This is a genomic window from Pseudomonas sp. NPDC007930 (assembly GCF_042958985.1).
In the GTDB taxonomy this organism is placed as follows: Bacteria; Pseudomonadota; Gammaproteobacteria; order Pseudomonadales; family Pseudomonadaceae; genus Aquipseudomonas.
In genome coordinates this window covers 55496-112280 of record NZ_JBIBKC010000014.1, presented here as the reverse complement: position 1 = coordinate 112280, position 56785 = coordinate 55496, and the positions used below count along the sequence as shown (strand labels likewise).

Annotated in this window: 48 protein-coding genes; 14 read left to right on the top strand and 34 right to left on the bottom strand. The window is 65.6% G+C overall.

The window, feature by feature from the left end; translation table 11 throughout:
- Window positions 1-99 precede the first annotated feature (99 nt).
- Together mrdA and wrbA are read left to right on the top strand one after the other, a co-directional pair.
- On the top strand, window positions 100-1995 hold the full coding sequence (mrdA, locus tag ACFZCE_RS22430; RefSeq protein ID WP_390942727.1) for a penicillin-binding protein 2: 1896 nt from the start codon (window positions 100-102) through the stop codon (window positions 1993-1995).
- Window positions 1996-2077: 82 nt separating this feature from the next.
- Entirely contained in the window at window positions 2078-2677 is a 600-nt protein-coding gene (wrbA, locus tag ACFZCE_RS22425) for an NAD(P)H:quinone oxidoreductase (protein ID WP_390942726.1), read from the top strand.
- Window positions 2678-2755: 78 nt separating this feature from the next.
- Here the strand turns inward: wrbA and nuoN are convergent, their stop codons facing one another.
- The 23 genes from nuoN to cspD form a co-directional block, all read right to left on the bottom strand.
- A complete protein-coding gene (nuoN, locus tag ACFZCE_RS22420) occupies window positions 2756-4231 on the bottom strand; it encodes an NADH-quinone oxidoreductase subunit NuoN (protein WP_390942725.1) in 1476 nt (491 codons plus the stop codon).
- Window positions 4232-4237: 6 nt separating this feature from the next.
- Window positions 4238-5770, bottom strand: a complete 1533-nt coding sequence (gene nuoM / locus ACFZCE_RS22415; RefSeq protein WP_390942724.1) for an NADH-quinone oxidoreductase subunit M — start codon at window positions 5768-5770, stop codon at window positions 4238-4240.
- 40 nt (window positions 5771-5810) lie between these two features.
- Window positions 5811-7664 carry an NADH-quinone oxidoreductase subunit L gene (gene nuoL, locus ACFZCE_RS22410; RefSeq protein WP_390942723.1) on the bottom strand — a complete coding sequence of 618 codons (1854 nt, stop codon included), beginning with the start codon at window positions 7662-7664 and terminating at the stop codon, window positions 5811-5813.
- Entirely contained in the window at window positions 7661-7969 is a 309-nt protein-coding gene (gene nuoK / locus ACFZCE_RS22405) for an NADH-quinone oxidoreductase subunit NuoK (protein WP_390942722.1), read from the bottom strand. Before nuoK ends, nuoL begins: the two co-directional genes overlap by 4 nt.
- A gap of 3 nt (window positions 7970-7972) precedes the next feature.
- Window positions 7973-8473, bottom strand: a complete 501-nt coding sequence (gene nuoJ, locus ACFZCE_RS22400; RefSeq protein ID WP_390942721.1) for an NADH-quinone oxidoreductase subunit J — start codon at window positions 8471-8473, stop codon at window positions 7973-7975.
- A 9-nt stretch (window positions 8474-8482) separates the two neighbouring features.
- Window positions 8483-9031, bottom strand: a complete 549-nt coding sequence (gene nuoI, locus ACFZCE_RS22395; protein WP_390942720.1) for an NADH-quinone oxidoreductase subunit NuoI — start codon at window positions 9029-9031, stop codon at window positions 8483-8485.
- 11 nt (window positions 9032-9042) lie between these two features.
- Window positions 9043-10050, bottom strand: a complete 1008-nt coding sequence (gene nuoH, locus ACFZCE_RS22390) for an NADH-quinone oxidoreductase subunit NuoH (RefSeq protein ID WP_390942719.1) — start codon at window positions 10048-10050, stop codon at window positions 9043-9045.
- Entirely contained in the window at window positions 10047-12755 is a 2709-nt protein-coding gene (gene nuoG / locus ACFZCE_RS22385) for an NADH-quinone oxidoreductase subunit NuoG (RefSeq protein ID WP_390942718.1), read from the bottom strand. The genes nuoH and nuoG overlap by 4 nt, the downstream gene beginning before the upstream one ends.
- A gap of 123 nt (window positions 12756-12878) precedes the next feature.
- Entirely contained in the window at window positions 12879-14240 is a 1362-nt protein-coding gene (gene nuoF / locus ACFZCE_RS22380) for an NADH-quinone oxidoreductase subunit NuoF (RefSeq protein ID WP_390942717.1), read from the bottom strand.
- Window positions 14237-14740, bottom strand: a complete 504-nt coding sequence (gene nuoE / locus ACFZCE_RS22375; protein WP_390942733.1) for an NADH-quinone oxidoreductase subunit NuoE — start codon at window positions 14738-14740, stop codon at window positions 14237-14239. Before nuoE ends, nuoF begins: the two co-directional genes overlap by 4 nt.
- Entirely contained in the window at window positions 14737-16521 is a 1785-nt protein-coding gene (nuoC, locus tag ACFZCE_RS22370; RefSeq protein ID WP_390942716.1) for an NADH-quinone oxidoreductase subunit C/D, read from the bottom strand. The genes nuoE and nuoC overlap by 4 nt, the downstream gene beginning before the upstream one ends.
- 83 nt (window positions 16522-16604) lie before the next feature.
- Window positions 16605-17279, bottom strand: coding sequence for an NADH-quinone oxidoreductase subunit NuoB (locus tag ACFZCE_RS22365; RefSeq protein ID WP_390942715.1), 675 nt, complete (start codon window positions 17277-17279; stop codon window positions 16605-16607).
- A 10-nt stretch (window positions 17280-17289) separates the two neighbouring features.
- A complete protein-coding gene (locus ACFZCE_RS22360) occupies window positions 17290-17703 on the bottom strand; it encodes an NADH-quinone oxidoreductase subunit A (protein WP_390942714.1) in 414 nt (137 codons plus the stop codon).
- Window positions 17704-18155: 452 nt separating this feature from the next.
- A complete protein-coding gene (gene aceA / locus ACFZCE_RS22355; protein WP_390942713.1) occupies window positions 18156-19481 on the bottom strand; it encodes an isocitrate lyase in 1326 nt (441 codons plus the stop codon).
- Between the two features lie 298 nt (window positions 19482-19779).
- Window positions 19780-20535 carry a secretin N-terminal domain-containing protein gene (locus tag ACFZCE_RS22350; protein ID WP_390942712.1) on the bottom strand — a complete coding sequence of 252 codons (756 nt, stop codon included), beginning with the start codon at window positions 20533-20535 and terminating at the stop codon, window positions 19780-19782.
- A 304-nt stretch (window positions 20536-20839) separates the two neighbouring features.
- Entirely contained in the window at window positions 20840-21274 is a 435-nt protein-coding gene (locus tag ACFZCE_RS22345) for a GNAT family N-acetyltransferase (protein ID WP_390942711.1), read from the bottom strand.
- Entirely contained in the window at window positions 21267-22436 is a 1170-nt protein-coding gene (locus tag ACFZCE_RS22340) for a JmjC domain-containing protein (protein WP_390942710.1), read from the bottom strand. Before ACFZCE_RS22340 ends, ACFZCE_RS22345 begins: the two co-directional genes overlap by 8 nt.
- 81 nt (window positions 22437-22517) lie before the next feature.
- A complete protein-coding gene (purB, locus tag ACFZCE_RS22335) occupies window positions 22518-23888 on the bottom strand; it encodes an adenylosuccinate lyase (protein WP_390942709.1) in 1371 nt (456 codons plus the stop codon).
- 180 nt (window positions 23889-24068) lie between these two features.
- Entirely contained in the window at window positions 24069-24698 is a 630-nt protein-coding gene (gene hflD, locus ACFZCE_RS22330) for a high frequency lysogenization protein HflD (protein WP_390942708.1), read from the bottom strand.
- Window positions 24695-25825 (bottom strand): tRNA 2-thiouridine(34) synthase MnmA, encoded by a 1131-nt coding sequence (gene mnmA / locus ACFZCE_RS22325; protein WP_390942707.1) that lies wholly within the window; start codon window positions 25823-25825, stop codon window positions 24695-24697. The genes hflD and mnmA overlap by 4 nt, the downstream gene beginning before the upstream one ends.
- Before the next feature lie 75 nt (window positions 25826-25900).
- Window positions 25901-26341, bottom strand: coding sequence for an NUDIX domain-containing protein (locus tag ACFZCE_RS22320; protein WP_390942706.1), 441 nt, complete (start codon window positions 26339-26341; stop codon window positions 25901-25903).
- 64 nt (window positions 26342-26405) lie between these two features.
- Window positions 26406-28631: an NADP-dependent isocitrate dehydrogenase gene (locus ACFZCE_RS22315; RefSeq protein WP_390942705.1), complete on the bottom strand. Its 2226-nt coding sequence runs from the start codon at window positions 28629-28631 to the stop codon at window positions 26406-26408.
- A 417-nt stretch (window positions 28632-29048) separates the two neighbouring features.
- A complete protein-coding gene (cspD, locus tag ACFZCE_RS22310; RefSeq protein WP_390942704.1) occupies window positions 29049-29306 on the bottom strand; it encodes a cold shock domain-containing protein CspD in 258 nt (85 codons plus the stop codon).
- 215 nt (window positions 29307-29521) lie between these two features.
- Between cspD and clpS the strand changes: the two genes are divergently transcribed.
- Window positions 29522-29884 (top strand): ATP-dependent Clp protease adapter ClpS, encoded by a 363-nt coding sequence (clpS, locus tag ACFZCE_RS22305; protein WP_390942703.1) that lies wholly within the window; start codon window positions 29522-29524, stop codon window positions 29882-29884.
- Window positions 29885-29914: 30 nt separating this feature from the next.
- A complete protein-coding gene (gene clpA / locus ACFZCE_RS22300) occupies window positions 29915-32185 on the top strand; it encodes an ATP-dependent Clp protease ATP-binding subunit ClpA (RefSeq protein ID WP_390942702.1) in 2271 nt (756 codons plus the stop codon).
- A 65-nt stretch (window positions 32186-32250) separates the two neighbouring features.
- On the opposite strand, the gene infA is transcribed toward clpA, so the two are convergent.
- The 3 genes from infA to aat form a co-directional block, all read right to left on the bottom strand.
- A complete protein-coding gene (gene infA, locus ACFZCE_RS22295; protein ID WP_002553999.1) occupies window positions 32251-32469 on the bottom strand; it encodes a translation initiation factor IF-1 in 219 nt (72 codons plus the stop codon).
- Window positions 32470-32569: 100 nt separating this feature from the next.
- Window positions 32570-33277, bottom strand: a complete 708-nt coding sequence (locus ACFZCE_RS22290) for an arginyltransferase (protein WP_390942701.1) — start codon at window positions 33275-33277, stop codon at window positions 32570-32572.
- Window positions 33278-33335: 58 nt separating this feature from the next.
- A complete protein-coding gene (aat, locus tag ACFZCE_RS22285; protein ID WP_390942700.1) occupies window positions 33336-34019 on the bottom strand; it encodes a leucyl/phenylalanyl-tRNA--protein transferase in 684 nt (227 codons plus the stop codon).
- 347 nt (window positions 34020-34366) lie between these two features.
- On the opposite strand from aat, the gene ACFZCE_RS22280 reads away from it, so the two are divergent.
- The 5 genes from ACFZCE_RS22280 to cysG are packed head-to-tail and all read left to right on the top strand — an operon-like array spanning window position 34367 to window position 41687.
- On the top strand, window positions 34367-36958 hold the full coding sequence (locus ACFZCE_RS22280; RefSeq protein WP_390942699.1) for a DNA translocase FtsK 4TM domain-containing protein: 2592 nt from the start codon (window positions 34367-34369) through the stop codon (window positions 36956-36958).
- 55 nt (window positions 36959-37013) lie between these two features.
- Window positions 37014-37637 (top strand): outer membrane lipoprotein chaperone LolA, encoded by a 624-nt coding sequence (gene lolA, locus ACFZCE_RS22275; protein ID WP_390942698.1) that lies wholly within the window; start codon window positions 37014-37016, stop codon window positions 37635-37637.
- Window positions 37638-37643: 6 nt separating this feature from the next.
- Entirely contained in the window at window positions 37644-38975 is a 1332-nt protein-coding gene (locus ACFZCE_RS22270; RefSeq protein WP_390942697.1) for an AAA family ATPase, read from the top strand.
- Between the two features lie 36 nt (window positions 38976-39011).
- Window positions 39012-40292 carry a serine--tRNA ligase gene (gene serS / locus ACFZCE_RS22265; protein WP_390942696.1) on the top strand — a complete coding sequence of 427 codons (1281 nt, stop codon included), beginning with the start codon at window positions 39012-39014 and terminating at the stop codon, window positions 40290-40292.
- Window positions 40293-41687, top strand: a complete 1395-nt coding sequence (gene cysG / locus ACFZCE_RS22260) for a siroheme synthase CysG (protein WP_390942695.1) — start codon at window positions 40293-40295, stop codon at window positions 41685-41687.
- A gap of 12 nt (window positions 41688-41699) precedes the next feature.
- Here cysG and ACFZCE_RS22255 read toward each other — a convergent pair whose 3' ends face one another.
- Both ACFZCE_RS22255 and ACFZCE_RS22250 read right to left on the bottom strand, forming a co-directional pair.
- Window positions 41700-42446, bottom strand: a complete 747-nt coding sequence (locus tag ACFZCE_RS22255; RefSeq protein WP_390942694.1) for an anti-sigma factor family protein — start codon at window positions 42444-42446, stop codon at window positions 41700-41702.
- Window positions 42443-42955 carry a sigma-70 family RNA polymerase sigma factor gene (locus ACFZCE_RS22250; protein ID WP_390942693.1) on the bottom strand — a complete coding sequence of 171 codons (513 nt, stop codon included), beginning with the start codon at window positions 42953-42955 and terminating at the stop codon, window positions 42443-42445. Before ACFZCE_RS22250 ends, ACFZCE_RS22255 begins: the two co-directional genes overlap by 4 nt.
- A 140-nt stretch (window positions 42956-43095) precedes the next feature.
- Between ACFZCE_RS22250 and ACFZCE_RS22245 the strand changes: the two genes are divergently transcribed.
- Complete coding sequence (locus ACFZCE_RS22245) at window positions 43096-44148, top strand: catalase (RefSeq protein WP_390942692.1); 1053 nt, start codon at window positions 43096-43098, stop codon at window positions 44146-44148.
- Window positions 44148-44684 (top strand): cytochrome b/b6 domain-containing protein, encoded by a 537-nt coding sequence (locus ACFZCE_RS22240; protein ID WP_390942691.1) that lies wholly within the window; start codon window positions 44148-44150, stop codon window positions 44682-44684. The genes ACFZCE_RS22245 and ACFZCE_RS22240 overlap by 1 nt, the downstream gene beginning before the upstream one ends.
- Before the next feature lie 74 nt (window positions 44685-44758).
- On the opposite strand, the gene ACFZCE_RS22235 is transcribed toward ACFZCE_RS22240, so the two are convergent.
- The 3 genes from ACFZCE_RS22235 to ACFZCE_RS22225 form a co-directional block, all read right to left on the bottom strand.
- Complete coding sequence (locus ACFZCE_RS22235; protein ID WP_390942690.1) at window positions 44759-45892, bottom strand: M14-type cytosolic carboxypeptidase; 1134 nt, start codon at window positions 45890-45892, stop codon at window positions 44759-44761.
- A gap of 56 nt (window positions 45893-45948) precedes the next feature.
- Window positions 45949-46458 (bottom strand): DUF4880 domain-containing protein, encoded by a 510-nt coding sequence (locus tag ACFZCE_RS22230; protein ID WP_390942689.1) that lies wholly within the window; start codon window positions 46456-46458, stop codon window positions 45949-45951.
- A 370-nt stretch (window positions 46459-46828) separates the two neighbouring features.
- Entirely contained in the window at window positions 46829-47074 is a 246-nt protein-coding gene (locus tag ACFZCE_RS22225) for a DUF6124 family protein (protein WP_390942688.1), read from the bottom strand.
- A 120-nt stretch (window positions 47075-47194) separates the two neighbouring features.
- Here ACFZCE_RS22225 and ACFZCE_RS22220 point away from each other — a divergent pair, with 120 nt between their 5' ends.
- Window positions 47195-47851 (top strand): S24 family peptidase, encoded by a 657-nt coding sequence (locus ACFZCE_RS22220; protein ID WP_390942687.1) that lies wholly within the window; start codon window positions 47195-47197, stop codon window positions 47849-47851.
- Between the two features lie 553 nt (window positions 47852-48404).
- On the opposite strand, the gene ACFZCE_RS22215 is transcribed toward ACFZCE_RS22220, so the two are convergent.
- Both ACFZCE_RS22215 and xthA read right to left on the bottom strand, forming a co-directional pair.
- Complete coding sequence (locus tag ACFZCE_RS22215; protein ID WP_390942686.1) at window positions 48405-49736, bottom strand: substrate-binding domain-containing protein; 1332 nt, start codon at window positions 49734-49736, stop codon at window positions 48405-48407.
- A 62-nt stretch (window positions 49737-49798) separates the two neighbouring features.
- The gene (gene xthA, locus ACFZCE_RS22210) at window positions 49799-50611 is read right to left on the bottom strand and encodes an exodeoxyribonuclease III (protein WP_390942685.1); all 813 of its coding nucleotides are present in this window, start codon (window positions 50609-50611) and stop codon (window positions 49799-49801) included.
- A 102-nt stretch (window positions 50612-50713) separates the two neighbouring features.
- Here xthA and ACFZCE_RS22205 point away from each other — a divergent pair, with 102 nt between their 5' ends.
- Both ACFZCE_RS22205 and ACFZCE_RS22200 read left to right on the top strand, forming a co-directional pair.
- Entirely contained in the window at window positions 50714-52441 is a 1728-nt protein-coding gene (locus ACFZCE_RS22205; RefSeq protein ID WP_390942684.1) for a BamA/TamA family outer membrane protein, read from the top strand.
- A complete protein-coding gene (locus tag ACFZCE_RS22200; RefSeq protein WP_390942683.1) occupies window positions 52438-56115 on the top strand; it encodes a translocation/assembly module TamB domain-containing protein in 3678 nt (1225 codons plus the stop codon). The genes ACFZCE_RS22205 and ACFZCE_RS22200 overlap by 4 nt, the downstream gene beginning before the upstream one ends.
- 18 nt (window positions 56116-56133) lie before the next feature.
- Here ACFZCE_RS22200 and ACFZCE_RS22195 read toward each other — a convergent pair whose 3' ends face one another.
- Window positions 56134-56505, bottom strand: coding sequence for a Mor transcription activator family protein (locus ACFZCE_RS22195; RefSeq protein WP_390942682.1), 372 nt, complete (start codon window positions 56503-56505; stop codon window positions 56134-56136).
- Window positions 56506-56785 lie beyond the last annotated feature (280 nt).

Sequence of the window (56785 nt, the reverse complement as noted above, 5' to 3'; positions counted from 1 at the left end):
GTCGGCCACTACGGCACGCTGCTTGAGGCAGAGGCGGGCAAGGGGTAACATCCCCGCCTTTGCGTGGCAGCGGCGCTGCCACACCCATGAGCGGTACCGATGCCCAACCCGATTCCCCTCAAAGACCACGAGACAGAAAAAGGCCTGGTCAACCGGCGGCTGATCGTTTGCGCGCTGCTGGTGTTGATGCTGGCCCTGGCGTTGGTGGGGCGGCTGTACTTCCTGCAAGTGATCCAGTACGCCTACCACTCCACCATTTCCGAGAACAACCGCGTTCACGTGCTGCCGATCCCGCCGGAGCGCGGTATGGTCTACGACCGCAACGGCGTGGTGCTGGCCGACAACCGCCCTAGCTTCAACCTCACGCTGACCCGCGAACGCGCCGGCGATACCCCCAAGGTGCTCGACAGCCTGACCGAGATCCTTCACCTCAGCCCCGACCAGCGCCATGAGTTCGACAAGGACCTCAAGCGCTCGCGCCACCCGTTCGAACCGGTCACGCTGATGTACCAGCTCAATGAAGAACAGATCGCCGAGATCGCCGTGAACCAGTTCCGCCTGCCGGGGCTGGATGTCGAGGCGCAGTTCGTGCGCGAATACCCCCAGGGTGAGCTGTTCGCCCATTCCCTGGGCTATGTGGGGCGGATCAACGAAGCCGAAGCCAAGACCCTCGACCAGACCGAATACCGCGGCACCCAGTCAGTGGGCAAAACCGGCGTCGAGCGTTTTTACGAAAACCAACTGCACGGCCACGTGGGCTTCGAGGAAGTCGAAACCAACGCCCAGGGCCGGGTGATGCGGGTGCTGCGCCATACGGACCCAGTGGCGGGCAAGAGCATTACCCTGAGCCTCGACATCAACCTGCAGCGCGCCGCGGAAAAAGCCCTCGACGGCCGCCGCGGCGCCATCGTCGCGCTAGACCCGACCACCGGCGAGGTGCTGGCGATGGTCAGCGAGCCAGGCTTTGACCCCAACCTGTTCGTTACCGGTATCAGTTTCAAGCAGTACACCGCGTTGCGCGACTCGATCGACCGGCCGCTGTTCAACCGTGTGCTACGTGGGTTGTACGCGCCGGGCTCGACGATCAAGCCGGAGGTGGCCATCGCCGGCCTCGACAGCGGGGTGATCAACGCCGGCACGCGGGTGTTCGACCCCGGCTACTACCAATTGCCCAACTACGACCACAAGTACCGCAACTGGAACCGCAGCGGCGACGGCTGGGTCGACCTGTACTCGGCGATCATGCGCTCGAACGACGTGTACTTCTATGAAACCGCCCACCGCCTGGGCATCGACCGCATGCACGATTACCTCAGCCGCTTCGGCATTGGCCAGAAGGTCTCGATGGACATGGCCGACGAAGCCCCAGGGTTGATGCCCTCCGAGCAGTGGAAGCGCGCCACCCGCCGGCAGCCGTGGTTCCCGGGCGAAACGCTGATCCTCGGCATCGGCCAGGGCTACATGCAGGTCACCCCGCTGCAGTTGGCCCAGGCCACTTCGCTGATCGCCAGCAAGGGCGTGTGGCACCGCCCGCACCTGGCGCAAACCATCGGCGGCCAGCCGGCCGTGGATGAAAACCCGATGCCCAACATCGTGCTCCACGACCCCAACGAGTGGGAGCAGGTGAACCGCGGCATGCAGGCGGTGTTGCACGACCCGCGCGGCATCGCCCGGGCTTCGGCGGTGGGCGCGCAGTACCGCATCGCCGGCAAGAGCGGCACTGCGCAGGTGGTGGCGATCCGCCAGGGCGAGCGCTACAACCGCAACGGCACCGCCGAGCGTAACCGCGACAACGCCTTGTTCGTCGGCTTCGCCCCGGCGGAGAACCCCAAGATCGTCGTCGCGGTGATGATCGAGAACGGCGAGGCGGGTGGCCGCGTCGCCGGGCCGGTGGTGCGCGAGGTGCTCGACGCCTGGCTGCTCGACCAAGACGGCCACCTCAAGCCGCAGTACGCCGAGCCCGCGCCCGCGCCGAACAAACCCCCGCACGTATAAAGCCGGTGGCGGCACCGGCCGCCCCGCGTGTTGTCGAAGCGTAGCCGCGCCACTTCCGGCCGGCTCGATCAGGAGCACGCTCATGGCTAAAGTCCTCGTGTTGTACTACTCCACCTATGGCCACATCGAAACCATGGCCGGCGCCCTCGCCGAAGGGGCGCGCGCCGCGGGCGCGACGGTAGACATCAAGCGCGTACCCGAGACGGTACCGGCCGAGATCGCCAAGAACGGCCACTTCAAGCTCGACCAGGCGGCCCCGGTGGCCACCGTGCAAGACCTGGCCGCCTACGACGCGATCGTGATCGGCACGCCCACCCGCTTTGGCCGGGTCAGTAGCCAGATGGCGGCGTTTCTCGACCAGGCCGGCGGGCTGTGGGCCAAGGGTGTGCTCAATGGCAAGGTGGGCGCGGCGTTCACCTCCACCGGCACCCAGCACGGCGGCCAGGAGACCACGCTGTTCTCGGTGATCACCAACCTGCTGCACTTCGGCATGATCATCGTCGGCCTGCCCTACAGCCACCAGGGCATGATGAACATGGACGAGATCGTCGGCGGCGCCCCCTACGGCGCCACCACCCTGGCCGGCGGCGACGGCTCGCGCCAGCCCAGCGCCATCGACCTCGAAGGCGCCCGCCACCAGGGCGAGCTGGTGGCCAAGACCGCGATCAAGCTGTTTGGCTGAGTCGCTTCCAGGGCCCCTCGGCCAAAACAAAACACCCCGCACAAGGCGGGGTGTTTGTTGTTCAGCAGGGCAGGGCGCTTAGCCCATCAGGTGAAACCCTGCATGCTGCACCAGGTCGATCAGTGGCTGCGGGTACACGCCCAGCACGAAGGCCAGCACGGCCACCGCCAGCAGCATCACCCCACCGGCGCGCTGTTCCCACTTCAGTGGGGCATCGCGGCGCGGGATGTCGGCTTCGCGCAGGTACAGGGTGACCATCACCCGCAGGTAATAGAACACGCCGATGGCGCTACCGATCACCAGCGCGCCGACCATCCACCACAGCTGCGACTGCACGCCGGCGGCGATCACGTAGAACTTGCCAATAAAGCCCGCGGTGAGCGGAATACCGGCCAGCGACAGCATCATCACGGTCAGTACTGCGGTCAGGTACGGGCGGCGCCAGAACAGCCCGCGGTACTCGAACAGCGCGTCGGCGTCACGGCCGTTGTATGGCGAACTCATCAGGGTGATCACGCCGAAGGCGCCCAGGCTGGTCAGCACGTAGGTGGCCAGGTAAACGCCGATGGCTTCGACCGCCAGGCCCTTGCTCGCCACCAGGGCGATCAGCAGGTAACCGAAGTGGGCGATCGAGGAGTAACCCAGCAGGCGCTTGATGTTGCTTTGCAGCACCGCCAGCAGGTTACCGACCAGGATCGACAGCACGGCGATCACCGCTAGCACGGTGTAGACCATGCCGCTGCTGGCCAGGGGCGACAACTGGAACAACCGCACCACCACCGCGAACACCGCCACCTTGCTCGCCGTGGCGAGGAACGCGGCCACCGGCGCCGGGGCGCCTTCGTACACGTCTGGGGTCCACAGGTGGAAGGGCACCAGCGACAGCTTGAACGCCAAGCCCACCAGCATCATCGACAAGCCCAGTTGCGCCAGGCTGCTCGGCTGGCCAGTGCTGGCCAGTACCGAGCCCAGCGCGCTGAAGCTCAGGCTGCCGGCGTCGGCATAGGCCAGGGCCATGCCGAACAACAGGAACGCCGAGCCGGCGGCCGACAGCACCATGTATTTGATGCCACCCTCCAGCGAGCGCTTGTCGAAGAACGCGTAGGCGATCAGCCCGTAGGTGGGCACCGACATCAGTTCGAGGCCGATGAACAGCGACGACAACTGCTGCGCCATCACCAGCACCAGCGCGCCAGCGGCGGCGAGGATGATCAACAGGTACAGCTCTTCGCGGTTGCCCGGGTAGCCGGCGCCGTCGGCGCCCTCACCCAGGTAGGCGTGGGCGAGGGTCACGCAGGCCAGCGTGGCGATCAGCACCAGGGCCATGTACAGCGCGGCGAAGTTGTCGACCTGCAACAGCGTGGTCACGCTGATCGGGGTGATCTTGAGCACCGGCAGGATCGACAGCAGGGCCAGGTTCAGCCCCGCGCACGACAGCAGGAAGGTCATCGAGTGGTTGCGCCGCCAGGCGATCGCCAGCATCACCACGACCGCGGTAGCGCCGGTGATCAGCAGCGGGGCCAGCGCCAGAAAATGTTGAGAAGTCAGTTCCATAGCGCTTTACCGGGCCGAAGCCAATTGAGTGAAGGCAGTGCCGAGCCAGTGCTGCACACCGGCCACGGTCGCGGCGGAGGTGTCGAGGAAGTTCTGCGGGTAGATACCCAGCCAGATCAACAGCACCGCCAGCCCGAGGATCATGGTCATCTCGCGCGCGTCCATGCCGGCCAGCACGCTGTCGGCCTTGGCCGGGCCGAAGTAGGCGCGGTGGATCATGATCAGCGAGTACACCGAGCCGAACACCAGGCCGGTGGTGGCGATCGAGGCGATCCAGGGGGTGGCCTTGAACGCGCCGAGCAGGATCAGGAACTCGCCGACGAAGTTGCCGGTACCGGGCAGGCCCAGCGAGGCCGCGGCGAAGAACAGGCTGATCGCCGGCAGGTACGGGATGCGTGCCCACAGGCCGCCCATCTGGCGCATGTCACGGGTGTGCAGGCGCTCGTACAGTTGGCCGGAGAGGATGAACAGCGCCGCCGCCGAGAGGCCGTGGGCGAGCATCTGGATCACCGCGCCTTGCAGCGCCTGCTGGGAACCGGAGTAGATCGCGATCAGCACGAAGCCCATGTGCGACACGCTGGAGTAGGCGATCAGGCGCTTGATGTCGGTTTGCGCGAAGGCCAGGAAGGCGCCGTAGAAGATGCCGATCAGGCCCAGGGTCATGGCGATCGGCGCGAACTCCGCCGAGGCATGCGGGAACAACGGCAGGGCGAAGCGCAGCAGGCCGTAGGCGGCGGTTTTCAGCAGGATACCGGCCAGGTCCACGGAACCGGCGGTTGGCGCCTGGGCGTGGGCGTCGGGCAGCCAGGAGTGCACCGGCACCACCGGCAGCTTCACCGCGAAGGCGATGAAGAAGCCCAGCATCAGCACGAACTCGGTGCCGGCCGGCAGTTGCGCCTTGAGCAGCTCGGCGTAGTTGAAGGTCAGGATGCCGCTCTGGTTGTAATGCACCAGCACCAGGCCAAGGATCGCCACCAGCATGATCAGGCCGCTGGCCTGGGTGAAGATGAAGAACTTGGTCGCCGCGTAGATCCGGGTGCGCTTGCCGTCGGCCGAGCTGTGGCCCCACAGCGCGATCAGGAAGTACATCGGGACGAGCATCATTTCCCAGAAGAAGAAGAACAGGAACAGGTCGATGGCCAGGAACACGCCGATCACACCACCGAGAATCCACATCAGGTTCAGGTGGAAGAAGCCGACGTGGGCCTGGATTTCCTTCCACGAGCACAGCACCGAAAGCATGCCGAGCAGGCCGGTGAGCAGGATCATCAGCAGCGACAGGCCGTCGAGGGCCAGGTGGATGCTGATGCCGAAGCGCTCGATCCAGCCAACGTGGAATTCCAGCGCCCACTGCGGGGCACCGCCTGGCGCCGGGGCCAGGGTGTAGTCGCCGGTCGCCCACAGCCAGAGGCCGAGAGCGAATTCGAGGGCCATGGTCAGCAGCGCAATGTAGCGCGGCAGGGTGGCGGCACCGCGCTCACCCAGCCAGCACAGCAGGCCGCCGATGAAGGGGATCAGGATCAGCCAGGGCAAAATCATGACGGGGTCATTTCCTTTCGCAAAGTCGCAAGGTTCATGGTCATACCGCAGCCGCTACCACCGCGCCGATCACCAGCACGGCGCCAAAGGCGATGGAGGCGGCGTACCAGCGCAGTTGCCCGGTTTCGCTACGGCTCATGGCGCTGTTGCCGCCCTTGGCCATGGCCGGGATCAGGCCGATGGTCTTGTCGACCGGGTCCTTGCGCAGCAGGTGGCTGATTGCCAGGTAAGGTTTCACGAACAGCTTGTCATACAGCCAGTCGAAGCCCCAGGCGGCGAACCACCAGCGCGACAACAGGCGGCCCGGGCCACTGTTGGCGATCGCCGTGGCGACGCTGCGCTTGCCGAGGAACAGCAAGGCCGAGAGCAGGATGCCAGCCAGGGCGATGGCGCCCGAGGCGATCTCCAGGCTGTGCTGGGCTTCGCCACCGGCATGCCCGGCGCTTTCCGGCAGCACGCCGGCCAGTGGTGGGTGAATCCAGGCGCCGACGAAGGTCGACAGCACGATCAGCACGCCCAGCGGCAGCCAGTGCGAGATGCCATGGCCGGCATGGGCCTCGGTCTTGGCTTCGCCGTGGAAGGCGATGAAGATCAGCCGGAAGGTGTAGATCGAGGTCATGAAGGCGCCCACCAGGCCCGCGTAGAGCAGGTAGGTGTGGCCACTGGCGAAGGCCTCCCAGAGGATTTCATCCTTGGAGTAGAAACCCGCGGTGAGGATCGGCAACGCCGACAACGCCGCGCCGCCGACGATGAAGCTGGTGTAGGCCAGAGGCAGTTTCTTCCACAGCCCGCCCATCTTGAAGATGTTCTGCTCGTGGTGGCAGGCGACGATCACCGCGCCCGAAGCGAGGAACAGCAGCGCCTTGAAGAACGCGTGGGTCATCAGGTGGAAGATCGCCCCCGACCACGCGCCCACGCCCAGGGCAAGGAACATGTAGCCGATCTGGCTCATGGTCGAGTACGCCAGGATGCGCTTGATGTCGGTTTGCACCAGCGCGGCGAAGCCGGCCAGTACCAGGGTGACCGCGCCGACGATGCCGACCAGGTGCAGGATGCCCGGCGCCAGCTCGAACAGCCCGTGGGTACGGGCGATCAGGTACACGCCCGCGGTGACCATGGTCGCCGCGTGGATCAGCGCCGACACTGGGGTCGGGCCGGCCATGGCGTCGGCCAGCCAGGTTTGCAGCGGCAACTGGGCCGATTTACCCACCGCGCCACCGAGCAGCATCAGCGTGGCCAGCACGATCAGCGGGTCGTTGACCTGGAAGTGCGTGGGTGCGCGCACCAGCAGCTCCTGGATGTTCAGCGTGCCCAACTGGTGGAACAGGATGAACAGGCCGATGGCCATGAACACGTCACCGATGCGGGTCACGATGAACGCCTTCAGGGCCGCGTCGCCGTTCTTGCGCTCGCTGTAGTAGAAGCCGATCAGCAGGTAGCTGCACAGGCCCACGCCTTCCCAACCGAAGTAGATGAACAGCAGGTTGTCGCCCAGCACCAGGAACAGCATGCTGGCGATGAACAGGTTGGTGTAGGAGAAGAACCGCGAGTAGCCGTTTTCACCGCGCATGTACCACGAGGCGAACAGGTGGATCAGAAAACCCACCCCCACCACCACGCCGAGCATGGTCACGGCCAGGCCGTCGAGGTACAGGGTGAACTGCGGCGCGAAGCCGTCGACGTTCATCCAGGTCCACAGGTGCTGGGTGAACACACCACCGGGCGGTGGGGCCATGTTGAATTGCCAGATCACGTAGGCCGCGACCAGGGCCGATAGCCCCATCGAGCCGACACCGATGGCCGCCGAGGTGTTCTCGGACCAGCGGCCACGGGAAAACGACAGCAGCAAAAAGCCCACCAGGGGGAAGACGAAAGTCAGGAAAAGTAGGTTCATCCGCGCATCTCGCTGGCTGCATCGATATCGAGCGTGTGGAAACGGCGATACAACTGGATCAGGATCGCCAGGCCGATACTGGCCTCGGCGGCCGCCAGGCTGATCACCAGGATGAACATGATCTGCCCATCCGGCTGGCCCCAGCGGCTACCGGCCACGATGAACGCCAGTGCCGAGGCGTTCATCATGATTTCGATGCTCATCAATATGAAAAGGATGTTGCGCCGCACCAGCAGGCCAATCAGGCCCAGGGTGAACAGCACACCGGCGACGGCGAGGCCGTGTTCCAATGGAATGGCAGGCATGGCTTACTCCTTGGCCTCGTTGCGCCCAATGTGAAAAGCCGTGACCACGCCCGCGAGCAGGAGCATGGAAGCCAGTTCGACCACCAGCAGGTAAGGCCCGAACAGGCTGATGCCCACGGCCTTGGCGTCGATGGTGGTAGTGCCGATGGCGGTGGCGCTGGGGTGGCTGAACAGCACCACGCCCAGTTCCAGCAGCAGCAGGGCGCCCAGCAACATGGGGCCGGCCCAGATGCCTGGCTTGAGCCAGGCGCGTTCCTGTTCCACCTGTTCACGGCCCAGGTTGAGCATCATCACCACGAACACGAACAGCACCATGATGGCGCCGGCGTAGGCGATCACCTCGAGGATGCCGGCGAACGGCGCCCCCAGGGAGAAGAACGTCATCGCGATGGCGATCAGCGAGATGATCAGGTACAGCAAGGCATGCACGGGGTTGGTGTTGGTGATCACCCGCAGGGTGGCCAGCACTGCGACACCGGATGCGAAGTAGAAAGCGAATTCCATCATTCGTCCTTAAGGCAGCAGGCTCTTCACGTTGATCGGTTCGGCTTCGTTCTGCGCGGCGCCTTTCGGCTTGCCGGCCACGGCCATGCCCGCGACGCGATAGAAGTTATAGTCCGGGTTCTTGCCGGGGCCAGAAATCAGCAGGTCTTCTTTTTCGTAGACCAGCTCCTGGCGCTTGTACTCGGCCATTTCGAAATCCGGCGTGAGCTGGATCGCGGTGGTGGGGCACGCCTCTTCGCACAGGCCGCAGAAGATGCAGCGCGAGAAGTTGATGCGGAAGAACTCCGGGTACCAGCGGCCGTCGTCGGTTTCAGCCTTTTGCAGTGAGATGCACCCCACCGGGCAGGCCACGGCGCAGAGGTTGCAGGCTACGCAGCGCTCTTCGCCGTCGGGGTCGCGGGTGAGCACGATGCGCCCACGGTAGCGCGGCGGCAGGTACACCGCCTCTTCGGGATACTGCAGGGTGTCGCGCTTGCGGAAACCATGGCCGAAGACCATCACCAGGCTGCGCAGCTGGGTGTAGGTACCGCTCATGATGTTGCCGATGTATCTGAACATGATTTAGCTCCTCACTGAACCGCGCCGGCCGGGGCGTTCAGCAGAACGATCGCGGCGGTCACCAGCAGGTTTAACAGGGTCAGTGGCAGGCAGAACTTCCAGCTGAATTCCATCACCTGGTCATAGCGTGGGCGCGGGATGGCGGCACGCAGCAGGATGAACAGCATGATGAAGAACGCGGTTTTCAGGGCGAACCACAGGAACGACAGCTGCGGCAGAATGTTGAACGGGCCGTGCCAGCCGCCGAAGAACAGCGTGACCAGCAGCGCCGACACCAGCACGATGCCGATGTACTCGCCCACGAAGAACATGCCCCATTTCATCCCGGCGTATTCGATGTGGTAGCCGTCGGCGAGCTCTTGCTCGGCCTCGGGCTGGTCGAACGGGTGGCGGTGGGTCACCGCAACGCCAGCGATGAAGAAGGTGCAGAAGCCGAGGAACTGCGGAATGATGAACCACAGGTGCTGGGCCTGGTATTCAACAATGTCGCGCATGTTGAACGAGCCGGCCTGAACCACCACGCCCATCAGCGCCAAGCCCATGAACACCTCGTAGCTGACCGTTTGCGCCGAGGCGCGCAGGCTGCCGAGCAGGGCGTACTTGTTGTTGCTCGACCAGCCGGCGAACAGCACCGCGTACACCGACAGCCCCGCCATGGCGAAGAAGAACAGCAAGCCGATGTTCAGGTCGGCCACGCCCCAGGTGGCGGTGATCGGGATGATCGAGAAGGCGATCAGCAAGGCGCTCATGGCCACCACCGGCGCCAGGGTGAAGATCACCCGGTCGACGAACGGTGGGTTCCAGTCTTCCTTGAAGAACATCTTCAGCATGTCGGCGGCGATCTGGAACATGCCGAACGGGCCTACCCGGTTGGGGCCGTAGCGGTCTTGCCACCAGCCGAGCAAACGGCGCTCGACGAACGACAGCAGCGCGCCACAGACCACCACCGCCAGCAGGGTGACGATGCATTTGATCACCTGGATGATGATGTCGAGCACTTCAGGGGTGAGCCAGCTCATTGTGCAGCCTCCTGCAGGCCGCTCACCGGCAGGCCACTGAATGCGGCGGGGATGCCGGCCAGGCCCTTGGGCAGGCCGACCAGGCCCGCGCCCAGTTCTTCGTCGATCTTCAGTGCCAGGCGCAGGCGTTGGCCGCCCACTTCCAGGCTCAGCAGCGCGCCTTCATTAACCCCGAGGCGGTCGGCTTCGGATTTGGCCAGGGCCACGTACGGCGCCGGGATGCGTTCCTGCACCGGGGCGGCTTTGGAGGAGTTTTCCTCGCTGCCGAATAGGTGGTAGAACGGCACCGCTTGCCAGGTGCCCTGGGCCGGTGCGAACGCCGCCGGGGCGGTGTACCAGGCCAGTTGGTCACCGGCCGGCTCGATCAGGCGCACGCCCGGGTCGCCGGCGCGCAGGCTGCCGCCGACTTCGTCCTGAAACTTGTTCCAGGCCTGTGGCGAGTTCCAGCCCGGGGACCAGGCGAACGGCACCTGCTGGCGCGGTTCGGCCGAACCCGAATAGCCTTCCATCGAGAACGAGAACGCCGAGTCGGCATCCTGCGAGGTGCGCGGCTCGTGCACGCTGATGTTGGCGCGCATGGCGGTACGGCCGGAGTAGCGCAGCGGCTCGCGGGCCAGCTTCAGGCCCTTGATGCGGAAGCTCGCCGACGGCGCCGCCTCGACGATCCGCGCCAGCGGCTTGGCCGCCTCGGCGCAGGCCTGGGTGACGTGGTCGAGTTGGGTCCAGTCGACCGGCTTGCCGAGCAGCGTGGCGCGCAGGGCGTGCAGCCAGCGCCAGCCTTCGTGGATCAGGTTGCTGCTGTCCAGGTAGGCCGGGTCGTACACCTGGAAGAAGCGCTGGGCGCGGCCTTCGAGGCTGACCAGGGTGCCGTCGCCTTCGGCGAAGCTGGCCGCCGGCAGCACCAGGTGGGCGCGTTCGGCGGTGGCGGTCATTTGGTGGTCGGCGACGATCACCACCTTGGCCGCGGCCAGGGCGGCGTCGACCTTGGCGGCATCGACGCGGGTGTACAGGTCGTTTTCCAGCACCACCACGGCGTCGGCTTTACCCTCTGCCAGTTGCTGCAGGGCGGCATCCAGCGAACCGCCGCCAAGCAGGGCCAGGCCCAGGCTGTTGGCTTCGGGTACCACCAGGCTCAGCGAGCCGGCTTTTTCGCGGGCGGCCAAGGCCTTGGCGATGTTCGCCGCGGCTTCGATCAGCGCGTTGGAGCCCAGCGAGGTGCCGGCTACCACCAGCGGGCGCTTGGCCGCCAGCAGGGCCTCGGCGATCGCCTCGGCAAAGCCCAGGGCTTCAGCGTCGAGGCCGTTCACGGCCGGGGCGCTGGCGTCGATGGCGTGGGCCACGGCGAAGCCGATGCGGGCGAGGTCGGCCGGGGCGGCGTGCACGCATTGCTCGGCGATGTCGTCGAGGCGGGTGGCGCTGAGGCTGGCGATGAACAGCGGGTTCATCTCGTGCTGGCCGATGTTCTTCACCGCAGCGTCGAGCCAGGGCTGCACGCGCATCGCGCCGGCCATGGCCTCGGCCTTGCCCTTGACCGACTGGCGCAGGGCCAGGGCCAGGCGCGCGGCGGTCTGGGTGAGGTCTTCACCGAGCACGAACACCGCGTCGTGGTCTTCCACGTCGCGCAGGGTCGGGACCGGCAGCGGGCTGCGTTGCAGCACCTGGCGCACCAGTTGGATACGTTCCAGCTCAGCGGCCTCGATGCCGGTGTAGAAGTCCGCGGTGCCGACCAGTTCGCGCAGGGCGAAGTTGCTCTCGAGGCTGGCGCGCGGCGAGCCGATGCCGATCACGGTGCGCCCGCGCAGCAGTTCGGCGGCTTTGTCGAGGCCGCCGTCGAGGCTGAGTTTTTCGCTGCCCAGCAGCGGTTGGCGCGGGCGGGTCTTGCTGTTTACGTAGCCGTAGCCAAAGCGCCCGCGGTCGCACAGGAAGTACTGGTTCACCGCGCCGTTGTAGCGGTTTTCGATGCGCCGCAATTCGCCGTAGCGCTCGCCGGGGCTGATGTTGCAACCGCTGGAGCAGCCGTGGCAGATGCTCGGGGCGAACTGCATGTCCCACTTGCGGTTGTAGCGCTCGGAGTGGGTTTTGTCGGTGAACACACCGGTCGGGCACACCTCGGTGAGGTTGCCGGAAAACTCGCTTTCCAGCGCGCCGTCTTCGACGCGGCCGAAGTACACGTTGTCGTGGGCGCCGTAAACGCCCAGGTCGGTGCCGCCGGCGTAGTCTTTATAGAAGCGCACGCAGCGGTAGCAGGCGATGCAGCGGTTCATCTCATGGGCGATGAACGGGCCGAGCTCCTGGTTCTGGTGGGTGCGCTTGGTGAAGCGGTAACGCCGCTCGTTGTGGCCAACCATCACGGTCATGTCTTGCAGGTGGCAGTGGCCGCCTTCTTCGCAGACCGGGCAGTCGTGGGGGTGGTTGGTCATCAGCCATTCGACGACGCTGGCGCGGAATGCCTTCGATTCGTCGTCGTCGATGCTGATCCAGGTGTTGTCGGCGGCCGGGGTCATGCAGCTCATGACGATCCGCCCGCGGGTGTCGTTTTCATCGTTGTACTGCTTTACCGCGCACTGGCGGCAGGCCCCCACGCTACCGAGCGCGGGGTGCCAGCAGAAGTAGGGGATGTCGAGGCCGAGGGACAGACATGCCTGTAGCAGGTTGTCGGCTCCATCGACTTCGAGCGCTTTGCCGTCTACGTGGATAGTGGCCATGGTTCAAAGGTCTTCGTTGGCCCGCGTGAGCGGGCGAGGCTAATGGAAATCTTGTTATCCGCCTGGCGCGAACGGCGTCATCAGGCGTGGACGCGGGCCAGGCCCGCGCCAAAAAGCGGTGTATCAGGCACCGGCCGGCACGGGCCGGGGTTGGCCAAAACCGGCCACCTGCGGCGCCGCCGGCGCAACGCCAGCTTCGAATTCTTCACGGAAGTACTTGATCGCGCTGCCCAGTGGCTCCACGGCACCGGGGGCGTGGGCGCAGAAGGTTTTGCCGGGGCCAAGGAAGTTGACCAGGCCCAGCAGGGTGGCGATGTCTTCCTGGGTGCCTTGGCGTTTTTCCAGCGCGCGCAGCAGCTTCACGCTCCACGGCAGGCCGTCGCGGCAAGGGGTGCACCAGCCGCAGGATTCGCGGGCGAAGAACTCTTCCATGTTGCGCAGCAGCGAGACCATGCTGACGGTGTTATCCACCGCCATGGCCAGGCCCGTGCCCATCCGCGTGCCGACCTTGCCGATGCCACCGGCGTACATTTGCGCGCTCAGGTGCTCGGGCAGCAAGAAGCCGGTGCCGGCACCGCCGGGCTGCCAGCATTTGAGGGTGTAGCCGTCGCGCATGCCGCCGGCGTAGTCCTCGAACAGTTCCTGGGCGGTGATGCCGAACGGCAGTTCCCACAGGCCGGGGTTCTTCACCTTGCCGGAGAAGCCCATCAGCTTGGTGCCCATGTCTTCGCTGCCCTCGCGGGCCAGGCCCTTGTACCAATCGTTGCCGTTGAGCACGATCGCCGGCACGTTGCACAGGGTTTCGACGTTGTTCACGCAGGTGGGCTTGCCCCACACGCCCACGGCGGCGGGGAAGGGCGGCTTGGAGCGCGGGTTGGCGCGGCGGCCTTCGAGGGAGTTGATCAGCGCGGTTTCTTCACCGCAGATGTAACGCCCGGCGCCGGTGTGCACGAACAGTTCGAAGTCGAAGCCGCTGCCGAGGATGTTCTTGCCCAGCAGGCCGGCGGCTTTCGCCTCGTCGACCGCGCGGCGCAGGTTGATCGCGGCGGTGGTGTACTCGCCACGCAGGAAGATATAACCCCGGTAGGCCTTCAGCGCCCGGGCGCTGATCAGCATGCCTTCGATCAGCAGGTGCGGCTGCTGCTCCATCAGCATGCGGTCTTTCCAGGTGTTGGGCTCCATTTCGTCGGCGTTGCACAGCAGGTAACGAATGTTCAGCGATTCGTCCTTGGGCATCAGGCCCCACTTCACCCCGGTGGGGAAGCCCGCGCCGCCGCGGCCCTTGAGGCCGGAGTCTTTCACCGCTTGCACGATGTCGTCGGGGGCGAGGTCGGCAAAGGCCTTGCGCGCGGCGGCATAGCCGTTCTTGCTTTCGTATTCGGCGAGCCACACCGGCTCTGCGTCATCGCGCAGGCGCCAGGTCAGCGGGTGGGTTTCCGGCGCGCGGGCGATGCGGTTGGCCGGCCCGAAAGAGGTGAGCGTCATACGTAGCCCTCCAGCAGTTTGGCGACGCCGTCTGGCTGCACGTCACCGAAGGTATCGTCGTCGATCATCAGCGCCGGGGCCTTGTCGCAGTTGCCCAGGCAGCACACCGGCAGCAGGGTGAAACGGCCGTCTTCGGTGGTCTGGCCCAGGCCAATGCCCAGCTCGCTTTGCAGCTTGCCGACCACCGACTCATGGCCGCCGATGTAGCAGACCATGCTGTCGCACACCCGGATGATGTGGCGGCCCACCGGCTGGCGGAAGATCTGGCTGTAGAAGGTGGCCACGCCCTCGACATCGCTGGCCGGGATGCCGAGCACCTCGCCAATGGCGTAGACGGCACCGTCGGGCACCCAGCCGCGTTCCTTCTGGACGATTTTCAAGGCTTCGATCGACGCCGCGCGCGGGTCTTCGTAGTGGTGCATTTCGTGCTCGATGGCCGAGCGCTCGGTTTCGCTCAGGGCGAAACGGTCAGTTTGGATCAGCGTGTTGTTCATGCTCAGCGGTCCACATCGGCCATGACGAAGTCGATACTGCCCAGGTACGCAATCAGGTCGGCGACCATGCTGCCGCGGATCACCGAAGGGATCTGCTGCAGGTGCGGGTAGCTGGGGGTACGGATACGGGTACGGTAGCTCATCGTGCCGCCGTCGCTCGTCAGGTAATAACTGTTGATGCCCTTGGTCGCCTCGATCATCTGGAAGCTTTCGTTGGCCGGCATTACCGGGCCCCACGAAACCTGCAGGAAGTGGGTGATCAGGGTTTCGATGTGCTGCAGGGTGCGCTCTTTCGGCGGCGGCGTGGTCAGCGGGTGGTCCGCTTTGTACGGGCCGTCGGGCATATTGCGCAGGCACTGGTCGATGATGCGGATGCTCTGGCGCATTTCTTCGACGCGCACGATGCAGCGGTCATAGGCATCGCCGTTGTGCGCCAGCGGCACTTCGAACTCGAAGTTCTCGTAGCCGGAATAAGGCCGCGCCTTGCGCAGGTCGAAGTCGCAGCCGGTGGAACGCAGGCCGGCGCCGGTCACGCCCCACTCCAGGGCTTCCTTGGTGTTGTACTGGGCCACGCCAATGGTGCGGCCCTTGAGGATGCTGTTCTGCAGGGCGGCTTTTTCGTACTCGTCGAGGCGCTTGGGCAGCCATTCGACGAAGTCCTTCACCAGTTTGTCCCAGCCGCGCGGCAGGTCGTGGGCAACGCCGCCAATGCGGTACCAGGCCGGGTGCAGGCGGAAGCCGGTGATCGCCTCGATCACCGTGTAGGCTTTTTGCCGGTCGGTGAAAGTGAAGAACACCGGGGTCATGGCGCCGACGTCCTGGATGTAGGTACCGAGGAACAGCAGGTGGCTGGTGATGCGGAAGAATTCGGCGAGCATCACGCGGATGGTGTCGACCTTCTGCGGCACCTTGATGCCGGCCAGCTTTTCCACTGCCAGTACGTACGGCAGGTTGTTCATCACCCCGCCGAGGTAGTCGATGCGGTCGGTGTAGGGGATGAAGCTGTGCCACGACTGGCGCTCGGCCATTTTCTCGGCGCCACGGTGGTGGTAGCCGATGTCGGGTACGCAGTCGATGATCTCTTCGCCGTCGAGCTGCAGGATGATGCGGAACGCGCCGTGGGCCGACGGGTGGTTTGGGCCCAGGTTGAGGAACATGTAGTCCTCGTTGGCGCCGTGGCGCTTCATGCCCCAGGCTTCGGGGTTGAAGCGCGCGGCTTCTTCCTCGAGCTCCTGCTTGGCCAGGGTCAGGCTGTACGGGTCGAACTCGGTGGCGCGGGCAGGGTAGTCCTTGCGCAGCGGGTGGCCTTCCCAGGTCGGCGGCATGAGGATGCGGGTGAGGTGCGGGTGGCCTTCGAAGTGAATGCCGAACATGTCCCAGACTTCACGCTCGTACCACGAGGCGTTCGGCCAGATGGAGGTGACGCTGGGCACGTTGAGGTCGCCTTCGTTCAAGGCCACCTTGATCATCACGTCGCTGTTACGCTCCACCGAGAGCAGGTGATAGAACACGGTGAAGTCAGCGCTTGGCAGGCCGCGGCGCTGGGTGCGCAGGCGCTCGTCGACGCCGTGCAGGTCGTACAGCATCGAGTAGGGCTTGGCCACGTTGCGCAAGAAGCCCAGGACTTCCTTGAGCTTGGCGCGGGCCACCCACAGCACCGGCATGCCGGTGCGGGTCGGCTGGGCGGTAAAGGCATCAGGGCCAAAACGGTTGTTCAATTCGACGACCACATCCTGGTCGTCAGCCTTGTAGGGCGGGATGTACAGAGCGGTGTCCGCTGTTGTCATGGTCTCGGTCGCTTTCGGTCAACGTCAAAGAATGAAACCCGTTTGCCGGGCGCGCACGGTCAGGCGCGCCGTCTGGCGGTGGCTCAGACTTCGTCGGGGCTGCGCAGGTGGGTGACCGCGATACGTTGGTCGCGGCGTTGTTCCCGTTGCGAGGGCATGTCGGCACGGTAGATGCCTTGATCCCCCACCACCCAGGACAGCGGGCGGCGCTCCTGGCCGATGGATTCCTGCAGCAGCATCAAGCCTTGCAGGAATGCCTCGGGGCGAGGAGGGCAGCCGGGCACGTACACGTCGACAGGGAGGAATTTATCCACGCCCTGCACGACCGAGTAGATGTCGTACATGCCACCGGAGTTGGCGCACGAGCCCATGGAGATGACCCACTTCGGTTCGAGCATCTGCTCATACAGGCGCTGGATGATCGGCGCCATCTTGATGAAGCAGGTACCCGCCACGACCATGAAGTCGGCCTGGCGCGGCGAGGCCCGGATCACTTCCGCGCCGAAGCGGGCGATGTCGTGGGGCGCCGTGAAGGCCGTGGTCATTTCGACGTAGCAGCACGAAAGGCCGAAGTTGTACGGCCACAGGGAGTTTTTACGCCCCCAGTTGACCGCGCCACTGAGCACGTCTGAGAGCTTGCCCATGAAGACGTTTTTGTGGACCTGGTCTTCTAGCGGGTCGGTAACGGTCTCCCGTTGACCGATGGGATATTGCTCGTTCGGAGCATCCGGATCGATACGCGTAAGGTTGTATTGCATTGCCAAAGCCTCATTGTTTCAGCTTCGCCTGCCGCTTACGGCGACCTTCGGGCGCCCAATCGAGAGCCCCCACTCGCCACAGGTAGACAAGACCCGCCAACAGAATTGCTATGAATATGAAAGCTTCGGCGAAGCCGGCCCACCCGCTCTCACGGACCGAGACGGACCAGGCGAAGAGGAACAGGGCTTCGATATCGAAAATCACGAAAAGCATCGCGACCAGATAAAATTTGGCGGACAAACGCAGGCGGGCACTGCCCACCGGCAGCATGCCGGACTCGAACGGATCGTTCTTGGCGCGGCCCCAGGCCTTGCTGCCGAGCAGGCTGGAGAGGCCGAGCATGAAGGCGCAGAGGCCTGCGACCCCCAGGAGGAAGATGGCAAAGCCCCAGTTGTGGGCCAGGAATCCTGCTGAATGGGTCATGCTGTAATCCTTAACAGAGCGGGCAGTGCAAGCTGTAGAACTCTGTGATTGTGTAAAGTTGCCGCAGCGACAGTATGCCGCAGCCAAGGCTCGGCGCGATTTTATGGGCAAAGCGGCGCTAAGTAAATTTGCACCTTCAAATTAATTTCCCGCATCGCTCACATAGTGCACGCCTATAACCCCCGCAGGCCGTGCGCTGCGGGGATTACCGCTGTTTCGTTCAACTATGTTTCGCAGAAGAAGTAACGACAAAAATCGCTAACTTCAAATGATAATGAATAGCATCTGCGGATCATTGTTGTTTGAATGGCAGCGGCTTGATCAAACTATAGGAGAGGGTTGCTAAGTCTGCCATTCGAGCGGCTTTTTACCCGAGGCCGGGCGGGTGGGTATGGACCTGGATCAACAAAACCCGGCCCGGCGCAGGGGGCTGCGCCGGGCCGGGGCGGTGCTCAGTGGAATTGCTCTTCTTCGGTCGAGCCTTTCAGCGCGGTCACCGACGACGCCCCACCCTGAATCACCGTGGTCATGTCATCGAAGTAACCCGTGCCCACTTCCTGCTGGTGGGCGACGAAGGTGTAGCCGCGCTGGGCGTCGGCGAACTCCTGCTCCTGCAGCTTGACGTAGGCGGTCATGTCGTTGCGCGCGTAGTCATACGCCAGGTTGAACATGCCGTGCCACATGTTGTGGATGCCCGCCAGGGTGATGAACTGGTGCTTGTAGCCCATCGCCGACAGCTCGCGCTGGAATTTGGCGATGGTGGCGTCGTCGAGGTTTTTCTTCCAGTTGAACGACGGCGAGCAGTTGTAGGAGAGGATCTGGTCCGGGTACTCCTTTTTGATCGCCTCGGCAAAGCGCCGCGCTTCGGCGAGGTCTGGCTTGGCGGTTTCGCACCAGACCATGTCGGCATACGGCGCGTAGGCCAGGCCGCGGGCGATGGCCTGGTCGAGCCCGGCGCGTACCCGGTAGAAGCCCTCCGGGGTGCGCTCACCGGTGACGAACGGCTGGTCGTACGGGTCGCAGTCCGAGGTGATCAGGTCGGCGGCGTTGGCGTCGGTGCGCGCCAGGATGATCGTCGGCACGCCGGCGACATCCGCCGCCAGGCGCGCGGCCACCAGCTTTTGCACCGCCTCTTGTGTGGGCACCAGCACCTTGCCGCCCATGTGGCCGCATTTTTTCACCGAGGCCAGTTGGTCTTCGAAGTGCACGCCGGCGGCGCCGGCTTCGATCATCGCGCGCATCAGTTCGTAGGCATTGAGCACGCCACCGAAACCGGCCTCGGCGTCGGCGACGATCGGCGCGAAGTAGTCTACATAGCCAGCATCACCGGGGTTTTTGCCGGCTTTCCACTGGATCTGATCGGCGCGGCGAAAGGCGTTGTTGATCCGCTTGACCACCGTGGGCACCGAGTCGACCGGGTACAACGACTGGTCGGGGTACATGGCCTCGGCCGAGTTGTTGTCGGCCGCCACCTGCCAGCCGGACAGGTAGATGGCCTGGATGCCGGCCTTGACCTGCTGAACCGCCTGGCCGCCAGTGAGCGCGCCCATGCAGTTGACGAAGTCTTTGTCGGGGCGGAACGACGGCTTGGCGCCCTGGGTGACCAGCTTCCAGAGCTTCTCCGCGCCCAGCCGGGCCAGGGTGTGCTCAGGTTGTACGGAACCGCGCAGGCGGACGACATCGGCGGCGCTATAGGTACGGGAGATGCCTTTCCACCGTGGGTTGTTCGCCCAGTCTTGCTCCAGGGCCGCTATTTGTTGTTCGCGAGTGTGTGCCATTGGATAAACCTCGTAGCCAGGGACGGATGGGGTGCCGGGTGTTCGTTGCGCCCGAGGCGGGTGTGGGCTCGGCTGTGTAGTCCGTTTGTGTGGAACTACATAAAAACCGTGAAGCGCCACCCGGAGGGATGTTTGAGGTGGCTTTTCAGGCGCATTACAGCCTGTTGGCTGCGGGAACGGGCCCATCATGCCTAGAGGAGGGTGCCTCGTCAAACGTTTTGTAGTGAGAAAATGCAGCCACTACAACTAACGTCGAATATGACTGGCGGGTCACTGAAAGGCCCGTGGGTCGGGGCTTTCAGTCCAGTGCGTCAACCTTGACACGCAGTGTTATGTCGTCCCGCCCGGCGGTGGAATAACGCTTGGCCCACGTGTTCTGCTCGGCCTGGCTGTTGGCGTTGCTGCCGGCCAGGATGATCCACTCGCCCAAGCGCCCGGTCACCTGGTTGGCCGTGCTCTGCACGTCGATCACGTCAGGGCGCTCCTGGCTGACGCGGTCGTTGTTGGTGTTGATCACCAGGTGCACCTGCTCGCCGGTCACGCTGGCGGTGACGTAGTAGCCCCGGGTGACATTGCGGTACTGAGTGTCACTCTGGTAGCGGCCATAGCCGTCGCTGCTGGTGCTGGTGATCGGCACGCTCTGGCCGACCTGAATCAACGCCGGGGTGCCTTCGGTGGCCTGCACCTGCTGCACGCCGCCGCTGCGGTTGGCGGTGCCGTAGCGGATCACCCGGCCCTGGTTGCCGTTGTTCAGGGTGTAGCCGCTGGCGTCCTGGTGGTTGCTGTCGGCGGTGTCGACGCTGATCAACAGCCGCCGCGCCGGGCGGTCGATGCGTTCGAGCAGGGCGCTGAGTTCGTCGATCTTGCTGGGGTCGGCGTTGACGATCAACTGGTTGCCATAGGCCTGCACCGTACCGTCGCGCCCCAGCATTTGCTGGGCGACCGGTAGCACGTCGGCGCTGGTGCGATAGTGCAGGTCGAGGACCTGAGTAGCGGCCTGTGCCTGGGTGCAAAGGCATAGGGCCAGGGCGGCGAGCAGGGGGCGTAGCGGCATGGCTGGGAACTCCGCGTAGGGGTCCCCTTAGTATGGGATGCGCTGCACTGAAGTACAAAGGCTGGCGCGAGGGCCCTTCGCCCGGCTGTGCCGTACTGCTGTTCACTTAGCCATTTTACGGCTTTACGGAAGAGATCAATCTGTGAGCTCTGCTAATTTTGTGCATGAGCTTCAGGGCCCATCGCCCGGCACAGCCGGCCTCCCACCAGATTTGTGTAACTACTTGATTTACGGGGCAACACAGAACTGGTGGGAGGCCGTGGTCCGGCACTCCGGCTGTGCCGGGCGATGGGCCGCTGAACCTTTACACTGCCAGGCGCGCCCGCCGCAGCATGTCGACATGGGCAATGCCAGCCTCGACGAACTCGTCGCTGACCACCTCGAAGCCCTGGCGCTCGTAGAACGCCCGGGCCTGCACCTGGGCGGTGAGCTTCAGTTCGCCGAGGCCCTGGCGCGCGGCCTGGGCGATGGCCGCCTGCAGCAGCGCCTCGCCGATGCTCAGCCCGCGCCAGTCTTTGAGCACCGCCACCCGGCCGATGTGGCCGTCGGGGGTGAGGCGGGCTGTGCCCACGGCGAACTCGCCTTCGCAAGCGAGAAAGTGCACCGCGTGCTCGTCGTCGCCGTCCCATTCCTGTTCCGGTGGCACCGCTTGCTCGACCACGAACACTGCCTCGCGGATGCGGCGCAGGTCAGGGTAGTCACGGTGCCAGTCGGCCACGCGCACGCTGATCTCATTCATCGTCGGCGAACCCCAGGCTGCCTTGTTCAATGAGCTGGCACAATAACACCATTGCTTCTTCCTGGCCCATCCACGGGCCGAGGTTTTCGCTGTGCAGCGCGTCGGCGCCGCAAATCAGCTTGAGCAGCTCGCGCAGGGCTGGGTCGAGCAGGCGGCTCTGGCCGCTGGCGAACAGCGTCACATAGCCGTCCATTTCGGCCCAGGCCAGCCGCGCGCTGGGGTTGCGCACCAGCAGGGCGCCGTCTTCCACGGCGTGCAGCAGCTCGTCGGCGCTCAGGGCTTCACCGGCCACTTGCTCGGGGTAGCGCGGCTCGGTCATGAACTGGCCGAACCAGGTGAGTAGCAGGTGGTCGTCGTTCATGTGCTTGCCGATCAGCGCCTTCAGCCGCGCCAGGGCGTCGTGCTGCAGTTGGTTCGGGTCTTCGGCGGGGCTCAGGTCGGCGTCGGTGTAGCGCTCTTCGTCGGGGATGAACTGGCCGAGAAAATCGGTGAAGTGGGTCAGTACCTCACTGGCGCTCGGGGCGCGGAAGCCCACGCTGTAGGTCATGCACTCGTCTTCGGCGATGCCGTAGTGGGCCAGGCGCGGCGGCAGGTAGAGCATGTCGCCCGGCTCCAGGGTGAAGCTGTCGCTCTCTTCGAAGCCGGCCAGGATGCGCAGGTCGGCATGGGCCAGCAGCGGGCTGTCGCTGTCGCACATCTGGCCGAGCTTCCAGGTGCGCCGGCCATGGCCTTGCAGCAGGAACACGTCGTAGTTGTCGAAGTGCGGGCCAACGCCACCGCCCGGCGCGGCATAGCTGACCATCACATCGTCGATGCGCCAGGTCGGCAGGAAGCGAAAGTGCTCCAGCAGGGTGTTCACCTCTGGCACGAACTGGTCCACCGCTTGCACCAGCAGCGTCCAGTCACGCTCAGGCAGGTTGCTGAAGGCGTCTTCGGCGAACGGGCCACGGCGCAATTCCCAGGGGTGGGCGCCGTGCTCAAGGACGATGCGCGACTCCACTTCGTCTTCCAGGGCCAGGCCCGCGAGCTCATCGGGCTCCAGCGGGTTCTGGAAGTCGGCGAAGGCCTGGCGGATCAACAGGGGCTTCTTCTGCCAGTAGTCACGCAGGAATTGCCGAGTGGTCAGGCCGCCGAGCAGTTCGAGAGGAGTGTCATGATTCATATGCAAGCCATTGAAAAATAAGTTTTTGTTTATGCAATAAAAACGCCCGGCCTAAGCCGGGCGTGTTCGGGCGGGCCAGGCTTAGATGCGCTTGGCCTGCTCGGCGGCGTTGCCAATGTAGCTGGCAGGGGTGAGCTTTTGCAGCTCGGCCTTCGCGGCGGCGGGGATGTCCAGCTCGTCGATGAAGGTTTTCAGCACCTCGGCGCTGATGCCCTTGCCGCGGGTCAGCTCCTTGAGCTTCTCGTAGGGGTTTTCGACGTTGTAGCGGCGCATCACGGTCTGGATCGGCTCGGCCAGCACTTCCCAGCAGGCGTCGAGGTCGGCGGCGATGCGCGCGGCGTTGATTTCCAGTTTGCCGATGCCCTTGAGGCTGGCTTCGTAGGCGATCACGCTGTGGGCAAAGCCCACGCCCAGGTTGCGCAGCACGGTGGAGTCGGTCAGGTCGCGCTGCCAGCGCGAGATCGGCAGCTTGCTCGCCAGGTGCTGGAACAGCGCGTTGGCGATGCCCAGGTTGCCTTCGGAGTTTTCGAAGTCGATCGGGTTGACCTTGTGCGGCATGGTCGAGGAGCCGATTTCGCCGGCCACGGTGCGCTGCTTGAAGTAGCCCAGCGAGATGTAGCCCCACACGTCACGGTCGAAGTCGACCAGGATGGTGTTGAAGCGGGCAATGGCGTCAAACAGCTCGGCGATGTAGTCGTGCGGTTCGATCTGCGTGGTGTAGGGGTTGAACACCAGGCCCAGCTCGCCCTCGATGAAGGCACGGGCGTTGGCCTCCCAGTCGATGTCCGGGTAAGCCGACAGGTGGGCGTTGTAGTTGCCCACCGCGCCGTTGATCTTGCCCAGCAGTGGCACGGCCGCGACCTGGGCGATCTGCCGCTCGAGGCGGTAGACCACGTTGGCCAGTTCCTTGCCCAGGGTAGTCGGCGACGCCGGCTGGCCATGGGTGCGCGACAGCATTGGCACGTCGGCGAAGCGGACCGCCAACTCGCGGATCGCGCCGGCGATCTGGCGCATCAGCGGCAGCAGCACGCTGTCGCGACCTTCGCGCAGCATCAGCGCGTGGCTGAGGTTGTTGATGTCTTCGCTGGTGCAGGCGAAGTGGATGAATTCACTGACGCCGGCCAGTTCCGGCAGCTTGGCGGCCTGCTCCTTGAGCAGGTACTCGATGGCCTTGACGTCGTGGTTGGTGGTGCGTTCGATCTCTTTCACACGCTCGGCGTGCTCCAGCGAAAACTCGTTGGCGAGTTCGTCGAGCAGGGCGTTGGCGCCCGCGCTGAACGGCGCCACTTCAGGCACCTGCGGGTGCGCGGCCAGGCGCTGCAGCCAGCGTACCTCAACCAGCGCGCGGAAACGGATCAGGCCGTATTCGCTGAAAATGGTGCGCAGGGCCTGGGTCTTGCCGGCGTAGCGGCCGTCTACGGGGGAAACCGCAGTGAGCGAAGAAAGCAGCATGGAAAAATCTCGGACAGTCGGGCTTCAAAAAAGGCGGCTATGGTACTACATCGGCCGGCCCCGTGGGGGCCGGAAGTCGCAAGTGGTTAAGTGGCAAGTAGTCAGGAGCAAGCAGCAAGTGGTAGAGCAAGCAGCAAGCAACTGCCCCCCACGCCCTGCTTGCCACTTGCCCCTTCCAACTTACTCCTCCTTGCGCAGCAAGGCGTATACCTCACGCAACAGCTTGCGCCGGCCGAACAGCAACTGCCAGCGGTTGCCACCCAATTGGCGCCACAGCCGCGCGCAGCGGATGCCGGCCAGCAGCAGGGCGCGGATCTTCGAGGCGTTGCTGGGCTGTTGCAGGTGGCGCATGTCGCCATTGACCTGAATGCGCTGGCGCAGGGTGCTGAGGGTGTCTTGGTAAAGCGCGCCGCTGGCGGCGATCACGTTCTCGTGTACCAGCCCGAAGTGCTCGACCTGGGACTGGATCTGCGGCAGGCGGCGGCCGATCAGCTCGAGCATTTCGCCGCGTTTTTCCAGCTGGCGCTCAAGGCCGAGCATCGACAGGGCATAGCGCAGCGGCTCGCGCTGCAGCGCCTTGGGGTCGCGCTCCAGGGCGCCGGCCATGGCGCCGTAGCCCTCGCGCAGGTACTGGTCGCTGCCGCCGAACACCTCCAGGGTGTTACCCGGGTCGCGCACCAGCAGGCTGCCCAGCAGGCAGCCCAGCTCGGCTTCGCTGATCTGCCCGGTCTTGGCGACTTTGTCGACCAGTACCGCGGCCTGGAACACGCCGCCCAGGGCGATCAGTTGCTCGTGCACGGTGCCGCTCATGCCTCGGTTTCCTTGTTCGAATAGGGTTCGGCGTGTTCGATCACGCCGCCGCCCAGGCATACTTCGCCGTCGTAGAACACCACCGACTGCCCTGGGGTGACCGCCCGCTGCGGTTCGTCGAACACCGCGCGGTAGCCGTTGGCGGTGCGCTCCAGGGTGCACGGCTGGTCGGCCTGGCGGTAGCGCACCTTGGCCGTGAGGCGGCGCGGGGTGCCGACGTCTACCGGGTTGACCCAGAAGATGTCACTGGCCAGCAAGGCGCCGGCGAACAGCATCGGGTGCTCGTTGCCTTGGCCGACCACCAGCACGTTGCGCGCGACATCCTTGGCCAGTACGTACCACGGCTCGTCGCCGGCGTCTTTCATGCCGCCGATGCCCAGGCCCTGGCGCTGGCCAATGGTGTGGTACATCAACCCGTGGTGCTGGCCGATCACCTCGCCGCTGGGGGTGTGGATCTCACCCGGCTGGGCTGGCAGGTACTGCTTGAGAAAATCGCTGAAGCGCCGCTCGCCGATGAAGCAGATGCCGGTGGAGTCTTTTTTCTTCGCCGTGGCCAGCCCGTGGCGCTCGGCGATGGCGCGCACCTGGGGTTTTTCCAGCTCGCCGACCGGGAACAGCGTGCGGGCGATCTGCTCGCCGCCCACGGCGTGCAGGAAGTAGCTTTGGTCCTTGTTTGGGTCCAGCCCCTTGAGCAACTGGGCGCTGCCGGCCAGGTCTCGGCGGCGCACGTAGTGGCCGGTGGCGATCAGGTCGGCGCCCAGGCCCAGGGCGTAGTCGAGGAACGCCTTGAACTTGATTTCGCGGTTGCAGAGGATGTCTGGGTTGGGCGTGCGCCCGGCCTTGTATTCGGCGAGAAAGTGCTCGAACACGTTGTCCCAGTACTCGGCGGCAAAGTTCGCGGTGTGCAGCGTGATGCCGATGCGGTCGCACACGGCCTGGGCGTCGGCGAGGTCTTCGCGGGCAGTGCAGTACTCGGTGCCGTCGTCTTCTTCCCAGTTCTTCATGAACAGGCCCTCGACCTGGTAACCCTGTTCAAGCAGCAACAGGGCCGACACGGAAGAGTCGACGCCGCCGGACATACCGACGATCACGCGCGTGTTCTGGGGAGATGAGGGGAGGGCGGACATAAGCGTGGCACTGGCTCGGGCGGAAAAGACGCGGATTCTAACAGGTCAGGGCCGGCGAGGAAAAACTCCCGGCGGCTAATCGCGCGCCACCTCCAGCGGGTAGCCGCCGCCGGCGAGGTAGTCATCGACGCAGCGCAGCACCAGTTCACTGCGCCAACGGCTGGGCTCCTGGGCCAGTTCTGCGCGGGTCAGCCACAGCGCGCGGAGGATGCCGGTATCCAGCGCCTGCTCGGGGTGGTGGCGCAGCGGCCGGGCGCTGAAGCACACCCGTTGGTAGGTCACGCCGTTGCTGGGGGCGGTGTACAGGTAGATGCCGCTCACGCCGGTGAGCTCGACCTCCCAGGCGGTTTCCTCGAGGGTTTCCCGCAGTGCCGCCTGGCGCAGGGTTTCCCCGGCTTCCAGGTGGCCCGCCGGCTGGTTGAGCACGTCGCGGCCGGCCTTGTGCTCCTCGACGAACAAAAAGCGCTCGCCATCCTGAACCAGGGTGGCGACGGTGATGTGGGGTTGCCAGGTCATGGGGCTTTCCTTTTGGGTGGGCAAAAAAAACCCCGGCGAGCCGGGGCTTTTCAGCACTAACGGCTTACTTCAGCGAAGCGATTGCGGCGTTGAGGGTCGCGCTTGGGCGCATGACCTTCTTGGCGGCTTCCGGGTCGGCGAAGTAGTAACCGTTGATTTCAACCGGCTTGCCCTGAACGGCGCCCAGTTCGTCAACGATCTTCGCTTCGTTGTCGGCCAGGGTTTTCGCCAGGGGCGCAAACAGCGCGGCGATCTCGGCGTCAGCGGTTTGCGCGGCCAGGGCCTGGGCCCAGTAGGTGGCCAGGTAGAAGTGGCTGCCGCGGTTGTCGATACCACCGACTTTGCGCGACGGCGACTTGTTGTTGTCGAGGAACTGGCCGGTGGCTTTGTCCAGCGCGTCGGCCAATACCTTGGCTTTCGGGTTGGCGTACTGCTCGCCCAGGTGCTCCAGCGAGGCGGCCAGGGCGAGGAACTCACCCAGCGAATCCCAGCGCAGGAAGTTTTCTTCGACCAACTGTTGCACGTGCTTCGGCGCCGAACCGCCGGCGCCGGTTTCGAACAGGCCGCCGCCGTTCATCAGCGGCACGATCGACAGCATCTTGGCGCTGGTGCCCAGTTCCATGATCGGGAACAGGTCGGTCAGGTAGTCGCGCAGCACGTTACCGGTGACCGAGATGGTGTCCTTGCCGGCGCGGATGCGCTCCAGCGACACGGCCATGGCCTCGACCGGTGGCAGGATGCGGATGTCCAGGGCGCTGGTGTCGTGGTCCTTGAGGTATTTTTCAACCTTGGCGATCACCTGGGCGTCGTGGGCGCGGGCCGGGTCGAGCCAGAACACCGCCGGGGTGTTCGACAGGCGCGAGCGGTTGACCGCCAGCTTGACCCAGTCCTGGATCGGCGCGTCTTTGGTCTGGCACATGCGGAAGATGTCGCCAGCCTCGACCTTCTGTTCCATCAGCACCTTGCCAGTGCTGTCGCTTACGCGGACCACGCCGTCGGCGGCGATCTGGAAGGTCTTGTCGTGGGAGCCGTATTCTTCGGCTTTTTGCGCCATCAGGCCGACGTTCGGCACGCTGCCCATGGTGGTCGGGTCGAAGGCGCCGTGCTGCTTGCAGTCTTCGATCACGGCCTGGTAGATGGTCGCGTAGCAGCGGTCGGGGATGATCGCCTTGGCGTCTTGCAGTTCGCCAGCGGCGTTCCACATGCGGCCCGAGTCGCGGATCATCGCCGGCATCGAGGCGTCGACGATGACGTCGCTCGGCACGTGCAGGTTGGTGATGCCCTTGTCGGAGTTGACCATCGCCAGTGCCGGGCGGGTGGCGTACACGGCCTTGATGTCGGCCTCGATGGCGTCACGTTGGTCAGCCGGCAGCTTCTGGATGCTGGCGTACAGGTCGCCAATGCCGTTGTTGGCGTTGAAACCGGCCTGCTTGAGGGCGGCGGCGTGCTTGGTCAGCGCCTCGGCGTAGAACTCCTCGACGATCTGGCCGAACATGATCGGGTCGGAGACCTTCATCATGGTGGCTTTCAGGTGCACCGAGAACAGCACGCCCTTGGCCTTGGCGTCTTCGATCTGCGCGGCGATGAACGCGCGCAGGGCGTTCTTGCTCAGCACCGCCGAGTCGATGATCTCACCGGCCAGGACCTTGGTTTTTTCTTTCAGTACGGTGCTGCCGCCGTCTTTGCCGACCAGCTCGATCTTCACGCTGCCGTCGGTTTCGATCAGCGCGGCCTGCTCGCTGCCGTAGAAGTCGCCGTTGCTCATGTGCGACACGTGCGACTTCGAATCAGCGGCCCAGGCGCCCATCTTGTGCGGGTGCTTGCGCGCGTAGTTCTTGACCGACAGCGGCGCGCGGCGGTCGGAGTTGCCTTCGCGCAACACCGGGTTGACCGCGCTGCCCTTGACCTTGTCGTAGCGGGCGCGGGCGTCGTGCTCGGCGTCGGTGGCTGGTGCGTCGGGGTAGTCCGGAACGTTGTAGCCCTGGGCTTGCAGTTCCTTGATCGCCGCCTTCAGCTGTGGGACCGAGGCGCTGATGTTCGGCAGCTTGATGATGTTCGCTTCAGGCGTGGTGGCCAGCCGGCCCAGCTCGGCCAGGTGGTCGGCGACCTGCTTGTCGCCCAACTGCTCGGGGAAGCTCGCCAGGATGCGCCCTGCCAGGGAGATGTCACGGGTTTCGACGTCGATGCCCGCGCACGCGGTGAAGGCTTCGATGATCGGCAGGAGAGAATAGGTGGCCAGGGCCGGCGCTTCGTCGGTGAAGGTGTAGATGATTTTCGAACGGGTGGGCATATCGGGTTAACTCTCTGTTTTGCTGAGCATGCTAAGCGGCTCGAGTGCGCAGGGTAGGCGCTTGCGGCCAGCACCGGGCGCAAGGCCCTGGCGCGGCCGGAAGTCGAGACGGCTCCGCGGTGATGGTGAGTGCATCAGTCGAGCGTCAAGCGATCACGCCGTGGTGACGGCGAAACCTTCTGAAACAAATGACTTGCCGGAAACGGGCGATACCGGCGAAACGGTACTGCGACATTATGACCCGGCGGTCACCCGGCGGAGTATATCAAACCTTGCGCTGGGCGCATCAAGACCAAAGGTGCAGAGCGTTCGCAGAGGGGAGGCAAGAGGGAAATGATTACAGTGGCCGGGACGCTGCCCCGCAGGTAACTGGAAAACCGGCACGCCGGTTTTCAGGATGAAACCGGTGTTCGGCGATCAGGCGTGGGCGGTGGTGCTGGCCGGCTGAACGCTGGAAACGGATTCGGTGGCGGCGTTGATGTTCACCGCGTGCAAGCCCTTGGGCCCCTGAATGATTTCGAACTTCACGGGTTGCCCGGCCTTCAGGGTCTTGTAGCCATCCATCTGGATGGCCGAGTAGTGCGCGAAGAGGTCTTCGGTCTTGCCTTCCTCGTTGATGAACCCGTAGCCCTTGGCATTGTTGAACCACTTGACTTTGCCGATTGCCATACCCATATCCCTCTGCAAGGACCCCTTCTGTGGGGTATCATCCACCTGGCCCGCGCGCCGAAAAATTTTATTTGACGGCGCGGACCTTTATTCCCCAATGTGGGTTCTACTGTTTGTAACACCGTTTTGCCGATAGTCAAGGTCATGCGGCGGCCGAGTATCACTCGCGACACAACTCCAAACCCTAACCTTTAATTCGCTGAACGATGAACCGTCTTCCCATGCATGCATCGAACCGAATTCGACTAACATCAAACCAGGATCGCCCGCTCCCCGACGAGGATGATGCCGCGGGTGTGGCCGTACAGGAATCCAAGCCGGCGCTGCAGGCGCCGCCCATGTACAAGGTTGTGCTGTTCAACGACGACTACACCCCCATGGACTTCGTCGTCGAGGTGCTGGAAACGTTCTTCAACCTCAATCGCGAGCTCGCGACCAAGGTCATGCTGACCGTCCACACCGAAGGGCGTGCCGTTTGCGGGTTGTATACCCGCGACATCGCCGAGACGAAAGCCACGCAGGTCAATCAATACGCCAGGGAAAGCCAGCATCCGCTACTCTGTGAAATCGAGAAGGACGGTTAAAAGCCGACCACTTGGGTATGAGGTGAAGCTATGTTAAACCGCGAGCTCGAAGTCACCCTCAACCTGGCCTTCAAGGAAGCGCGCTCGAAGCGTCATGAGTTCATGACCGTCGAGCACCTCCTGCTGGCCTTGTTGGACAACGAGGCGGCCGCGACCGTGCTACGGGCATGCGGCGCAAACCTCGACAAACTCAAACACGACCTGCAGGAGTTCATTGACTCCACCACGCCGTTGATCCCCGTTCACGACGAAGACCGCGAAACCCAGCCAACCCTGGGCTTCCAGCGGGTATTGCAGCGTGCGGTGTTCCATGTGCAGAGCTCGGGCAAGCGTGAGGTCACCGGCGCCAACGTGCTGGTCGCGATTTTCAGCGAACAGGAAAGCCAAGCGGTATTCCTGCTCAAGCAACAAAGCGTTGCACGCATCGATGTGGTCAATTACATCGCCCACGGCATCTCCAAGGTGCCCGGGGCCGGCGATCATTCCGAGGGTGAACAGGAAATGCAGGACGACGAGGGTGGTGAGGCTTCTTCCTCCGGCAATCCTCTGGATGCCTACGCGAGCAACCTGAACGAGCAAGCCCGCCAGGGCCGTATCGACCCGCTGGTAGGGCGCGAAAACGAAGTCGAACGGGTGGCGCAGATCCTCGCCCGCCGGCGCAAGAACAACCCGTTGCTGGTCGGCGAGGCCGGGGTAGGTAAAACCGCCATCGCCGAAGGCCTGGCCAAGCGCATCGTCGACAGCCAAGTGCCCGACCTGCTCGCCAACAGCGTGGTCTACTCGCTCGACCTCGGCGCGCTGCTGGCCGGTACCAAATACCGCGGCGATTTCGAAAAGCGCTTCAAGGCGCTGCTCGGTGAGCTGCGCAAGCGCCCGCAGGCCATTCTGTTCATCGACGAGATCCACACCATCATCGGTGCCGGCGCGGCGTCGGGCGGGGTGATGGACGCCTCCAACCTGCTCAAGCCGCTGCTCTCCAGCGGTGAAATCCGCTGCATCGGTTCCACCACGTTCCAGGAATTTCGCGGCATCTTCGAGAAGGACCGGGCTCTCGCGCGGCGCTTCCAGAAGGTTGACGTCACCGAGCCGTCGGTCGAAGACACCATCGGCATCCTGCGTGGGCTGAAGGGCCGCTTCGAGCAGCACCATGAGATCGAGTACAGCGACGAAGCCCTGCGCGCCGCCGCCGAACTCGCCTCGCGCTACATCAATGACCGGCACATGCCCGACAAAGCCATCGACGTGATCGACGAAGCCGGCGCCTACCAGCGCCTGCAGCCGCCAGAGCGCCGCGTGAAGCGCATCGAAGTGCCGCAGGTCGAAGACATCATCGCTAAGATCGCGCGCATTCCGCCAAAACACGTCACCACCTCCGACAAGGAGCTGCTGCGTAACCTGGAGCGCGACCTGAAGCTCACGGTGTTCGGCCAGGACGCCGCCATCGACTCGCTCGCCACGGCCATCAAGCTGTCGCGCGCCGGCCTGAAGGCGCCTGACAAGCCGGTGGGCTCGTTCCTCTTTGCCGGGCCCACCGGCGTGGGTAAAACCGAGGCCGCGCGGCAACTGGCCAAGGCCATGGGCATCGAGCTGGTGCGCTTCGATATGTCTGAGTACATGGAGCGCCACACCGTGTCACGGCTGATCGGCGCGCCACCCGGCTATGTCGGCTTCGACCAGGGTGGCTTGCTCACCGAGGCGATCACCAAGCAGCCGCACTGCGTGCTGTTGCTCGACGAAATCGAAAAGGCCCACCCGGAAGTCTTCAACCTGCTGCTGCAGGTGATGGACCACGGCACCCTGACCGACAACAACGGGCGCAAGGCGGACTTCCGCAACGTGATCCTGATCATGACCACCAACGCCGGCGCTGAAACCGCCGCGCGGGCCTCGATCGGCTTCACCCACCAGGACCACTCTTCCGACGCCATGGAAGTCATCAAGAAGAGCTTCACGCCCGAGTTCCGCAACCGCCTGGACACCATCATCCAGTTCGGCCGGCTCAGCACCGAAGTCATCAAGAGCGTGGTCGACAAGTTCCTCACCGAACTGCAGGCCCAGCTCGAAGACAAACGCGTGCTGCTCGACGTTACCGACGCGGCCCGTGGCTGGCTGGCGGAGAAGGGTTACGACGCGCAAATGGGCGCCCGCCCGATGGCGCGGCTGATCCAGGACAAGATCAAGCGGCCACTGGCCGAAGAGATCCTGTTCGGCGACCTGTCCGAGCATGGCGGCACCGTTCACGTCGACCTGCGCGACGGCGAGCTGGTGTTCGACTATGAGGTGGCGGCGGAACTGGCCTGATACCCGGGCCCGTTCCAGCCAACAAAAAAACCCGGCCTGTGCCGGGTTTTTTCATTTGAATGCTGTCAGCGGGCGCGGTAGGTGATGCGGCCTTTGCTGAGGTCGTACGGGGTCAGTTCGACCCGGACCTTGTCACCGGTCAGGATGCGGATGTAGTTCTTGCGCATCTTCCCGGAGATGTGCGCGGTTACGACGTGCCCGTTTTCCAACTCCACGCGAAACATGGTGTTGGGCAGGGTGTCGACGACAGTGCCTTCCATTTCGAAGCTGTCTTCTTTCGACATGCAGTAAAACCCTCGGTGTCCCAGTAAGTCGCCCGGCTCATTCACGCCGAGCAAAAAGTGGCGCGTATTGTGCCGAAAAACTGACCGCGCGCCAAGGACTTCAGTTCAATGTGACCCAGCGCTGGTTGATCAGCAGCTCGATGGGCCGGTACTGGGTCTTGTAGTTCATCTTCTTGCAGTTCTTGATCCAGTACCCCAGGTACACCGCCTCGAGCTCCTGGCGCAGGGCCTCGCCGACCTGCCAGAGGATGGCGAAGCGCCCCAGGCTGCGGCGCTCTTCGTCGGGCTCGTAGAAGGTGTATACCGCCGACAGGCCGTTGGGCAGGATGTCGGTCACCGCCAGCGCCATCAGCCGGCCGTCGAGGCGGAACTCGTAGAACCGGCAGAAGGGCAGGTCGCGCACCAGGAAGGTCGAGAACTGCTCGCGGCTGGGCGGGTACATGTCGCCGTCGGCGTGGCGCTGTTCGATGTAGCGGCGGTACAGCTCGAAGTATTCTTCGGTAAAGCGCGGGGTGCAGCAGGTCACGTCGAGGTCGGCGTTGCGCTTGAGGATGCGCCGTTGCGCGCGGGTGGGGATGAACGCCGCCGCGGGGATGCGCGCCGGCACGCAGGCATTGCAGCGCTGGCAGTGCGGGCGGTACAGATGATCGCCGCTGCGCCGGAACCCCATCTCGGAAAGGTCGGCGTAGACGCTCGCGTCCATCGGCTGGCTGGGGTCGAGAAACAGCGTGGTGGCCTGTTCCTCGGGCAAATAGCTGCACGAATGGGGTTGAGTGGCATAAAACTTCAAGCGCGCCAACTCAGTCATGATCAACCCTCGGTCGATGCGTTTTCAATTCAGTGTAAGCCAGGGCCACGCCACTCGCCTAGCTTTGCCAGCAGCCGGCCAGCGCCGGCTGGTCGACATGTTCGCGCAGGGCCGCGGCGAACTCTACCCGGCTGATCGGCCCCGCGCCCAGGCTGTGCAGGTGGTTGGTCGGCATCTGGCAATCGATCAGCACGAAGCCCGAACGTTCCAGGTGCTGGACCAGCGTGGCGAAGCCGACCTTCGAGGCGTTGTCGCGGCGGCTGAACATCGACTCGCCAAAAAACAGCCGGCCCATCGCCAGGCCATAGAGCCCGCCGACCAGCTCGCTGCCTTCCCACACCTCCACCGAGTGGGCGTAGCCGGCCTCGTGCAGGGCGAGGTAGGCCTGTTGCATCTTGCCGGTGATCCAGGTGCCGTTGGCGTAGCTGCGCGGCGCCGCGCAGGCCTTGACCACGGCGGCGAACTGCTGGTCGAAGGTGACCTCGAACGCGCCCCGGCGCAACACCTTGGCCAGGCTGCGCGACACGTGCAGTTGCTCGGGGCGCAACACGGTGCGTGGGTCTGGGGACCACCAGAGGATCGGCTGGCCCTCTTCGAACCAAGGGAAAATACCCTGGCGATAGGCCTGCACCAGGCGTTCGAGGGAGAGGTCACCGCCAGCGGCCAGCAACCCGTTCGGCTCGCGCAGGGCGCGCTCGATCGGCGGGAAGTGCAGGTCGTTGCGGTTGAGCCAGGTGAGCATGTGGCGGTCCGGTAAAGCGCTGGGGGAGGGCGCAGTATTGCGGCTGTGGCGCCCGCCGTCGAGCCCTTGGCGCGTGGCTTTTGCCGCGCCGGGCGGAACCGCGGCGGGCTGGCGGTGGTCAACGGTCGGCCGGCTCAGGGCTTTTTGCAATTTGTAGCTATAACCCTTTGTCAGCAAAGGCAATGCATGGTCAAATCTGTGCCGTAACCTTTCCCTGGGTTGGTGGCCTTTGGCCAGTGCTGCCAGGTGCCCTGGCCACCGTGTGCAGGCCGCTCCCAAAGCCGTACAATACGGCGCGGCAGGTTTTCATCCTTCAAGCGCGCCCGGCGCGCAGGAAAGTACGTGTTTTGAAGAAGTCGACCGCTACACCCAATGCGCTGCCGGCCTGGCGCCTGCAGTTGCACTACCGCCTGAAGGAAGGCGCGTTGATCGCCATGGGCGCCCTGTGCCTGTACCTGTGGATGGCCCTGCTCACCTACGACCAGGCCGACCCGGGCTTCAGCCACCCGAGCAACGCGCTGCAGGTGCAGAACGCCGCCGGCCGCGCCGGGGCCTACGCCGCCGACATCCTGTTCATGGTGCTGGGCTACTTCGCCTACATTTTCCCGCTGCTGCTGGCGATCAAAACCTGGCAGATCTTCCGCGAGCGCCACCAGCCTTGGCAGTGGAGCGGCTGGTTGTTCTCCTGGCGGCTGATCGGCCTGGTATTTCTGGTGCTGTCGGGCGCGGCGCTGGTGCACATTCATTTCCATACCGCCAGCGGCCTGCCGGCCTCGGCCGGTGGCGCCCTGGGCGAAAGCCTCGGCGACCTGGCCCGCGCCGCGCTGAACGTGCAGGGCAGCACCTTGCTGTTCATCGCGCTGTTCCTGTTCGGCCTCACGGTGTTCACCGACCTGTCCTGGTTCAAGGTGATGGACATCACCGGCAAGATCACCCTCGACCTGCTCGAGCTGTTCACCGGCTTCTTCGGCCGCTGGTGGGCCGCGCGCGGCGAGCGCCGCCAGTTGGTCGCCCAGTTGCGAATGGCCGAAGCGCCCTCGGCGCCGGAGCGCAAGCCGGCCAAGCGAGTGGCCCGCCTGCTCGAAGCGCCCGAGCCTGACTTCGACCTGCCGAGCTTCTCCGCCGCCGAACCGGCGCCAGTGGCCGCGCCCGTGGTGGCCCCGGCCGCTAAAGTGGTGGCGCCGGTGGTCACGCCACGTTTCGAGCCGCGCCAGGAGCCGCGCATCGAGCCGATCCTGCCGCCGTGGGAAGACGAAGACGAACCCGCGCCACTGGCCACCTCGGCGCCGGTAGCGCCGCGCGCCGCCGCCCCGGCCCCAGCCGCCGCGCCGCGCCCGCACACCCCGCCGATCGTGCCGTTGTCCGAAAGCCGCCCGGCCGAGCCAAGCAAGCGCGCCCAGCAGGAAAAACAGGTCACGCTGTTCGACGCCTCGCTCGAAGGCACCCTGCCGCCGCTGTCGCTGCTCGACGCCGCGGAAAAGAAGCAAGTGCAGTATTCCCCCGAATCGCTGGCCAGCATCGGCCAGTTGCTCGAGATCAAGCTCAAGGAATTCGGCGTCGAGGTCACGGTGGACTCCATCCACCCGGGCCCGGTGATCACCCGTTACGAAATCCAGCCGGCCGCCGGCGTGAAGGTCAGCCGCATCGCCAACCTCGCCAAGGACCTCGCCCGTTCGCTGGCGGTGATGAGCGTGCGGGTGGTCGAGGTGATCCCCGGCAAAACCACCGTGGGTATCGAGATCCCCAACGAAGACCGGCAGATCGTGCGGTTCTCCGAGGTGTTGCTGTCGACCCAGTACGACGAGGCCAAATCGCCGGTCACCCTGGCCCTGGGCCACGACATCGGCGGCAAGCCGATGATCACCGACCTGGCGCGCATGCCCCACCTGCTGGTGGCGGGTACCACCGGTTCGGGTAAGTCGGTGGGGGTCAACGCGATGATCCTGTCGATCCTGTTCAAGTCGTCCCCGCAGGATGCGCGGATGATCATGATCGACCCGAAAATGCTCGAGCTGTCCATCTACGAGGGCATCCCGCACCTGCTCTGCCCGGTGGTCACCGACATGAAAGACGCTGCCAACGCCCTGCGCTGGAGCGTGGCCGAGATGGAACGGCGCTACAAGCTGATGGCGGCCATGGGCGTGCGTAACCTGGCCGGCTTCAACCGCAAGGTGAAAGACGCCGAAGAGGCCGGCGCGCCGCTGAGCGACCCGCTGTACCGCCGTGAAAGCATGGAAGACGAAGCGCCGCTGCTGAACACCCTGCCGACCATCGTAGTGGTGGTCGACGAATTCGCCGACATGATGATGATCGTCGGTAAAAAGGTCGAAGAGCTGATCGCGCGGATCGCCCAGAAGGCGCGGGCGGCGGGTATCCACCTGATCCTCGCCACCCAGCGGCCGTCGGTTGACGTGATCACCGGCCTGATCAAGGCCAACATTCCCACCCGCATGGCGTTCCAGGTGTCGAGCAAGATCGACTCGCGGACCATCATCGACCAGGGCGGCGCCGAGCAACTGCTGGGCCACGGTGACATGCTCTACATGCCACCGGGCACCAGCCTGCCGATCCGCGTGCACGGCGCGTTCGTTTCCGACGACGAAGTGCACCGGGTGGTCGAGGCCTGGAAGCAGCGCGGCGCGCCGGACTACAACGACGACATCCTCAATGGCGTCGAAGAGGCCGGCAGCGGCTTCGACGGCGGCGGTGGCGGCGGTGGCGATGGCGACGACAGCGAAAGCGACCCGCTCTACGACGAAGCCGTGGCCTTTGTGCTCGAAAGCCGCCGGGCGTCGATCTCGTCGGTGCAGCGCAAGCTGAAGATCGGCTACAACCGCGCCGCGCGGATGATCGAGGCGATGGAGATGGCCGGCGTGGTCACCCCGATGAACAGCAACGGCTCGCGCGACGTGGTCGCCCCGGGCCCGATGCGCGACTGACTTTCCGGCCCCGCTGGCCGGCGGGGCCTTTTTTGCCTTGACCTAGAGGATTACCATGCGCCTGATTCGCCTGTTGTTGGTCGCTGCCATCGGCCTGGGCGCTACTGCCGCCCAGGCCGATGAGGCGGCGGTGAAGTCTCTGACCCAACTGCTCGAGCAATCCCAGACCCTCACCGGTCGCTTCTCCCAGCTCACCCTCGATGCCGGCGGCACCCAGTTGCAGGAAACCAGCGGCGAGCTGTCGTTGCAGCGCCCGGGGCTGTTCTACTGGCACACCGACGCGCCCCAGGAGCAATTGATGGTTTCCGACGGCCAGAAGGTCTCGCTGTGGGACCCTGACCTGGAACAAGTGACCATCAAGAAGCTCGACCAGCGCCTGACCCAGACCCCAGCGCTGCTGTTGTCCGGCGACACCTCGAAGATCAGCCAGAGCTTCGACATCACCGCCAAGCAAAGCGGTGACGTGATCGACTTCACCCTGAAGCCGAAAACCAAAGACACCCTGTTCGACTCGCTGCGCCTGTCGTTCCGCCGTGGCACCCTGAACGACATGCAACTGATCGACAGCGTGGGCCAGCGCACCAACCTGCTGTTCACCGGCATCAAGGCCAACGAGGCGATCCCGGCGAGCAAGTTCAAGTTCGACATCCCCAAGGGTGCCGACGTGATCCAGGAATAACCCCCCTTGGCCCGCGACCTGTTCGGCTCCGCGCCGGTGGCCCAGCCACTGGCGGCGCGGCTGCGCGCCAGCAACCTCGACGAGTACGTCGGCCAGGAGCACCTGCTGGCCCGCGGCAAGCCGTTGCGCGAGGCGCTGGAGCAGGGCGCGCTGCACTCGATGATCTTCTGGGGCCCGCCTGGGGTCGGCAAAACCACCCTGGCGCAGTTGCTGGCGAAAGTCTCCGATGCGCACTTCGAAACGGTGTCGGCGGTGCTGGCGGGGGTCAAGGAAATCCGCCAGGCCGTCGAAATCGCCCGCCAGCAGGCTGCCCAGTATGGCCGGCGGACGATTCTGTTCGTCGACGAAGTGCACCGCTTCAACAAGTCCCAGCAAGATGCCTTCTTGCCCTATGTGGAAGACGGCACGCTGATCTTCATCGGCGCCACCACTGAAAACCCCTCCTTTGAGCTGAACAACGCGCTGTTGTCGCGGGCCCGGGTGTACGTGCTGAAAAGCCTCGACGAGGCAGCCATGCGCCGTTTGGTCGAGCGCGCCCTGAACGAGGAGCGCGGCCTTGGCCCACGGCAGTTGCGCCTGGGCGACGATGCCTTCGCGATCCTGGTGGCCGCCGCCGATGGCGATGGCCGGCGCCTGCTCAACCTGCTGGAGAACGCCGCCGACCTCGCCGAAGACGGCGAAGAGATCAGCGCCAGCGACCTGCAAAGCCTGCTCGGCGATACCCGCCGGCGCTTCGACAAGGGCGGCGAAGCGTTTTACGACCAGATTTCCGCGCTGCACAAGTCCGTGCGCGGCTCCAACCCCGACGGCGCGCTGTACTGGTACGCGCGCATGCTCGACGGCGGCTGCGACCCGCTGTACATCGCCCGGCGGGTGGTGCGCATGGCCAGCGAAGACATCGGCAACGCCGACCCACGGGCGCTGAGCCTGTGCCTGTCGGCCTGGGACGTGCAAGAGCGCCTGGGCAGCCCCGAAGGCGAGCTGGCGGTGGCCCAGGCGATCGTGTACATCGCCTGCGCGCCGAAAAGCAACGCGGTGTACAGCGCTTTCAAGGCGGCCATGCGCGATGCCGCCGAGCAGGGCTCGCAAGAGGTGCCGTTGCACCTGCGCAACGCGCCGACCAAATTGATGAAGCAACTGGGCTACGGCGAAGAATATCGGTACGCTCACGATGAGCCGGACGCCTATGCCGCCGGCGAAGATTATTTTCCGGAAAACCTCGAGCCGCGGCAGTACTATCAGCCCGTGCCGAGGGGCCTGGAACTGAAAATACGGGAAAAGCTCAGCCACCTGGCCGCCCTGGACCGCGCCAGCCCGCGGCAGCGGCGCAAGCCCTGAGCCCAGCCCCGTTTATTGAACACACGAGAGACCGACATGCTCGATTCGAAACTGTTACGTGGCCAATTGCAGGACGTGGCCGACCGCCTGGCGACCCGGGGCTATGCCCTGGACGTCGCCCGCCTCGAAGCCCTGGAAGCGCAGCGCAAAACCGTGCAAACCCGCACCGAGCAGCTGCAGGCCGAACGTAACGCCCGCTCCAAGACCATCGGCCAGGCCAAAAGCCGCGGCGAAGACATCGCCCCGCTGATGGCCGAGGTCGAGCACATGGGCCAGGAGCTGACTAACGCCAAGGCCGAGCTGGAGCAGATCCAGGGCGAGCTCGACGCGATCATGCTCGGCATTCCCAACCTGCCCCACGAGTCGGTGCCGGTGGGCGCCGATGAAGACGGCAACGTCGAAGTGCGCCGCTGGGGCACCCCGCCGGCGTTCGACTTCCCGATCCAGGACCACGTCGCCCTGGGCGAGAAAACCGGCAAGCTGGATTTCGAAACCGCCGCCAAGCTCTCTGGCGCCCGCTTTGCCGTGCTGCGCGGGCCGATCGCCCGGCTGCACCGCGCCCTGGCGCAGTTCATGATCGACCTGCACACCCGCGAGCATGGCTTCGAGGAGTGCTACACCCCGTACCTGGTGCAGGCGCCCACCCTGCAGGGCACTGGCCAGTTGCCGAAGTTCGAGGAAGACCTGTTCAAGATCACCCGCGATGGCGAGGCTGATCTGTACCTGATCCCCACCTCGGAAGTCACCCTGACCAACCTGGCGGCCGATCGCATCCTCGATGCCCGCGAGCTGCCGCTGAAGTTCTGCGCGCACACCCCATGCTTTCGCAGTGAGGCCGGCGCGTCGGGCCGCGACACCCGCGGGATGATCCGCCAGCACCAGTTCGACAAGGTCGAGATGGTGCTGGTGGTCGAGCCGGCCAAGTCCATGGAAGCCCTGGAGCAACTGACCGGCTACGCCGAGCGCGTGCTGCAGGCCCTGGAACTGCCGTACCGGGTGCTGGCGCTGTGCACCGGCGACATGGGCTTCAGCGCGGTGAAAACCTACGACCTCGAAGTGTGGGTGCCCAGCCAGGACAAATACCGCGAAATCTCCAGCTGCTCGAACACCGGCGACTTCCAGGCGCGGCGCATGCAGGCGCGCTGGCGCAACCCGGAAACCGGCAAGCCGGAGCTGCTGCACACCCTCAACGGCTCCGGCCTGGCGGTGGGCCGCACGCTGGTGGCGGTGCTCGAGAACTACCAGCAGGCCGACGGCAGCATCCGCGTGCCAGCCGTGCTCAAGCCCTACATGGGCGGCGTCGAGGTTATCGGCTGAATGAAGTACCTGCCGCTGTTTCATACCCTCAACGGGCGCCAGGTGCTGGTGGTCGGTGGGGGTGAGATCGCGCTGCGCAAATCGCGCCTGCTGGTCGATGCCGGGGCCCGCCTGCGGGTGGTGGCACCGGCCATCGATGGCCAGCTCAGCGAATTGCTGGCCGCCCATGGCGGCCACGCCGAGGTGCGCGGCTACCACGACAGCGACCAGGACGGTTGCCAACTGGTGATCGCCGCCACCGACGACGCCGCGCTCAACGCCCAGGTCTCGGCCGAGGCGCACCGGCGTGGCGTGCCGGTGAACGTGGTCGACGCGCCGGCGCTGTGCTCGGTGATCTTCCCGGCCATTGTCGACCGCTCGCCGCTGGTGGTGGCGGTGTCCAGTGGCGGCGACGCGCCCGTGCTGGCGCGGCTGATCCGCGCGCGGCTCGAGGCGTGGATCCCCCCGCGTTACGGTGAGCTGGCCGGCTTGGCGGCGAAGTTTCGCGACAAGGTCAAACAGTTGTACCCCAATACCAACCAGCGCCGGGCCTTCTGGGAAGAAGTCTTCCAGGGCCCGGTGGCTGACCGCCAACTGGCGGGGCAGGGCAGCGAGGCCGAGCGCTTGCTGCAGGCCCGCGTGGATGGCGCGCCACCCCAGGCACCCGGTGAGGTGTACCTGGTCGGTGCCGGGCCGGGGGACCCAGACTTGCTCACCTTCCGCGCCTTGCGCCTGATGCAGCAAGCCGATGTAGTGCTCTACGACCGCCTGGTCGCCCCGGCCATCATCGACCTGTGCCGGCGCGACGCCGAGCGCATCTACGTGGGCAAGCGCCGCGCCGAGCACGCCGTGCCTCAAGAGCAGATCAACCAACTGCTGGTCAACCTCGCCCAGCAGGGCAAGCGGGTGGTCAGGCTGAAGGGTGGTGACCCGTTCATCTTCGGCCGTGGCGGCGAAGAGATCGAAGAGCTCGCCGCCCATGGCATCCCCTTCCAGGTGGTGCCGGGCATCACCGCCGCCAGTGGTTGCGCGGCTTACGCCGGCATCCCGCTGACCCATCGCGACTACGCGCAGTCGGTGCGTTTCATCACCGGGCATTTGAAAGACGGCTCCAGCGACCTGCCCTGGGCCGACCTGGTGGCCCCGGCGCAAACCCTGGTGTTCTACATGGGCCTGGTGGGCTTGCCGATCATCTGTGAAGGGTTGATCCGCCATGGCCGCGCGGCCAGTACCCCGGCGGCGTTGATCCAGCAGGGCACCACCGCGGCGCAGCGGGTGTTCACCGGCACCCTGGCAGACCTGCCCGCGCTGGTGGCACGCCATGAGGTGCACGCGCCCACGCTGGTGATCGTTGGCGAAGTGGTGACCCTGCGCGAGAAACTCGCCTGGTTCGAGGGTGCCGAAGCCGCCGGCTGAGCCGCGCGCCGCTTACAGCAGCGCGCGGCGCAGTTGCGCCATGGTGGGCCCGCTGGGGCCGACCACGGCGTAGTTGAACCCCGGCCCGGACCAATACTCCGCCTGCAGTTCGCCGTCCTGGCGGCTGCCGGGGGGCAGCATCTTGTGGTTGGGCCCAGGTGGGCGAATGTAAAAGCTCACCTTCTCGCCCTGGGCATTCTGGTACACCACCATCACCGCCGCGCCCTGGTCGGTGCTCAGCAACCGCGCGCCCAACGGCTCGAAGCCCGCCTGGGTCAGGTCAGGCAGGCGCTGGGCACTGCTGAACCAGCGGTCGAGCCAACTTTGCAGGGCGCCGCGGTCGGTTATTTTCAGGTCGGCCGGCATCATCCCCTGTTGGGCGAACAGCCGGTAGGCTTGCACTGCATCGCCCATCGGCTCGAAGCCCGCGCTGGCATGCCAGCCGCGCAATTGCCAGCCGCCGAGGGTGCCCATGGCCACCGCCAGCACCAGGCTGGCCGCGCGCGCCAGGTGGCGCTGGCGGCGTTGGCGCAAGCGCTGGCGCAGGGCGGTAGGGTCCAGTGCCGGGTTGGCCGGGCGGCTCAGCGTGCCGCTCATGGCCGCGCGCAGTTGCTGGGCGTCGGCCAGTTGCGCGCGCAGCCGGCGGCTGTGTTCGGGGTGCTGGGCCAGCCAGGCATCAAGGCGCTGGCGGTCGGCGGGCTCGAGGCGGTCGTCGAGCCAGGCGTTGAGGTCATGGTCGTTGGGTGGCAGGTTGATCATTTCAATATCCGTAAACGCGGCGCGGTGATTTCGCCTTCACACAGGTCGCGCAACGCCTGGCGCGCGCGAGACAAGCGGGACATCACCGTTCCCATCGGTACATCGAGCATCTGCGCCACTTCCTTGTAGCTCATGCCCTCTACTGTAACCGCCAGCAACAAGGCGCGTTGTTCGCCGCTCAGGCGCTCAAAGGCGCCCAGGCTGTGCTGGGCCAGCACGCTGCGCTCGGTAGAGGGCTGTTGGTCATCGTCGCCGCCCCGGCCGAACAGTTCGAGCATGCGCGCATAACGGCGGGCGCTGCGGTGCTGGTCCACGAAGCGGCGGTAGAGGATGGAAAACAACCAGGCGCGCAGGTCGCCTTCCGAGCGTTTGCTCGCCAGGTGAGTGATGGCGCGCTCCAGCGTGGCCTGGACCAGGTCATCGGCGCTGCTCGGGTCGCGGGTCAGCGAGAGGGCAAAGCGCCGAAGGCGCGGCAGCAGTTCTCGCAATTGGTCGTCAAAGTCGTTCATGGGCACCCCTTGAACTTGCCAGACGCTTCAGCCCCCAGAATATTCCCTTGGGCAAAAACTTTCAGCCGCCATGGAATAGGCGGCGCCGCGCAGGCGTCCCAACCCGCAAAGATCGATAACGCTGATGATGAGGACGCTCCATGACCGAACCCTTGCCCCCACGGGCGCTCGCTCTGCGCCTGGGCCTGATCGCCGTACCGGTGGTCGTGCTGGCCGCGGCGATGGCCTACGTGCACGGCTGGCTCGACCCGGCGCGGCTGACCCCCGCGCGGCTGGTCGACACCCTGCAAACCAACAACGGCACCTACCCCGGCTACCGCCGCAACCACGCCAAGGGCGTGTGCGTGACCGGTTACTTCGAAAGCAGCGGCCAACTGCAGAACGACTCCCGCGCGGCGCTGTTCAAGGAAGGCCGCACCCCAGTGGTGGGGCGCTTCGCGTTGCCCAGCGGCAACCCTTACGCGCCCGACGGCAGCGTGCCGATCCGCAGCTTCGCGCTGCGCTTCACCCAGGCCGACGGCCAGCAGTGGCGCACCGGCATGAACAGCATGCCGGTGTTCCCAGTGGGCACCCCGCAGGCGTTCTTCGCCATGCTCAAGGCTGGCGCACCGGACCCTTCGACGAAAAAACCCAACCCGGCGAACATGCAGGCGTTCTTCGCCAGCCACCCGGAAACCGCGCCGTTCCTGGCCTGGGTCAAGACCGCCCACCCTTCGGCGAGCTTTGCCACCGAGCGTTACGACGGCCTCAATGCGTTTTACCTCGTAGGTGCCGATGGCGAACGCCAGGCGGTGCGCTGGCACGTGCTGCCCGACAACGCCGCGGCGGCCGCCAGCCAGGGCGAGGGCGCCGACTACCTGGCCCAGGACCTCTCGCAACGCCTGGCGGCCGGGCCCTTGCGCTGGCGCCTGGAGATGACCTTCGCCGCCGCCGGCGACCCGGTCGACGACGCCAGCAAGCCGTGGCCGGCGGAACGCCGCAACGTGGCGGCCGGTACCCTGGTGCTGGATACCGCCCTGGCCCAGGACAGCGGCCCTTGCCGCGACATCAACTACGACCCGACCGTGTTGCCCGACGGCATTCAGGCCTCGGCCGACCCCTTGTTGGCGGCACGTTCGGCGGCTTATGCCGATTCCTACCTGCGCCGCACGGGCGAAGTCGATGCGCTGCACGCCCACCCGGAGGCTAAATGATGAACCGCACCCCCGAGTATTTCGTACCCCTGGCGCGTTGGCTGCACTGGCTGATGGCGGTGTTGTTACTGGCGATGTTATTCATTGGCGCGGGTATGGTGGCGTCGGTGTCAGAGCGCCATGAGTGGCTGCTGCACCTGCACAAGCCGCTGGGTATTGCGATCCTCGCCTTGGCGCTGCTGCGCCTGGCGGTGCGCCTGGGTACCCGCCAGCCGCCGTTGCCGGCGGACCTGGCCAAGCCCCAGGCGCTGGCGGCGAAGGCCTCGCACTGGCTGCTGTACGGCTTGATGTTGCTGCTGCCGGTGCTTGGCTGGGCGATGATCAGCGCCGCCGGCGACCCGGTGATGCTCAGCGAGAGCCTGCGCCTGCCCGCCTTGCTGCCGGCCGACGCCAGCACCTTCGCGCTGTTGCGCCGGGCCCATGGGTACTTGGCGTACCTGCTGTTCCTGACCGTGCTGGTGCACTTGGCGGCGGCCTTGTATCACGGCCTGATTCGCCGGGATGGGGTGCTGCGCAGTATGGTCGGGCCCAAGTAAGCTTCACCGGCCCCCTTGCCCGGCGCAGATCCCGTGGGAGGGCGGCTGTGCCGCGCGAGGGGCCGGTACAGCCCTCACCCCCGTAACTGCTCCACCATCCCACCCAGCACCGCCAACACATCCTTGCCCAGTTGCGCCGAGCGCGCGCCGTTCCAGCCGGTGCGCGGCGCCGGGTTGGCGTCGTGGTCCTTGAAGGGCATTTCGAGGGTCAGCGCCAGGCAGTCGAAACGCTGGCCCACGGCATTGCAGGCCAGCGCCATGTTCGCCCGCCCCGGGGCGCTGCGCGGGTAGCCGTGCAGCTGTTGGAAGTCGGCGGTCTGCGCGCACAATGCATCCCGGAACTGTTGCTCCAGCCCCGCGATGCGCGGGGTGTAGCCCGGGTTGCCCTCGCAGGCGGCGGTGAACACGTAGGGGATTTCTTCATCGCCGTGCACGTCGATGAAGGCATCCACGCCGATGGCCTGCATCTGCTCCAGGGCAAAGCGCACCTCCGGGGTATGCGCCGGGTCTTGCAGTTGCCAGGCGCGGTTGAGGTCCTTGCCGTGGGCGTTGGTGCGCAGGTGGCCGTGCAGGCTGCCGTCGGGGTTCATGTGCGGGATCAGGTACACGCTGGCCTGCTCGAGCAGCGCAGCGATGGCTGGGCCGCCGGCCAGCAGGGCGTCGATCACCCCTTCCATGAACCACTCGGCCATGTGTTCGCCAGGGTGTTGCTGGGCAATCAGCCACAGCTTGCGCTTGTGCGCGGCGCCGTCGCCGGCCCGCAGCAACTCGAGCGGCTGGCCCTCTACGCTCTGGCCTTGGGCAACCAGGCTCAGCCCGCCGGCCTGGGCGCGGGCGACCAGCGCGGCATGCCGCTCACGGCTGTAGGGTTCGAAATAGGCAAAGCGCAGGCTCGGGCCGCGGGCCTCCACGCTGAAGCTCAGGGTGCCGCCGGCATACCAGCTGGGTACACGGAACCACTGCTGGCCGTCTTCGCTGGCCACAGCGTTATAACCCGCCCAGGCCCGCGGGTAGGACGAGCCGCCGGCGTTTTCCAGGTGAAAGGTGTAGAGCTGCCCCGCGTCCAGGCCGCTGGCTTCGAAATGAAACCATTGGTAGTGGGGGCTTTGCCGGTCGGGGCGCAGGGCCAGGCGGATGGCGCCTGGGCTGCTGGCGTCGATGACCTGGATGTTACCGCTGTCGAAGGCGGCGCCGATGGCGATGGGCATAAACGGCTCTCTTGTTTGACAGAACCGTTACTGTACACCGGCCGCCGCCGGCGTGCTCAGGGCAGGGCGAGCAGGCCCAGTACCAGCACCGTGAGCAGGCCCGCCAGGCAATGGCGCCAGGAGGTTTTACGCAGGCCGCGCAGGCTCTGCTCGCGGGCGGCCATTGTTTGGGCCGCGCCGAACAGGCTGCGCCAGTGCAGTTCGGTGTGGTGAAAGGCCTGCAGGTGCTCAGGCGCGGCGTCGAGCCAGCGGCGGAAATCGATTCGTGCGCTGGCGGTCATGCTCGGGCTTTGCAGGCGCACGTACCATTGCACCGCCTCGCGCGAACCGGCCTCGCCACGGGTGCCTTCGAGCACTTCGATCAGCGCGTGCTCCACGCGCTCCACCGGCATGCCCAACTGGTGGCTGATGCGTGCATAGGGGCATTCGTCGAGGCGGCTGAGCAGGAATGCCTGCCGGCAGCGCCGGGGCAGGCGTGCAAGGGCTTTGTCCAGAGGGGTTTCGGGCGCCGCGGTAAGGGCCGGTGAAAGCCAACGGTCAGATGTCAGGATAGAACGGGCCATCATGGTGAGCTCCTGCTGCACTGTTCTGACTGGGAGCGTAGCCTAACCGAGAAGCATTCTCAACTGATATTCAATCGCTGATCCGCAATACGTGAAAAAAATGTGAATCCAGGGCAGGGCAGGCCTTGGCCCACCGAATAGCGCTTTGCTATGATGCGCGCCATTAAGCGACCCCCTTCATTTAGCCTGATGAAGCCCGCAAAAAAAAACCCGGCAAAAAGCCGGGTTAATAACCGTGATTAGCCTGATGAGGAGATAATCTGAAACCCGACCAAAGGTCTCAGGTTATCGCGCTGGCCTTGCAACCAGCACGAGCAATAATAATCGTTATCATTTGTTAGTCAATCCTTTTTCTTCGCCATGTCGTTTTTGGTTACGGCATGGCGCGTTCTGCGTGGTGCTGGTTTTCCAGCGCGGTATCCACCAACGCCTTGGCCATCTCGACCAGATGCACCACTGCCAGTTCGGCGAAGCGCTCGGCGCCACTGTGCCGCTCGGCGGCCTCATGGGCGCTGGCCGACGCACAGGCCAGCAGGTGGCTGGCCTCGCTCAACGCCTGGGCCGTGGTCACGCCTGGGTTGACCAGGAACAGCTGGGAGGAGGGTAGCGTAGCGAGCATGGGGCTGGCCTGTGCAAGGGGTACGGGCCGCCATCATATCGCTTAAGACAATTGTGTCCTTGTCTGTAATATTGCTTGATATGTTTCGCCGCACCCGGTGGCCAGCGTATCGTGCCCGCCATGGATACATGGATCAGCGTCGTTAGGCAACAAATGCGCGTGCAGCGCGTGACTCAATGCGAACTGGCCGACCGCATCGGCGCCAGCCAGAGCTCGGTCAGCCAGTGGCTCAGGGAGCGCGCCACGCCCAGCCTCGAGGTGCAGAACCGCGTGCTCAAAGCCTTGGGCATGCCGCAATTGCGTTCGGCCAACGTGCTCCGGGTACAGGAAGAACGCCCCCTTTACGCTGCGTCCTTGCCCACCGGCGCCTTGCCCGGGGAGGGCTTTCGCTACCCCTGCCTCACCTGGCGGCAAGCCGCTGAAGGCGCCGAACCCAGCTCGCGGCGGTGGCTGTTCAGCAATTACCGCGCGCGCGGCGAGGCCTATTGGTTGCCGGTGGTCGGTGATGCCATGACCTCGCCCAGCGGCTGGTCGCTGGCGGCGGGCATGTGGCTGCTGGTAGACCCTGGCCGTGAGCACGCCGTCGGTAACCTGGTGCTGGTGTGGGCGGGGCCAGGGCACGGCCTGCTCTGCCGCCAATGGGCGCGCGAGGGCGAAGCCTTGTACCTGCGGCCACTCAATGCGATGTGGCCAACCTTGCCGGTAGGGCCAGATTGCGAGGTGCGCGGGGTGGTGGTGGCGGCGATCGTGGATTTTCTGGAAGGCGAAATGCACTGAGGGGAGCCGAAGCTCCCCTCAAATTGGGCATTGCGTGTGCTCTTATTATTATGGCGGCCAGTGCTGGAGTTATTGTTATCGCGCTGTCCGTTCGGCCTGTCGGCCAAGCCCCCAGTCGGGGCCAAGAGCAAACGTATTTTTTTGACCGCTGATCTACCTTACCGTGACGTGAGCCTTACCGTGCTGCCTCGGGGCAGTTTTGTTGTTCTGTGTTCGGCCCGGGGCGACCTACCCCGTCAAGGTACATCTGCTTCAAAAAAATCTGTTGGCTTCGCCTCTGCCTCGTTTGTTCTTGTTATGCCAGAGCCGGTCATGTTGTTTTTATGGGTGCCGCTTGTTTTTATTCTTGTTGTGCCAGAGATAAAGCAGATGCCGTGCCAGTTTTTAAAAATCCATATAAATCAATAAGATATAGTTTATGCTGGTACAGGTGTGCGACAGACTGTCGCATTTTTGTTTCCCTGTTACCCGTTTCCAGGGGCGGGTGTGAAGCCTGCGGTAACACTCTCTGGGGCTCTAGCACGCACGCTGCGAGGGCGGCAAGGGCCGTGGGTCAATAAACCCACACTTCTACCCGCCGGTTGTGCAGCCGGCCCTGTTCATCGGCATTGTCGGCCACCGGTAGCTCGTCACCCAGGCCCAGCACCCGGTCGATCACCACGCCGCGCTTGGCCAGCTCACGGCGTACCGTCATGGCGCGCAAGCGCGACAGCAGCGCGGCGCGTTCCGGTTCGCCCTTGGGGTCGCCAAAGCCGACCAGGGTAGCGTGGCCCTGGAGCTGGTCGTGGGCCTGCAAGAACGCCAGCACCCGTTCGACGTCGGCCATGGCCTTGTTGTCGAGGGTGGCGCTGCCCTGGGCGAAACGGAAGTTCACTGTCAGCCGTTGCCCGCGCCGGGCCAGCTCGCGGTAGGCCGGTGGCATGCCAGGGTTGGCGCGCACTGCCATCGCCCGCACGGTTTGCGCCACAAAGCCCTGGGCGGCGACGATGCTCTGCCCGCCAGCGCTTTGGGTGAAGTCCAGCAGCGCCTTGGCCCATGGGTTGGCGCTGGCCGGCGGCAGGTAGAAGTACACCCGCCGCGCCAGGGGGTAATCCTCGGTGGCGATCACGTCCGCCGCCGGCAGGATCGGTTCGGCGGCGCCGTCGCCAATCGCCAATGCCCGCGCTTGCAACACATAGGGCAGGCCGATGAAACCGATCGCGGCCGGGTCCTGGCTCACCTGCTGGCTCAGCGCCTCGCTGGATTCGAGCCGCGCGGCGGTGGCCGCCAGGGTGGCGTGGTGCGGCAGCAATACTCGCTCGCGAAAGGTTTCCCAGGTGCCGGACTGGTCATCCCGGGCGTACAGGTGGATCGGCCCGTTGCCGGCGCCCAGTTGCTCCCAGCGCTGGTACTGGCCGCTGAACACCCCGGCCAGTTGCGCCAGGCTGAGCGCGCGCAGGGGGTTGCTCGGGTGCACGATCACCGCCACGCCGTCGATGCCGATCACGTGTTCGGCCTGGGCGCTGGTCATGTCGCCCAGCGCCTGCAGCGCCTGTTGCTCCTGGGCGTTGATCGGCCGCGAGGCGGCGGCCAGGTCAGCCTGCCCGGCCTGCAGCGCACTGAAGCCGGTGCTGCTGCCGTGGGCGTCGACTTCGAAGCGCAGGCTGCGCCCCGGCGCGGTGTCGGCCAGTACGGAGCGTTCGTTGGCGGCGGCTTGCGCTTGCACGCGCACATTGGCCAGGCCGCGTTGCTCCAGCATCGCCCGCAACAGGGCGGGGATCAGTTGCGCGCCGAGGGTGTTGGAGCCCTGTACGCGCAGCACCGGGGTGTTTTCCGCGTGGGCGGTGGGCGCCATCAGGGCGGTGAGGCAGGCGAACAGCAGCAGCGTGCGCGGGATGGCTGGCATGGGGGCACCTTTGGCGATGCCCGCACATTAAGACGCTAGCGTGACAGTTATGTGACCGCGGCTCAGCCCAGCTCGAGCCAGATCGGCGCGTGGTCACTGGGCTTTTCCATGCCGCGCAGGTCGTAGTCCACGCCGGCGGCGCGTACCCGCGGCAGCAGGCCGCTGGAAGCCATGATCAGGTCGATACGCAGGCCGCGCTTGGGGGTGTCTTCAAAGCCGCGGCTGCGGTAGTCGAACCAACTGAAGCGATCGTTCACCTCCGGGTGCAGGTGGCGGAAGGTGTCGACCATGCCCCAGCCCTTGAGCCGCGCCATCCATTCGCGCTCTTCGGGCAGGAAGCTGCATTTGCCGGTTTTCAACCAGCGCTTCATGTTGTCCGGGCCGATGCCGATGTCGCAGTCTTCCGGCGAGATATTCATGTCGCCCATGATCACCAGCGGCTGTTCGGGCTGGTGGGTGCTCTCCAGCAACTGCTGCAGGTCTTGGTAGAAGCGCTGCTTGGCCGGGAACTTGGTGGGGTGGTCACGGCTTTCGCCCTGGGGGAAGTAGCCATTCATGATGGTCACTGGCTGGCCGTTGTGGTCTTCGAAGCTGCCATGGATGAAACGCCGTTGGGCGTCTTCTTCATCGCCGGCGAAGCCCTTGTGGATCGCCAGCGGTGCTTTGCGCGACATCAGCGCCACGCCGTAATGGCCTTTTTGCCCGTGGTAATGCACGTGGTAACCCAGGGCCTCGACGTCGGCCAGGGGGAACTGCTCGTCCGCGACTTTGGTTTCCTGCAGGCCGATCACGTCGGGCTGATGGCGTTCGATCAGCGCCGCCAACTGGTGCGGGCGGGCGCGCAGGCCGTTGATGTTGAACGAGACGATTTTCATGGCGCGGGCCTTGTGCAAAAGCACTCATCGTAGCGAAGCTGCCGGCCCTCGGCCAGTGCGCCGGGCGGCAAAGCGCAACGCAGGCATGTTAGGATCCGCGCCATGAAGGATAAAGGACGAGTCATCAGTGGCGTCCTCGGCCTGCTGGTCGGGGCCCTGGCCCACGCGCAGAGCGAACTGCGGGTATCGGTAGAGCCGCCCAACGCGGCCCTGAAAACCAATATCGAGAACTACATCGGTGCCCTCGGGGACCGCGATGTACCGGCGCTCGAGCGTTTCAGCGTGGGCGCCGAGCAGCAAGCGCAAAAGGCCGCCGAAGCGCTGGGTTACTACCAGGCGCAGGTCAGCAGCGCGGTGGCCGGGGGTAAAACCCCGGCCCTGAACCTGCGCGTGCAGGCCGGCGAGCCGGTGCGGCTGCGCACGGTCGAGGTCCGCGTGACCGGGCCCGCGGCGCAGTTGCGGGCCTTTCGGGTGCCGGCCAGCAAGGCCTTGGCGCCGGGCGCGGTGCTCAACCACGGGCGCTACGACGACGCCAAGCGGCTGATCCTCAACCAGGCCGCGCGCTATGGTTTTTTTGCCGGGCACTTTACCGACCAGCGCCTGGTGGTCGACCCCCGCGCCGGCGTGGCCGACATCCACCTGGTCTACGACAGCGGCCCGCGCTACGTGCTGGGCGAGGTGCGCTTCAGTGGCGACAGCATCCTCGAACCTTCGCTGCTGCAACGCATGGTGCCGTTCAAGGCCGGCACCCCTTACGATTCCGACCTGATCGCCACCCTCAACCGCGACCTGCAAGGCAGCGGCTACTTCGAAAACGTGCGGGTAGACGCCGCGCCCCAGGCCGCCCAGGGCCAGGTGGTGCCGGTGCAGGTGCGGGTCGACAACCGCACCCCGCGCACCCTGGGCGTGGGCGGTGGGTTCTCCACCGATGTGGGCCCACGGGCCAAGGCCAACTGGACCCGCCACTGGGCCAACCCCCAGGGCCACAGTTATGGCGCTGAAATGGAACTGTCGGCCCCACGGCAAAACGTCGGGCTGTGGTACGACGTACCGCTGGACCCACCATTGACCGACAAGCTGCGCTACGCCGCCGGTTACCAGTACGAAGAAATCGCCGACACCGACTCGCTGAGCAAACTGCTCACCGTGGGCCCGGAGTGGCACAGCAAGCTGCCCAGCGGCTGGACCCGGGTGATCTCCTTGAAATGGCAGCGCGAAGAATACCGCCTGGGCGATGACACGGGCCTGTCTAATCTGGTCATGCCCGGCATCGCCTATGACTACCTCGACAGCGACAACCGGGTGGACCCGCACAATGGCTACCGCATTGGCTTCCAGGTGCAGGGCGCCAAGCAGGGCTGGTTGTCCGATGCCAACCTGGTGCGCAGCGACATCACCCTCAAAGGCCTGAAAACCCTGTGGGGCAACCATCGTTTTCTGGGCCGCATCGAAGTCGGCGGCAGTTTCACCAACGGCTACAAGGCCATCCCGCCGTCGCTGCGGTTTTTCGCCGGGGGTGACCAGAGCGTACGCGGCTACGATTACCAGTCGCTGTCGCCGGAGAACAGCGATGGCGACCATGTGGGCGGGCGCTACATGGTCGCCGGCAGCCTGGAGTACCAATACCAGTTTGCCGAGAAATGGCGCTGGGCAACCTTCGTCGACCAAGGCAATGCCTTCAACACCCTTGACCTGCCGAGCCTGAAGACCGGCGTCGGCATGGGCATCCGCTGGGTCTCGCCGGTGGGGCCGATCCGCGTTGACCTGGCCCACGCGCTGGACGACGACGGTGGCATCCGCTTGCACTTTTCCATGGGGCCGGAGCTGTGAAACGTACCCTCAAGTGGGCCGCCTTGGCCTTGGCTGGCGGCCTGCTGCTGATTGCCGCTGCCCTCTACACCCTGCTCGGCACCGCGGGCGGCGGGCGCTGGTTGTTGGGCCAGGTGCCGGGGCTGGCCGTTGAAGGTTTCAGCGGGCGCCTGGGTGGGCACTGGCAAGCCGAGCGGCTGCGTTGGCAGCAGGGCCCAGACTGGCTGGAAGCCGAGCAACCGCGCCTGGCCTGGGCGCCGGCTTGCCTGTGGCGGCTAACGCTGTGCGTCGAGCAGCTGCAGGCCACGCGGGTCAGCCTGGATTTTCCCGGCGATGGCAGCACAGCGGCCGCCAGCGGCCCGCTGCGCTTGCCGGCGCTGGCGCTGCCGCTGGCCATCGAACTCGATGAAGCCAGCGTCGGCAGCCTGCTGTACGGCGGCAGCGAGGTCGCCGCCGACCTGCGCCTGGCCGCCGGCTGGGGCGCGGCAGGCATCGACATCCGCGCCCTGCACGCGCGCCGCGACGACCTGGCGCTGGACCTCGCCGGCCACCTCGCGCCCCAAGGCGCCTGGCCGCTGAAGGCCCAGGCCCAACTGCAGTTGCCGGCGGTCAATGGCCAGCCCTGGCAGTTGGCGTTGCAGGCCGAGGGTGAGCTGCAGGGCGAGCTGGCCTTGAGCGGCAATAGCCAGGGCTACCTCGAGGCCGCCGTGAAGGGCCGGGTGCAGCCCTTGGCCGAGCACCTGCCGGCGCAACTGAGCATCGACAGCCCGTTGTTCCGCGCCAGCCCGGAGCTGCCGCCTACGCTGCAACTCAAGGCCCTGCACCTGGCCGCCAACGGCGACCTGCAACAGGGTTACGCGGTGCAAGGCAGCACCCAACTGGCCGCCGAGGGCGGCGATATTCCCCTGCTGCTGGCCGGGCAGGTCAGCGCCGGTGGCGCGCGCATCGCCTCGCTCGCCCTGCAAGCCGGGCCGGGCCAGCGCCTGGCGGTCGAGGGCAGCCTCGACTGGGCTCAGGGCCTGGCCGCCGAGGTCAACCTCGACTGGCAGGCATTTCCCTGGCAGCGGCTGTACCCGGTGGCGCAGCCGCCGGCGGTCAGTGCCGAGCGGCTGAAGGCCCAGCTCAGCTACCGCGACGGCAAGTACCTGGGCAACCTCGACGGCGCCTTCAAGGGCCCGGCCGGCCCCTTCACCCTGGTCACGCCGATCAGCGGTGACCTGCGCGAAGTGTTCCTGCCGCAGCTGCAGCTCAAGGCCGGCCAGGGCGAGGCCAGCGGGCAAGTGCGGGTCGGTTTCGCCGATGGCGTGAGCTGGCAGGCCGCCCTTGAGCTGGCCCGGCTCGACCCTGCCTATTGGGCCGCGGAGTTGCCTGGGCGCCTGGCCGGCAGCCTGAACAGCCAAGGCCAGTGGCGCGATGGCGCGCTGGCGGCACAGGCCCGGCTCGACCTCAACGGCCAGTTGCGCGGGCAGCCGGCGCTGTTCCAGCTTGAGGGCGCCGGCCAAGGCCAGCAGTGGAAGCTGGCGGCCCTCGACCTGCGCCTGGGCGCCAACCGCGTGCAGGGCCAGGGCGAATTGAACAACACCCTCAAGGGCCAACTGCAACTGGCGCTGCCGCGCCTGGGCCAACTGTGGCCGGGCCTGCAAGGCCAGGCCACGGGCCAGTTGGACCTCGCCGGCAGCGTGCAAGCGCCCCAGGGCCAACTGCGCCTGCGCGGCAGCCAATTGGCCTGGCAAACCTCGCGGGTGCAAGCGCTGGTGCTCGACGCCAGCCTCGACGCCGCCCAGCGCGGCCAGTTGAACCTCAGCGCCAGCGGCCTCAGCAGCGGCGACAACGGCTTCGGCACGCTCACCGCCCAGGGCCGTGGCGACCGCCGCCAACAAGCGCTCGAGCTTAAGCTCGACGGCCCCAACCTGCTGGTCGACCTCGGCCTGGATGGCACCTTGAACAACGGCGACTGGAAGGGCCGGCTGGCCCGCGGGCTGATCCGTGGCGGCGGCCAGGCCTGGCAGTTGCAGGCCCCCGCGCGGCTGCAGCGGCTGGCCACTGGCGAAGTGGACTTCGGCGCCCACTGCTGGCGCGCTGGCAACGCCAGCCTGTGTGGTGAAGACCAACGCCTGGCCCCCGAACCGCGCCTGCGCTACCACCTCAAAGCCTTTCCGCTTGCTAGCTTGCAGCCCTGGCTGCCGGCCGACTTCGCCTGGCAGGGGGCGCTCAACGCCGACGTTGCCCTCGACCTGCCCGCTGCCGGGCCCAATGGCCAGGTCACGGTAGAGGCGGGCGCTGGCACCTTGCGCGTGCGCAACCAGCAGCAGTGGGTCGAATTCCCTTACCGTGCGTTGCGCCTGGCCAGCCGGCTCAGCCCACGGCGGGTCGACAGCCAACTGAGCTTCGACGGCCAACAGCTCGGCACCCTGCAACTGACCGCCAGCCTCGACCCCATGGCCGCCGGCAAGCCGCTCAGCGGGCAGTTTCAATTGCAGGGGCTGGACCTGGCGGTGGCGCGGCCGTTCTTGCCCATGGTCGAAACCCTCAAGGGCCACCTCGAAGGCAGCGGCCGCCTGAGCGGTAGCCTTGAGGCGCCGCAGGTGAGTGGGCAGTTGCGCCTGCTCGGCGGTGAGGTGGCCGGCGACGGCCTGCCCACCAGCGTGCGCCAGTTGCAACTGACCGCCAACATCGAAGGCCAGCGGGTGCAGCTCGGCGGCCAGTGGAACAGCGGCGAACACGGCGCCGGGCAGATTGCCGGGCACCTCGACTGGGCCAGCGGCCTGGCGGTGGATGTGAACGTCCGTGGCCAGCGCTTGCCAGTGGCGGTCGAGCCCTACGCCAACCTGGAAGTGGAGCCCGACCTGCACCTGACCCTGCAAGGCGAGCGCCTGGCGGTGGCCGGTAAGGTGAACGTGCCGCGCGGGGCGATCACCGTGCGGCAACTGCCGCCGTCAACGGTGAAGGTGTCCGATGACACGGTGATCGTCGGCCAGGCCCCGGCCCAGGGCGGCCAGGCGTTGGCGATGGCGATGGATATCGACGTAGAGGTGGGGCAAGACACACTCACCTTCGATGGCTTCGGCCTGCAGGCCGGCCTGGCCGGGCATGTGCACATCGGCGATAACCTCGACACCCGCGGCGAACTGGTGCTGCGTGACGGCCGCTACCGCGCCTACGGCCAGCGCCTGACGCTGCGCCGCGCGCGGGTGATGTTCGCCGGGCCGATCGACCAGCCTTACCTGGATGTAGAAGCGATCCGCCAGACCGACGACATCATTGCCGGCATTCGTTTGTCTGGCAGCGTGGAGCAACCGCAGAGCGAGGTGTTCTCGGAGCCGGCGATGAGCCAGGAACAGGCGCTCTCGTACTTGGTGCTGGGGCGGCCACTGAGCACCAGCGGCGAAGACAACGACCTGCTCGCCCAGGCGGCCCTGGGCCTGGGCCTGATGGGCGGCGCCGGTACCGCTGGCGAGCTGGCGAAGAACCTGGGCATCCAGGATTTCCAGCTCGACACCCAGGGCAGCGGCAACAAGACCAACGTGGTCGCCAGTGGCAACCTTTCGGAGAAGCTGCAGGTGCGCTATGGGGTGGGGGTGTTCGAGCCGGCCAACACCATCGCCCTGCGTTACCTGCTCACACGCCGGCTGTACGTGGAGGTGGCCAGTGGCTTGGCCAGCTCGCTGGACCTGTTCTACAAGCGGGACTTCTAAGCCCCCCCCCTGGCGGCGTCAGGCTTCCAGGCGGCGGATGTTGCCGATCTGGCGCAGGCTCAGGCCGTATTTCTTGGCCAGTTCCGTGCGGGACAGGCCCAGGTCGGATTCTTCCTGGATTTGCTGGTTACGCAGTTGCCGGAAGAAGTGGTCGGGTTTGGGAATCTCCACCGCGGCACCGGCAAAGCGCTGGATCAGCGCCTTGAGGGTGTCGGCAGGGATCAGTTGGGCGAGCCGGGTCCGCTCGGCGTGCTTGGGGATGTACTTGGGGCAGCCGCCGAACAGGCAGGTCAGGCGGTAGGCCTGCTCGACCCCGATGCAGTCGATCAGCAGTTGCAACGACTGCGGCAATTGCGAGATGTCGATGCGCTTGAGTGTGTTCACGTCCATGAGCGTTTTCCTCGTTCTGAAGCACGTTGGCCGGGCGATTGTGCCCGCGGGGCAGCGGCGGCCAGCAGGGCGGTCAACGCCGGGTGCGTGCAGGAATCAGGCGGCTGGAACGTAGGAAATTTCTTCCCGCAAGCACGGCTCGATCAGTGCCAGGTGGGCTTCGCTCAGCGGTAGAGGGCTTGGCACAAGCCTATTGGCCTGCCCGCGCAGGCGCTGGGGGAGCGCCGAGGGCATCCATTGCATGAGGCGACCCTGGCGGGCCGAAAAGGCCGCGCAGGAT

Excerpts from the sequence above, each read along its gene's own strand:
- mrdA (WP_390942727.1), top strand. The coding sequence starts at position 100 with ATGCCCAACCCGATTCCCCTCAAAGACCACGAGACAGAAAAAGGCCTG.
- wrbA (WP_390942726.1), top strand. The coding sequence starts at position 2,078 with ATGGCTAAAGTCCTCGTGTTGTACTACTCCACCTATGGCCACATCGAA.
- nuoN (WP_390942725.1), bottom strand. The coding sequence starts at position 4,231 with ATGGAACTGACTTCTCAACATTTTCTGGCGCTGGCCCCGCTGCTGATC.
- nuoM (WP_390942724.1), bottom strand. The coding sequence starts at position 5,770 with ATGATTTTGCCCTGGCTGATCCTGATCCCCTTCATCGGCGGCCTGCTG.
- nuoL (WP_390942723.1), bottom strand. The coding sequence starts at position 7,664 with ATGAACCTACTTTTCCTGACTTTCGTCTTCCCCCTGGTGGGCTTTTTG.
- nuoK (WP_390942722.1), bottom strand. The coding sequence starts at position 7,969 with ATGCCTGCCATTCCATTGGAACACGGCCTCGCCGTCGCCGGTGTGCTG.
- nuoJ (WP_390942721.1), bottom strand. The coding sequence starts at position 8,473 with ATGGAATTCGCTTTCTACTTCGCATCCGGTGTCGCAGTGCTGGCCACC.
- nuoI (WP_390942720.1), bottom strand. The coding sequence starts at position 9,031 with ATGTTCAGATACATCGGCAACATCATGAGCGGTACCTACACCCAGCTG.
- nuoH (WP_390942719.1), bottom strand. The coding sequence starts at position 10,050 with ATGAGCTGGCTCACCCCTGAAGTGCTCGACATCATCATCCAGGTGATC.
- nuoG (WP_390942718.1), bottom strand. The coding sequence starts at position 12,755 with ATGGCCACTATCCACGTAGACGGCAAAGCGCTCGAAGTCGATGGAGCC.
- nuoF (WP_390942717.1), bottom strand. The coding sequence starts at position 14,240 with ATGACGCTCACCTCTTTCGGGCCGGCCAACCGCATCGCCCGCGCGCCG.
- nuoC (WP_390942716.1), bottom strand. The coding sequence starts at position 16,521 with ATGACAACAGCGGACACCGCTCTGTACATCCCGCCCTACAAGGCTGAC.
- ACFZCE_RS22365 (WP_390942715.1), bottom strand. The coding sequence starts at position 17,279 with ATGCAATACAACCTTACGCGTATCGATCCGGATGCTCCGAACGAGCAA.
- ACFZCE_RS22360 (WP_390942714.1), bottom strand. The coding sequence starts at position 17,703 with ATGACCCATTCAGCAGGATTCCTGGCCCACAACTGGGGCTTTGCCATC.
- aceA (WP_390942713.1), bottom strand. The coding sequence starts at position 19,481 with ATGGCACACACTCGCGAACAACAAATAGCGGCCCTGGAGCAAGACTGG.
- ACFZCE_RS22350 (WP_390942712.1), bottom strand. The coding sequence starts at position 20,535 with ATGCCGCTACGCCCCCTGCTCGCCGCCCTGGCCCTATGCCTTTGCACC.
- ACFZCE_RS22345 (WP_390942711.1), bottom strand. The coding sequence starts at position 21,274 with ATGAATGAGATCAGCGTGCGCGTGGCCGACTGGCACCGTGACTACCCT.
- ACFZCE_RS22340 (WP_390942710.1), bottom strand. The coding sequence starts at position 22,436 with ATGAATCATGACACTCCTCTCGAACTGCTCGGCGGCCTGACCACTCGG.
- purB (WP_390942709.1), bottom strand. The coding sequence starts at position 23,888 with ATGCTGCTTTCTTCGCTCACTGCGGTTTCCCCCGTAGACGGCCGCTAC.
- hflD (WP_390942708.1), bottom strand. The coding sequence starts at position 24,698 with ATGAGCGGCACCGTGCACGAGCAACTGATCGCCCTGGGCGGCGTGTTC.
- mnmA (WP_390942707.1), bottom strand. The coding sequence starts at position 25,825 with ATGTCCGCCCTCCCCTCATCTCCCCAGAACACGCGCGTGATCGTCGGT.
- ACFZCE_RS22320 (WP_390942706.1), bottom strand. The coding sequence starts at position 26,341 with ATGACCTGGCAACCCCACATCACCGTCGCCACCCTGGTTCAGGATGGC.
- ACFZCE_RS22315 (WP_390942705.1), bottom strand. The coding sequence starts at position 28,631 with ATGCCCACCCGTTCGAAAATCATCTACACCTTCACCGACGAAGCGCCG.
- cspD (WP_390942704.1), bottom strand. The coding sequence starts at position 29,306 with ATGGGTATGGCAATCGGCAAAGTCAAGTGGTTCAACAATGCCAAGGGC.
- clpS (WP_390942703.1), top strand. The coding sequence starts at position 29,522 with ATGCATGCATCGAACCGAATTCGACTAACATCAAACCAGGATCGCCCG.
- clpA (WP_390942702.1), top strand. The coding sequence starts at position 29,915 with ATGTTAAACCGCGAGCTCGAAGTCACCCTCAACCTGGCCTTCAAGGAA.
- infA (WP_002553999.1), bottom strand. The coding sequence starts at position 32,469 with ATGTCGAAAGAAGACAGCTTCGAAATGGAAGGCACTGTCGTCGACACC.
- ACFZCE_RS22290 (WP_390942701.1), bottom strand. The coding sequence starts at position 33,277 with ATGACTGAGTTGGCGCGCTTGAAGTTTTATGCCACTCAACCCCATTCG.
- aat (WP_390942700.1), bottom strand. The coding sequence starts at position 34,019 with ATGCTCACCTGGCTCAACCGCAACGACCTGCACTTCCCGCCGATCGAG.
- lolA (WP_390942698.1), top strand. The coding sequence starts at position 37,014 with ATGCGCCTGATTCGCCTGTTGTTGGTCGCTGCCATCGGCCTGGGCGCT.
- serS (WP_390942696.1), top strand. The coding sequence starts at position 39,012 with ATGCTCGATTCGAAACTGTTACGTGGCCAATTGCAGGACGTGGCCGAC.
- cysG (WP_390942695.1), top strand. The coding sequence starts at position 40,293 with ATGAAGTACCTGCCGCTGTTTCATACCCTCAACGGGCGCCAGGTGCTG.
- ACFZCE_RS22255 (WP_390942694.1), bottom strand. The coding sequence starts at position 42,446 with ATGATCAACCTGCCACCCAACGACCATGACCTCAACGCCTGGCTCGAC.
- ACFZCE_RS22250 (WP_390942693.1), bottom strand. The coding sequence starts at position 42,955 with ATGAACGACTTTGACGACCAATTGCGAGAACTGCTGCCGCGCCTTCGG.
- ACFZCE_RS22245 (WP_390942692.1), top strand. The coding sequence starts at position 43,096 with ATGACCGAACCCTTGCCCCCACGGGCGCTCGCTCTGCGCCTGGGCCTG.
- ACFZCE_RS22240 (WP_390942691.1), top strand. The coding sequence starts at position 44,148 with ATGAACCGCACCCCCGAGTATTTCGTACCCCTGGCGCGTTGGCTGCAC.
- ACFZCE_RS22235 (WP_390942690.1), bottom strand. The coding sequence starts at position 45,892 with ATGCCCATCGCCATCGGCGCCGCCTTCGACAGCGGTAACATCCAGGTC.
- ACFZCE_RS22230 (WP_390942689.1), bottom strand. The coding sequence starts at position 46,458 with ATGATGGCCCGTTCTATCCTGACATCTGACCGTTGGCTTTCACCGGCC.
- ACFZCE_RS22225 (WP_390942688.1), bottom strand. The coding sequence starts at position 47,074 with ATGCTCGCTACGCTACCCTCCTCCCAGCTGTTCCTGGTCAACCCAGGC.
- ACFZCE_RS22220 (WP_390942687.1), top strand. The coding sequence starts at position 47,195 with ATGGATACATGGATCAGCGTCGTTAGGCAACAAATGCGCGTGCAGCGC.
- ACFZCE_RS22215 (WP_390942686.1), bottom strand. The coding sequence starts at position 49,736 with ATGCCAGCCATCCCGCGCACGCTGCTGCTGTTCGCCTGCCTCACCGCC.
- xthA (WP_390942685.1), bottom strand. The coding sequence starts at position 50,611 with ATGAAAATCGTCTCGTTCAACATCAACGGCCTGCGCGCCCGCCCGCAC.
- ACFZCE_RS22205 (WP_390942684.1), top strand. The coding sequence starts at position 50,714 with ATGAAGGATAAAGGACGAGTCATCAGTGGCGTCCTCGGCCTGCTGGTC.
- ACFZCE_RS22195 (WP_390942682.1), bottom strand. The coding sequence starts at position 56,505 with ATGGACGTGAACACACTCAAGCGCATCGACATCTCGCAATTGCCGCAG.